At 73.8% G+C, this 41,684-nt stretch carries 33 protein-coding genes, 1 pseudogene and 1 riboswitch; of the genes and pseudogenes, 18 read left to right on the top strand and 16 right to left on the bottom strand.

Annotation, left to right across the window (positions count from 1 at the left end):
* Positions 1 to 27 precede the first annotated feature (27 nt).
* Both J7E94_RS01350 and J7E94_RS01345 read right to left on the bottom strand, forming a co-directional pair.
* A complete protein-coding gene (locus J7E94_RS01350; protein WP_374224365.1) occupies positions 28 to 1,497 on the bottom strand; it encodes a hypothetical protein in 1,470 nt (489 codons plus the stop codon).
* A 128-nt stretch (positions 1,498 to 1,625) separates the two neighbouring features.
* On the bottom strand, positions 1,626 to 2,783 hold the full coding sequence (locus tag J7E94_RS01345; RefSeq protein ID WP_215011529.1) for a S9 family peptidase: 1,158 nt from the start codon (positions 2,781 to 2,783) through the stop codon (positions 1,626 to 1,628).
* Positions 2,784 to 3,103: 320 nt separating this feature from the next.
* On the opposite strand from J7E94_RS01345, the gene J7E94_RS01340 reads away from it, so the two are divergent.
* From J7E94_RS01340 to J7E94_RS01310, 7 genes and pseudogenes are all read left to right on the top strand, one after another.
* Positions 3,104 to 4,381: an inorganic phosphate transporter gene (locus J7E94_RS01340; RefSeq protein ID WP_215011527.1), complete on the top strand. Its 1,278-nt coding sequence runs from the start codon at positions 3,104 to 3,106 to the stop codon at positions 4,379 to 4,381.
* Positions 4,382 to 4,407: 26 nt separating this feature from the next.
* Positions 4,408 to 4,629 (top strand): hypothetical protein, encoded by a 222-nt coding sequence (locus tag J7E94_RS01335; protein ID WP_215011525.1) that lies wholly within the window; start codon positions 4,408 to 4,410, stop codon positions 4,627 to 4,629.
* Between the two features lie 175 nt (positions 4,630 to 4,804).
* A riboswitch (cobalamin riboswitch) is annotated at positions 4,805 to 4,891 on the top strand.
* 58 nt (positions 4,892 to 4,949) lie between these two features.
* Positions 4,950 to 5,906, top strand: coding sequence for a cobalamin biosynthesis protein (locus tag J7E94_RS01330; RefSeq protein ID WP_215011523.1), 957 nt, complete (start codon positions 4,950 to 4,952; stop codon positions 5,904 to 5,906).
* Positions 5,903 to 7,554: pseudogene (locus J7E94_RS01325) on the top strand (cobyric acid synthase); the annotation flags it as partial. The gene J7E94_RS01330 and the pseudogene J7E94_RS01325, both read left to right, overlap by 4 nt.
* Positions 7,555 to 7,778: 224 nt before the next feature.
* On the top strand, positions 7,779 to 9,896 hold the full coding sequence (locus tag J7E94_RS01320) for a putative cobaltochelatase (protein WP_215011519.1): 2,118 nt from the start codon (positions 7,779 to 7,781) through the stop codon (positions 9,894 to 9,896).
* On the top strand, positions 9,896 to 10,495 hold the full coding sequence (gene cobO, locus J7E94_RS01315) for a cob(I)yrinic acid a,c-diamide adenosyltransferase (RefSeq protein ID WP_215011517.1): 600 nt from the start codon (positions 9,896 to 9,898) through the stop codon (positions 10,493 to 10,495). Before J7E94_RS01320 ends, cobO begins: the two co-directional genes overlap by 1 nt.
* Positions 10,489 to 11,856 (top strand): cobyrinate a,c-diamide synthase, encoded by a 1,368-nt coding sequence (locus J7E94_RS01310; RefSeq protein WP_215011515.1) that lies wholly within the window; start codon positions 10,489 to 10,491, stop codon positions 11,854 to 11,856. The genes cobO and J7E94_RS01310 overlap by 7 nt, the downstream gene beginning before the upstream one ends.
* 2 nt (positions 11,857 to 11,858) lie before the next feature.
* Here J7E94_RS01310 and J7E94_RS01305 read toward each other — a convergent pair whose 3' ends face one another.
* Positions 11,859 to 12,584, bottom strand: a complete 726-nt coding sequence (locus J7E94_RS01305; protein ID WP_215011513.1) for a ZIP family metal transporter — start codon at positions 12,582 to 12,584, stop codon at positions 11,859 to 11,861.
* A 193-nt stretch (positions 12,585 to 12,777) separates the two neighbouring features.
* Here J7E94_RS01305 and cobC point away from each other — a divergent pair, with 193 nt between their 5' ends.
* The gene (gene cobC, locus J7E94_RS01300) at positions 12,778 to 14,199 is read left to right on the top strand and encodes an Rv2231c family pyridoxal phosphate-dependent protein CobC (RefSeq protein WP_308344353.1); all 1,422 of its coding nucleotides are present in this window, start codon (positions 12,778 to 12,780) and stop codon (positions 14,197 to 14,199) included.
* Positions 14,200 to 14,361: 162 nt separating this feature from the next.
* A complete protein-coding gene (locus tag J7E94_RS01295) occupies positions 14,362 to 15,603 on the top strand; it encodes a CapA family protein (RefSeq protein WP_215011508.1) in 1,242 nt (413 codons plus the stop codon).
* Positions 15,604 to 15,681: 78 nt separating this feature from the next.
* Here J7E94_RS01295 and J7E94_RS01290 read toward each other — a convergent pair whose 3' ends face one another.
* Positions 15,682 to 16,605, bottom strand: coding sequence for an SCO1860 family LAETG-anchored protein (locus J7E94_RS01290; RefSeq protein ID WP_215011506.1), 924 nt, complete (start codon positions 16,603 to 16,605; stop codon positions 15,682 to 15,684).
* Between the two features lie 326 nt (positions 16,606 to 16,931).
* Positions 16,932 to 18,026 (bottom strand): amidohydrolase family protein, encoded by a 1,095-nt coding sequence (locus tag J7E94_RS01285; RefSeq protein ID WP_215011504.1) that lies wholly within the window; start codon positions 18,024 to 18,026, stop codon positions 16,932 to 16,934.
* 64 nt (positions 18,027 to 18,090) lie between these two features.
* Between J7E94_RS01285 and J7E94_RS01280 the strand changes: the two genes are divergently transcribed.
* Positions 18,091 to 19,170: an aminotransferase class V-fold PLP-dependent enzyme gene (locus J7E94_RS01280; RefSeq protein WP_215011502.1), complete on the top strand. Its 1,080-nt coding sequence runs from the start codon at positions 18,091 to 18,093 to the stop codon at positions 19,168 to 19,170.
* A gap of 68 nt (positions 19,171 to 19,238) precedes the next feature.
* On the opposite strand, the gene J7E94_RS01275 is transcribed toward J7E94_RS01280, so the two are convergent.
* The 7 genes from J7E94_RS01275 to J7E94_RS01245 all read right to left on the bottom strand — a co-directional run bounded on the left by J7E94_RS01275 (position 19,239) and on the right by J7E94_RS01245 (position 26,622).
* Positions 19,239 to 20,294 (bottom strand): aminotransferase class V-fold PLP-dependent enzyme, encoded by a 1,056-nt coding sequence (locus tag J7E94_RS01275; protein ID WP_215011500.1) that lies wholly within the window; start codon positions 20,292 to 20,294, stop codon positions 19,239 to 19,241.
* Positions 20,295 to 20,363: 69 nt separating this feature from the next.
* Positions 20,364 to 21,071, bottom strand: coding sequence for a DsbA family oxidoreductase (locus J7E94_RS01270; RefSeq protein WP_215011498.1), 708 nt, complete (start codon positions 21,069 to 21,071; stop codon positions 20,364 to 20,366).
* Positions 21,072 to 21,136: 65 nt separating this feature from the next.
* Positions 21,137 to 21,631 carry a GNAT family N-acetyltransferase gene (locus J7E94_RS01265; RefSeq protein ID WP_215011496.1) on the bottom strand — a complete coding sequence of 165 codons (495 nt, stop codon included), beginning with the start codon at positions 21,629 to 21,631 and terminating at the stop codon, positions 21,137 to 21,139.
* Between the two features lie 63 nt (positions 21,632 to 21,694).
* Positions 21,695 to 23,143: a penicillin-binding protein 2 gene (locus J7E94_RS01260; protein ID WP_215011494.1), complete on the bottom strand. Its 1,449-nt coding sequence runs from the start codon at positions 23,141 to 23,143 to the stop codon at positions 21,695 to 21,697.
* A gap of 62 nt (positions 23,144 to 23,205) precedes the next feature.
* On the bottom strand, positions 23,206 to 23,883 hold the full coding sequence (locus tag J7E94_RS01255) for a response regulator transcription factor (RefSeq protein WP_215011492.1): 678 nt from the start codon (positions 23,881 to 23,883) through the stop codon (positions 23,206 to 23,208).
* Positions 23,880 to 25,100 (bottom strand): sensor histidine kinase, encoded by a 1,221-nt coding sequence (locus tag J7E94_RS01250; protein WP_374224366.1) that lies wholly within the window; start codon positions 25,098 to 25,100, stop codon positions 23,880 to 23,882. The genes J7E94_RS01255 and J7E94_RS01250 overlap by 4 nt, the downstream gene beginning before the upstream one ends.
* A 739-nt stretch (positions 25,101 to 25,839) precedes the next feature.
* Positions 25,840 to 26,622 carry an IclR family transcriptional regulator gene (locus tag J7E94_RS01245; protein ID WP_215011490.1) on the bottom strand — a complete coding sequence of 261 codons (783 nt, stop codon included), beginning with the start codon at positions 26,620 to 26,622 and terminating at the stop codon, positions 25,840 to 25,842.
* Between the two features lie 127 nt (positions 26,623 to 26,749).
* On the opposite strand from J7E94_RS01245, the gene J7E94_RS01240 reads away from it, so the two are divergent.
* The 3 genes from J7E94_RS01240 (at position 26,750) to J7E94_RS01230 (ending at position 30,310) form a co-directional block, all read left to right on the top strand.
* A complete protein-coding gene (locus J7E94_RS01240) occupies positions 26,750 to 28,309 on the top strand; it encodes an aldehyde dehydrogenase (NADP(+)) (RefSeq protein WP_215011488.1) in 1,560 nt (519 codons plus the stop codon).
* A gap of 444 nt (positions 28,310 to 28,753) precedes the next feature.
* On the top strand, positions 28,754 to 30,031 hold the full coding sequence (locus J7E94_RS01235; protein ID WP_215011631.1) for a TerD family protein: 1,278 nt from the start codon (positions 28,754 to 28,756) through the stop codon (positions 30,029 to 30,031).
* 102 nt (positions 30,032 to 30,133) lie between these two features.
* Positions 30,134 to 30,310 (top strand): hypothetical protein, encoded by a 177-nt coding sequence (locus J7E94_RS01230; protein ID WP_215011486.1) that lies wholly within the window; start codon positions 30,134 to 30,136, stop codon positions 30,308 to 30,310.
* 90 nt (positions 30,311 to 30,400) lie between these two features.
* On the opposite strand, the gene J7E94_RS01225 is transcribed toward J7E94_RS01230, so the two are convergent.
* From J7E94_RS01225 to J7E94_RS01215, 3 genes are all read right to left on the bottom strand, one after another.
* Entirely contained in the window at positions 30,401 to 31,840 is a 1,440-nt protein-coding gene (locus J7E94_RS01225; RefSeq protein ID WP_215011484.1) for an alkaline phosphatase PhoX, read from the bottom strand.
* 445 nt (positions 31,841 to 32,285) lie between these two features.
* Positions 32,286 to 33,731 (bottom strand): argininosuccinate synthase, encoded by a 1,446-nt coding sequence (gene argG / locus J7E94_RS01220; RefSeq protein WP_215011482.1) that lies wholly within the window; start codon positions 33,729 to 33,731, stop codon positions 32,286 to 32,288.
* Between the two features lie 138 nt (positions 33,732 to 33,869).
* Positions 33,870 to 35,396: a hypothetical protein gene (locus J7E94_RS01215; protein WP_215011480.1), complete on the bottom strand. Its 1,527-nt coding sequence runs from the start codon at positions 35,394 to 35,396 to the stop codon at positions 33,870 to 33,872.
* Positions 35,397 to 35,785: 389 nt separating this feature from the next.
* Here J7E94_RS01215 and J7E94_RS01210 point away from each other — a divergent pair, with 389 nt between their 5' ends.
* The 4 genes from J7E94_RS01210 (at position 35,786) to J7E94_RS01195 (ending at position 39,225) form a co-directional block, all read left to right on the top strand.
* Positions 35,786 to 37,627, top strand: coding sequence for an endonuclease/exonuclease/phosphatase family protein (locus J7E94_RS01210; RefSeq protein ID WP_215011478.1), 1,842 nt, complete (start codon positions 35,786 to 35,788; stop codon positions 37,625 to 37,627).
* Positions 37,628 to 37,725: 98 nt separating this feature from the next.
* Positions 37,726 to 38,178: a GNAT family N-acetyltransferase gene (locus tag J7E94_RS01205; RefSeq protein ID WP_215011476.1), complete on the top strand. Its 453-nt coding sequence runs from the start codon at positions 37,726 to 37,728 to the stop codon at positions 38,176 to 38,178.
* Positions 38,179 to 38,393: 215 nt separating this feature from the next.
* A complete protein-coding gene (locus J7E94_RS01200; RefSeq protein ID WP_215011474.1) occupies positions 38,394 to 38,648 on the top strand; it encodes a hypothetical protein in 255 nt (84 codons plus the stop codon).
* A 109-nt stretch (positions 38,649 to 38,757) separates the two neighbouring features.
* Positions 38,758 to 39,225, top strand: a complete 468-nt coding sequence (locus J7E94_RS01195) for a GNAT family N-acetyltransferase (protein WP_215011472.1) — start codon at positions 38,758 to 38,760, stop codon at positions 39,223 to 39,225.
* A 174-nt stretch (positions 39,226 to 39,399) separates the two neighbouring features.
* Here J7E94_RS01195 and dapD read toward each other — a convergent pair whose 3' ends face one another.
* The gene (gene dapD / locus J7E94_RS01190) at positions 39,400 to 40,380 is read right to left on the bottom strand and encodes a 2,3,4,5-tetrahydropyridine-2,6-dicarboxylate N-succinyltransferase (RefSeq protein WP_215011470.1); all 981 of its coding nucleotides are present in this window, start codon (positions 40,378 to 40,380) and stop codon (positions 39,400 to 39,402) included.
* 153 nt (positions 40,381 to 40,533) lie between these two features.
* Here dapD and J7E94_RS01185 point away from each other — a divergent pair, with 153 nt between their 5' ends.
* A complete protein-coding gene (locus J7E94_RS01185; protein ID WP_215011468.1) occupies positions 40,534 to 41,409 on the top strand; it encodes a winged helix-turn-helix transcriptional regulator in 876 nt (291 codons plus the stop codon).
* Positions 41,410 to 41,684: the final 275 nt, after the last annotated feature.

The raw sequence follows: 41,684 nt of genomic DNA, 5'->3' as shown, positions 1-41,684 counted from the left end.
CCCCGGCACACCCTTCCGGCCACAGCACTAGGCGCCGCCGGTGTGGACCTGGAAGGCGGCCCTGCGGACCGCCTTGGCCAGCGCCGGGTCGGGATGGGCCGCGGCCAGGGCGACCAGGACCTGCACGGTGCGCGGATGCCCGACCGCCCGGACCTCGTCCAGCAGCCGGGGGACCGTGGTCCGGACGGCGGAGTCGAGGTGGCGGGCCAGCAGGCCGGCCTCCCCGTGGTCGGCGATGGCCGCCGCCGTGTCCACCCAGAGCCAGGTCGACTCCTCGGGGGTGAGTACGCCCTGCGCCTCGTCGGGGTCGACCCCGTCGTGCTCGGCGAGCCAGAGCAGGGCGTAGGGGCGCAAGGCGGGTTCCCGTACGGTGGCGCGCACCTCGGGCTCGGCCGGGGCGCCGACCACGCGCAGCGCCTCGAAGGCGAGGCCGCGCAGCAGGGCGTCCTCGCCGCGGGCGGCCTGGAGGAGCTCGGTCACGGCGTGCCCGACGGGGCGGGCGGCGAGCCAGGCCTGGTACTCGGCGCGGGCCGGGCCCGGGGTGAGCCGGGCGCAGCCGTGCAGCATGGCGGCGGCGGACTGCTCGATGTTCCCGGCGGGGCTCTGCGCGGCGACGCAGATCTGCTCCAGCTTGACCCAGACCGCCCAACTGCCCAGCGGGGTGAGGGTGGCGCGGGCGGGGCCGAGGGTGACGGCGTCCACGGCGGCGAGTCCGCCGAGCGCCCAGCGCAGCAGCCGGGCGAGCGGAACAGGCCGGCTCTCGGCTGAGCCGGCGGCCGGGGCCTCGGCCGGGGCAGAGGCCCCGGCAGAGGTTCCCGGCTCGTCGGTCCGGTCCGCTGCGGGCTCCGCGTCGTACGGGACTTCGCACCGCTCGTCGCGCAGTTCGGTGACGCGCTGCCCCAGCAGGTCGAGGAGGTCGGGGACGCTCACGGGGCCGGCTGACAGCTGGAGCAGGGAAAGGAGTTGGGGCATCGCCTCGACCACCTCGGCGACGTCCGCGGGGGCGATGTCGGCGGGGGCCGGGTGGACGAGCGACCAGGCGTCGAAGAGCGCGACCCAGCCGCGCAGTACGGCGGCGTCGTCGCGGTCCCATGCGCGCAGTCGCCAGCCCGGCCGGGCGTGGCCGCCGTGCACCTCGACGAGGCCGGCGAGGCGGGCGCGGTCCCAGCCGACTCTGATCTGGCCGTGCGTCAGGTTCAGTTCCCCGGCGGCACGTTCGACGTCGGCGGCGGGCAGGGCGCCCGCGGGCGCGGGCCGCCCCCCGTCCCCGGCACCGAGGTTGCGCTCGGCCCAGCGGGTCAGGCGTACGGCGTCGGCGAGCGAGGCCCGGGCCCGGTTCGCGAGGTCGGCCGTGGCGGGCGTGCCCGCCGGAGGCCTCGGGGCGGGCCGGGTACGTCGGTCCGTCACCGCCTTGCGGGCCGCGGCGACGGAACGCGGGGAGACGAGTCGGAGTCTGGAGTCGCGAGCCAACTGCTCATCAGGCTTTCGGGACGTCACGGAAGCAGTCTCGCCCGTCACCGGCCGAAAGCCCAAACGGAACCGGCCGCTTCCACTCCCCGGCGTGGGTGCATACCGGCACGAACGGCCCTCGGGGCCGCGGCCGCCGCACGCCCTTCACCGCCACGTCACATGAGGGGGGTCAGGAAACGGCGCAGCGCCTCCTCGTACCCGGCCGGGTCCGCGTTCCACATGGCCCCGTGCCCGGCCTCGCGCACGGTGCGCAGGGTGACGAGGTCGGGGCGGGCGGCGGCGAGCCGGCGGGAGGGCCCCCAGGGGGCGAGCGTGTCGTCCGGGCCGTGGAAGACCAGTACGGGAACGCGCAGCGCGCCGGGGTCCGCGCCCGGGGCCCGGCGGTCGGCGCGCAGTCCCGCGCGGCCCTCGGCGGCCAGGACCGCGAGCGGCAGTACCACGGCAGGGGTGCGGCGCGCCGCGACGAGGGCGCGCAGGGTGGCGTGCCAGTCGAGTACGGGCGAGTCCAGCACCAGCCCGGAGATCCGGTCGGCGAGCGCCGAGCGCTCGGCGGCGCGGAGGGCCATGGCGGCGCCGGTGGACCAGCCGTGCAGGACCACGCGCCGGGCGCCGTGGCGCAGGGCGTAGCGGATGGCGGCGTCCACGTCCCGCCACTCGGACTCGCCGAGGTGGCCGAGGCCGTCCGGGGAGCGGGGGGCGCCGAGGTCCCCGCGGTAGGCGAGGTCGAGGACGGGAAGCCGTTGGCGGTGCAGGAAGGGCATGACCACCATCGGGTGCTCCCGGCTGCTGCCGAGCCCGTGCACGGTGATGACCCAGGTGTCCCAGGCGGCGGGCACGAACCAGGCGGGCAGCGCGCCGAGCTCCCCGGGGATGTCCACGTCGGCGTGGTCGAGGCCGAGGGCGGTGCGCGGGTTCCCGAGGTGGACCTGGGGGGTGAGGGTGACGCGGGTGCCGGGGTCGAGGCTGCCGTGGGTGACGGCGAGGAGCCGGCGCACGACGGTGTCCGGTTCGTGGTCGGCGCCGGGGAGGACCGGCCCGACCACCGCGTGCACCCCGGGGGCGTCCAGTCCGTACGTACCGGGGCGCAGGGAGCTCAGGATGGGGGCACCCCCGGCCGAAGGCTGGGAAAGGGTCAGGACGACCCGGCCGGGGGCGGTGGAGTGGACGCTGAGGCGCGGCCCGCCGGGCAGGGGGCGCCCCGGCTCGGGGCGCAGGGCCGCGTCGGCGGCGTACCGGGCGCCCGCGACCGCGGCCGCGCCGACTCCCAGGAGGGCGGTGGTGACGGCCGCTGCCGTCGCTGTGGCGGTACGCACCGCTCCAGTGTCGAGGCGCAGGCTCCGGCGGGCCACCGGAGGAGGTCGTTCCGCTCGTGGGGCGCGTGGGACGCAAAGGAAGTGATGTAGGTCTCATCCGAGGTTCCGGAAGGGGGACCGAGGGGGCGGATCGGCCGAGCGGAGGGGTTCGTTCACCCTGCTTTGACGTGCATTAATCGACATATCTATGACAGAACCGGGATGAACAGCCCGATCGCGCGCCGTCCCAGTACACCGATCCGCCCGGGTCAGTTCACCTTCCGTTCATCCAGGTTGCCTACGGTCGCCGAGCCACTGACGTCAAACAGAAGCCTGGGTAAATGGAGCACGTAACGCTTCTCCTCGGGATCGTGATCATCACCGCTCTCGTGTTCGACTTCACGAACGGTTTCCACGACACAGCCAACGCGATGGCCACCACCATCTCGACCGGCGCTCTCAAGCCCAAGACGGCGGTGGCCATGTCCGCCGTGCTCAACCTCGTCGGCGCGTTCATGTCCGTGGAGGTCGCCAAGACGATCTCCAAGGGCCTGGTCAACGAGGAAGGCATCCAGCCAGAGGTGATCTTCGCCGCCCTGGTCGGCGCGATCCTCTGGAACCTCGTCACCTGGCTGGTCGGACTGCCCTCCAGCTCCTCCCACGCCCTGATGGGCGGCCTGATCGGTGCCGCGGTCGCCTCCGCCGGCCTCGACGCCGTCAACGGCAGCGTCGTCGTCACCAAGGTGCTCATCCCCGCGGTCGCCGCGCCGATCGTGGCCGGTGTGGCCGCGATGCTGGCCGCCAAGGTCACGTACAAGCTGGGCGGCAAGGTCGGCGAGAAGACCTCCACCAAGGGCTACCGCGCCGGTCAGATCGCCTCGGCCAGTCTCGTCTCGCTCGCGCACGGCACCAACGACGCGCAGAAGACGATGGGCATCATCACCCTGGCGCTCGTCGCCGGAGGCGCTCTCGCTCCCGGCTCGAACCCGCCGGTCTGGGTCATCGTCTCCGCCGGCATGGCCATCGCGATGGGCACCTACCTGGGCGGCTGGCGCATCATCCGCACCATGGGCAAGGGCCTGACCGACCTCCAGCCGCAGCAGGGCTTCGCGGCCCAGACCTCGGCCGCGAGCGTCATCCTGGCCTCCTCCTCCCTCGGTTTCTCCCTCTCCACCACCCACGCGTGCTCCGGCGCGGTCATGGGCGCGGGCCTGGGACGCAAGGGCGGCGTGGTCCGCTGGTCCACCGCCACCCGCATGTTCATCGCCTGGGGCCTGACCCTGCCGGCCGCCGCCCTCGTCGCCTCCGGCGCCGAGCTGGTCATGCGCACCGGTGACGTCGGCGTGGCCGCCGTCGCGGTCTTCCTGGTCGCCGCGTGCGCCGCCATCTGGCTCATCTCCCGGCGCCAGGTCGTCGACCACCACAACGTCAACGACGTGCGGCCGGCCGGCGCCGAGGAGCCGGGTGTCGTCACCACGGCGATCGCCGCCGTCACCGTCCCGCCGACCGTCGCCGCGGCCGGTACGACCGCCGCGGTCACGGACGAGGACCTCAAGGCCACCATCCCGGCCGAGACGACAGCCCCGACGGCCGCGCCGGCTCCGGCCGCCGCGGTCTGACCGAGACCTACAGAGGAAACGGCAGTATGAAGATCGACTGGGCAGCACTCGGCTCCGTCTTCGGGGTCAGCCTCTCCGCCACCGTCGCGCTCGTGGCCCTGTTCACCCTGGGTCTCGTGGGCCTCTCCAAGCACGAGACCGCCACCGAGCAGGGCGGCACCGCCACCCTGGCCCGCAGCGGGGCGTACGCCTGCTTCGCGCTCGTCGCGGGGGCCGTGGCGTACGGGATCTACCTGATCGTCGCCTGACACACCAGCGGTGAAGCTCCCTCCGGGTTCCTCCCGGGGGGAGCTTTCGCGTGTACCGGCGCGGGCGCCACGGCGGCCCGGCGGCAGTCACCTGGCAGCCGCAGCGCAGGTCAACGGCGAGTTGACGGGCGTTCGCGGTGCGTGGTGGACTGCCCGAGCCAATACGGCGGCATGGAGAGGAAGTCCGGTGCGAATCCGGCGCGGTCCCGCCACTGTCACCGGGGAGCGCACACCGCCTGTGCGACCCGGGAGCCAGGAACTCTCGCCGCCGGACACGTCGAACCAGGGCGCGGACCCTGAGTGAGGACATACCTGCCACCATGCGTGCCGACCGCGTCTTCGCGTACGGCGTCACGGCGGGCCTGATCGGCGACCGGATCCTCGGGGATCCGCGCCGGGGGCACCCCGTGGCCGCCTTCGGACGAGCCGCCGCCGCCGTCGAGAGCGCCCTGTGGCGCGACGACCGCGCGCGGGGCGTCCTGCACACCCTGATCTGCGCCGGGGGCGCGGCCGCCGTCGGCGCGCTGGGCGCCCGCGCCGTGCGCTCCCGGCCCGCTGCCGCCCGTATCGCGCTGACCGCCGCCGCGACGTGGGCCGTCGTGGGCGGCACCTCGCTCGGCCGGGAGGCCCGCGCCATCGGCGGCGCGCTCGCCGCCGGGGACGCCGAGGTGGCCCGGGAGCGGCTGCCGCACCTGTGCGGGCGCGACCCGCAGGCCCTGGACGAGCAGCAGATGGCCCGCGCCGTGGTCGAGTCGGTCGCGGAGAACACCTCCGACGCGGTGGTCGGCGCCCTGGTGTGGGGCGCCGTCGCCGGGGTCCCCGGCCTGCTGGCCTTCCGCGCCGTGAACACCCTCGACGCGATGGTCGGCCACAAGTCCCCCCGCTACCTGCGCTACGGCTGGGCCTCCGCCCGGCTCGACGACCTGGCCGGCTGGCCGGGGGCCCGGCTGACCGCGCTGGCCGCCGTCCTGGCCGGCCCCGACCGGCGGGGAGCCGTACGGGCCTGGCGCGCGGACGCCGCCGAGCACCCGAGCCCGAACGCCGGTCCCGTGGAGGCCTCCTTCGCGGGGGCCCTCGGCGTACGGCTCGGCGGAACGCTGGCCTACGGCGGGCGCGTCGAGCACCGGGCGGTGCTGAACGGCGCGGCGGGCCGGCCGGTGGAGGTCGCGGACATCGAGCGGGCCGTGCGGCTGTCGCGGCAGGTCACCTGGCTGGCCCTGGGCGCCTGTGTGGCGGTCCGGGCGCTGGCGGCACGAGGACGGAAGGGACGCGCATGAACGGCGCGAAGCGCGGCGGCGGACTGCTGGTCGCGGGCACCACGTCGGACGCGGGCAAGAGCGTGGTCACGGCGGGCATCTGCCGCTGGCTGTCCCGGCAGGGCGTGAAGGTGGCGCCCTTCAAGGCGCAGAACATGTCGCTGAACTCCTTCGTGACCCGGGAGGGCGCCGAGATAGGCCGCGCCCAGGCCATGCAGGCCCAGGCGGCCCGGGTGGAGCCGACCGCGCTGATGAACCCGGTGCTGCTCAAGCCCGGCAGCGACCGCAGCAGCCAGGTGGTGCTGCTGGGCAAGCCGGTCGGGGAGATGAGCGCCCGCGGCTACCACGGGGGCCGGCAGGAGCAGCTCCTCGGCATCGTCACGGACTGCCTGGAGCAGCTGCGGGGCACGTATGACGCCGTGATCTGCGAGGGGGCGGGGAGTCCGGCCGAGATCAACCTGCGCCGGACCGACATCGTGAACATGGGCATCGCGCGGGCCGCGCGGTTCCCGGTGGTCGTGGTCGGGGACATCGACCGGGGCGGGGTCTTCGCGTCCTTCTTCGGGACGACGGCGCTGCTGTCGCCGGAGGACCAGTCGCTGATCGCGGGCTACCTGGTGAACAAGTTCCGCGGGGACGTCTCGCTGCTGGAACCGGGCATGGAGATGCTGCGCGGGCTGACGGGGCGATCGACGTACGGGGTGCTGCCCTACCGGCACGGGCTGGGCATCGACGAGGAGGACGGCATGGGGGTCCCCCCGGCCGGAGGCTGGGGGAGGGCCTCCCTGCGGGGCGCCGTGCGGGAATCGGTGGTGGCGCCACCGGTCGGCGAGGACCTGCTGCGGGTCGCCGTGTGCGCGGTGCCGCTGATGTCGAACTTCACGGACGTCGACGCGCTGGCGGCGGAGCCGGGGGTCGTGGTGCGGTTCGTGGACCGGGCCGAGGAGCTGGCCGACGCGGACCTGGTCGTCGTACCGGGTACGCGGGGCACGGTGAAGGCGCTGGAGTGGCTCCGGGAGCGGGGGCTCGCGGACGCGCTGGTGCGGCGGGCCGCGCAGGGCCGTCCGGTGTTGGGCATCTGCGGCGGGTTCCAGGTGCTGGGCGAGCGGATATCCGACGAGGTCGAGTCCCGGGCGGGGGTGGTGGACGGCCTCGGGCTGCTGCCCGTACGCGTCCGCTTCGAGCGGGAGAAGACCCTGGCGCGGCCGGTCGGGTCCGCGCTGGGAGAGCCGGTCGAGGGGTACGAGATCCACCACGGGGTGGCGGAAGTCCTGGGCGGCGAGCCGTTTCTGGACGGGTGCCGGGTCGGAGCGGTGTGGGGGACGCACTGGCACGGCTCGCTGGAGTCGGACGGCTTCCGCCGGGCGTTCCTCCGTGAGGTGGCTTCGGCCGCGGGCCGCCGCTTCGTCCCGGCGCCGGACACGTCGTTCTCCGCCCTGCGGGAGCAGCAGTTGGACCTGCTGGGCGACCTGATCGAGGAGCACGCCGATACGCGTGCGCTGCTTCGGCTGATCGAGTCCGGGGCTCCGGCCGGGCTCCCCTTCCTCCCGCCGGGCGCCCCGTGACGGGCCGGGCCCTGCGGGGCCTGTCCCCTGCCCGCCCTTCGCCCGTTCGCTGGGGCTCCGCCCCGGACCCCGCGCCTCAAACGCCGGCGGGGCCGGCAGTGGCGCACCTGAAGGCGGACGGGGACACGACCGGCCCCCGACAGCGGCGCCGCAGACGCGAACGGGTCCGGGGCGGAGCCCCGGGGAACGGTGGAAGGGCGGGTAGGGGACTGCCTCGCGCAGCGGCCACCCGCCCCCGAGCCGCGCGCCCGCCCGCTCCGGATCACCCCGCCCGCCCCGACTCCCGCCCGCGCACGCATACCCGTACACACGAAGGAGGGGCCCCCGTATGAGCACGCCCTACCCGTTCACCGCAGTGGTCGGCCAGACCGACCTGCGGCTGGCGCTCCTGCTCAACGCCGTGAGCCCGGCGGTCGGCGGCGTCCTCGTGCGCGGCGAGAAGGGGACGGCCAAGTCCACCGCCGTCCGCGCGCTGTCGGCGCTGCTGCCGCAGGTGGACGTCGTGCCCGGCTGCCGGTTCTCGTGCGCGCCCGGCGCGCCGGATCCGGCCTGCCCCGACGGCCCGCACGAGCCCGGCCCGGGCCAGGCCCGGCCGGCCCGCATGGTGGAGCTGCCCGTCGGCGCCTCCGAGGACCGGCTCGTCGGGGCCCTCGACATCGAACGGGCCCTCGCGGAAGGCGTGAAGGCCTTCGAGCCCGGGCTGCTCGCCGACGCGCACCGCGGGATCCTGTACGTCGACGAGGTCAACCTGCTGCACGACCACCTGATCGACCTCCTCCTGGACGCCGCCGCGATGGGCGCCTCGTACGTCGAGCGCGAGGGCGTCTCCGTCCGGCACGCCGCCCGGTTCCTGCTCGTCGGCACGATGAACCCGGAGGAGGGCGAGCTGCGGCCGCAGCTCCTGGACCGCTTCGGGCTGACCGTCGAGGTCGCCGCCTCCCGCGAGCCCGCCCAGCGCGTCGAGGTGGTGCGCCGCCGGCTCGCCTACGAGGACGACCCGGCCGGTTTCGCGACCCGCTGGGCCGATGACGAACGGGACGTACGGGCCCGGGTGGTCGCCGCGCGGGCCCTGCTCCCCAAGGTGGCGCTCGGCGACACCGCACTGCTCCAGATCGCCGCGACCTGCGCCGCCTTCGAGGTCGACGGCATGCGGGCCGACATCGTGATGGCCCGGACCGCGACCGCGCTGGCCGCGTGGGACGGGCGGACCGACGTACGGAAGGAGGACGTACGGCAGGCCGCGCTGCTGGCGCTCCCCCACCGGCGCCGCCGCAACCCCTTCGACGCGCCGGGCCTGGACGAGGACAAGCTGGACGAGATCCTGGACCGGTTCGACGACGATGAACCGGAGCCGGAGCCGGAGCCGGATCCCGATCCCGAGCCGGGGCCCGAGGGCCCGGACGGCGGTGACGGGGGCGACGGCGGCGGTCCCGACGGGGGCGGCGCAGTGCCCCCGCAGGGCAGCGGCCCCCAGGCGTCCGACACCCCGCCGGAGCCGGAGTCCACCGAGAGCGCCCCCGCGGACGCCCCCGAGGCCCCGCAGCCCTCCGCCCAAGGAGCCGGCGGGCCCGAACAGGCCGCAGTACGCGCCTCCGAGCCGTTCCGGACCAGGATGCTGAGCGTGCCGGGGCTCGGTGAGGGCGCCGCCGGGCGGCGTTCGCGCGCCCGCACCGCGCACGGCCGGACCACCGGGGCCCAGCGTCCCCGGGGCCACCTGGGCAAGCTGCACCTGGCGGCCACCGTGCACGCGGCCGCCCCGCACCAGAAGGCGCGCGGGCGCAGCGGCCCCGGCCTGGTGATCCGCAAGGACGACCTGCGCCAGGCCACGCGGGAGGGCCGCGAGGGCAACCTGGTCCTCTTCGTCGTCGACGCCTCCGGCTCGATGGCCGCCCGGCAGCGCATGAGCGCGGTCAAGGGCGCCGTGCTGTCGCTGCTGATGGACGCCTACCAGCGCCGGGACAAGGTCGGCCTGATCACCTTCCGGGGAGCCACGGCCGAGCTGGCCCTGCCGCCCACCTCCTCGGTGGACGCCGCCGCGACCCGGCTGGAGCGGCTGCCCACCGGCGGCCGCACCCCGCTCGCCGCGGGGCTGCTCAAGGCCCGCGAGGTGCTGCGGATCGAGCGGTTGCGCGATCCCTCGCGCCGGCCGCTGCTCGTGGTGGTCACCGACGGGCGGGCCACCTCGGCCGGTGCCGTCGGCGGGGACCCGCGCGCGCTCTCGGCGCGCAGTGCCCGGCTGCTCCAGGCCGAAGGGGTCGCATCGGTGGTCGTGGACTGCGAGTCCGGGCCGGTCCGGCTGGGGCTGGCCGGGGTGCTCGCCGCCGACCTCGGCGGACCCGCCGTCACGCTCGACGGGCTGCGGGCCGACTCGCTGGCCGGGCTCGTGAAGAACGTACGTACCGCAGTGGCATCTGCCGCATCCGACACCAACAGGAGGGCCGCGTAATGCCTCAGGGACAGCCGTCCGTCGTTCCGGACGACGGACTCACGACGCGCCAGCGCCGCAACCGTCCGCTCGTCTTCGTCCACACCGGCCCCGGCAAGGGCAAGTCCACGGCGGCCTTCGGGCTGGCGCTGCGCGCCTGGAACCAGGGCTGGCCGATCGGGGTGTTCCAGTTCGTCAAGTCGGCGAAGTGGAAGGTCGGCGAGGAGAACGCGCTCAAGGTGCTCGGCGCCTCCGGCGAGGGCGGCTCCGTCGTCTGGCACAAGATGGGCGAGGGCTGGTCCTGGGTCCAGCGGGACGCGCAGCTCGACAACGAGCAGGCGGCCAAGGAGGGCTGGGAGCAGGTCAAGCGGGATCTGGCCGCCGAGACGCACCGGCTGTACGTGCTCGACGAGTTCGCGTACCCGATGCACTGGGGCTGGATCGACGTCGACGAGGTCATCGAGGTGCTGCGCAGCCGTCCCGGGACCCAGCACGTGGTGATCACCGGCCGCAACGCGCCGGAGAAACTGCTGGAGTTCGCGGACCTCGTCACCGAGATGACCAAGGTCAAGCACCCGATGGACGCCGGCCAGAAGGGCCAGAAGGGCATCGAGTGGTGACCTCGTTCAACGTTCCCCGGCTGGTCGTCGCCGCGCCGTCCTCCGGCAGCGGCAAGACCACCGTGGCCACGGGGCTGATGGCGGCCTTCTCGGAACGCGGCCTCGCGGTGTCCCCGCACAAGGCCGGGCCCGACTACATCGACCCCGGCTACCACGCGCTGGCCACCGGCCGGCCGGGCCGCAACCTGGACGCCTTCATGTGCGGGCCGGAGCTGGTGCCTCCGCTGTTCGCGCACGCGGCCGCCGGGTGCGACCTCGCGGTCGTCGAGGGCGTGATGGGGCTGTACGACGGGGCCGCGGGCCGGGGTGAGCTGGCGTCGACGGCGCAGGTGGCGAAGCTGCTGCGGGCGCCGGTGGTGCTGGTGGTCGACGCGTCCTCGCAGTCGCGCTCGGTGGCGGCGCTGGTGCACGGCTTCGCGTCCTTCGACCCGCAGGTGCGGCTGGGGGGCGTGATCCTGAACAAGGTCGGCTCCGACCGGCACGAGGCGATGCTGCGGGAGGCCCTGGAGGAGGCGGGGATGCCGGTGCTCGGCGTCCTGCGGCGGGCTCCCCAGGTGGCCGCCCCCTCGCGGCACCTGGGCCTGGTTCCGGTCGCCGAGCGGCGGGCCGACGCGCTCGCCGCGGTTTCGGCGTTGGCCGCGCAGGTCCGGGCGGGCTGCGACCTCGACGCCCTGATGGCCCTGGCCCGTACAGCCCCGCCGTTGTCCACCGACGCGTGGACTCCGGCGACTGCGCCGGCGCGCAGCCCCGGCCGGCGGCCGGTGATCGCCGTCGCGGGCGGGGCGGCGTTCACGTTCTCGTACGCCGAGCACGCGGAGCTGCTCACCGCGGCAGGGGCGGAGGTCGTCACCTTCGACCCCCTGCGGGACGAGGCCCTCCCCGAGGGAACCGCCGGCCTGGTGATCGGCGGCGGATTCCCCGAGGTGTACGCCCCCGAGCTGTCCGCCAACGAACCGCTCCGCGAGGCCGTCGCCCGCTTCGCCGCGGCCGGCGGCCCGGTGGCCGCCGAGTGCGCCGGGCTGCTGTACCTGGCCCGCTCGCTGGACGGGAAGCCCATGTGCGGGGTGCTCGACGCCGACGCCCGGATGTCCGAGCGCCTCACCCTCGGCTACCGCGAGGCGGTGGCGGTGTCCGACAGCGCGCTCGCGCCCGCCGGGACCCGGCTGCGCGGGCACGAGTTCCACCGCACGGTGATCGAGCCCGGCGCCGGTACGGCCCCCGCATGGGGGTTCACCCACCCGGACCGCCGCGTCGAGGGCTTCGTACAGCGGGGTGTGCACGCGAGTTATCTGCACACGCACTGGGCGGCCGAGCCGTCCGTCGCCCTGCGCTTCGCCGAAGCGGCGGCGGCCCGGCCGTGAGATCAGTCCGCGAGGCCCACCACGAGCCAGATCCCGGCCACGCCGCCCACCGTGCACATCAGCGTGGACAGGGCGGGGTGCTTGTGGTGCGCCTCGGGCAGGATCTCGGCGGCCGCCAGGTACAGGAGGACCCCTCCGAAGAAGCCGAGGTACGCGCCGAGCGGTTCCTCCGGAAGGGTGAACAGCAGAGTGGACGCCGCGCCCACCACCGGCGCGGCGGCGTCCGCGAAGAGCATCAGCAGGGCCTTGCGGCGGGCGTTCCCGTAGAGGCTGGTCAGGGTGTAGGTGTTGAACCCGTCGGCGAAGTCGTGGGTGATGACGGCCAGGGCCACGGCCACGCCCATGCCCCCGCCGACCTGGAAGGCCGCACCCAGCGCCACGCCGTCGGCGAGGCTGTGGCCGACCATCGCGGCGGCGGCCGTCAGCCCGACCTGAGGGACGCGGATCCCGTTCTCGGCGCCGTGCGCGGCCTGGCGTACGGCCAAGAGCCGCTCCACGACGTGCGCCACGAGGAATCCGGCCACGAAGAGCAGCAGGGCGAGGGGCACACCGAAGATCTCGGCGCCCGCCGCGTGGAGGGCTTCGGGGAGCAGGTCGAGGCCGACGACGCCGAGCATGAGCCCGCCGGCCAGGCCCAGCACGAGGTGGCGGCGGTCGGTGACGCGTTGCGCCGTCCATCCGCCCGCCAGGGTCATCAGGAACGCGCCCAGCGCCACCATCACGGCCATGTGCCCCTGAATACCGACTCCTCGCCCCGCGCGCACTTCCGCGCGCGGGCGGCCTGTGGCGGACTGTTGACGACGGACACGGCGGACGCGACGGACACGGCGGATGCCACGGGCACGACTGGCACGACTGACCGGTGGCGGTGACGGGCCGGTGACGGTGACGGTGACGGTGACTACGGAGGGAGGATCCCCGGTGGGCGAGTACGACGCGCAGCTGGTGGTCGGGGTCGGCGGACGCGCGGGGGTTTCCGTGGCGGAGGTGTGCGCCCTGGTCGAGGAGACGCTGCGGGGGGCCGGACTGGCCTCGGGGGCGGTGACGGCGCTGGCCACGGTGGACGCGAAGGCGGGCGAGCCGGGGATAGCGGGCGCGGCGAAACGTTTCGGCGTGCCCCTCCTCAGCTACCCCGCCGAGCAGCTGGCCGCGATCGCCGTGCCGCATCCCTCGGATGCGGCGCGCACTGCCGCCGGCACGCCCTCGGTGGCGGAGGCGGCGGCGCTCGCGGGAGGCGGGGAACTCCTCGTACCGAAACGGCGGTCGGTGGCGGCGACCTGCGCGGTGGCCACGGCTCAGGCGCACGACCTGCGCCACCACGGGGACGCGGAGGTGATGGACGCGGGCTCGGCGCTGGTGGACCTCGCGGTCAACGTACGGGCGGACACACCCCCGGAGTGGCTCAAACAGCGGATCGCGGCGTCCCTCGGGGATCTCTCCGCATACCCCGACGGCCGGCCCGCCCGCGCGGCGGTGGCGGATCGGCACGGGCTTCCGGTCGAGCGGGTGCTGTTGACGGCCGGGGCGGCGGAGGCCTTCGTGCTCATCGCGCGGGCCCTGGACGCCGTACGGCCGGTCGTGGTGCACCCGCAGTTCACCGAGCCGGAGGCGGCCCTGCGGGACGCCGGGCACCGGGTGGAGCGGGTGGTGCTGCGGGCGGCGGACGGGTTCCGGCTGGACCCGGCGGCGGTGCCCGAGGAAGCGGACCTGGTGGTGGTCGGCAACCCGACCAACCCGACGTCGGTCCTGCACCCGGCGGCGACGCTGGCCGCGCTGGCCCGCCCGGGCCGGATCCTGGTCGTGGACGAGGCGTTCATGGACGCCGTCCCGGGCGAGCGGGAGGCGCTCGCCGGGCGGATGGACGTGCCGGGGCTGGTGGTGCTGCGGAGCCTGACGAAGACGTGGGGGCTGGCGGGGCTGCGGATCGGCTACGTGCTGGCGGAGCCGGAGGTCATCGCGAAGCTGGCGGCGGCGCAGCCGCTGTGGCCGGTGTCCACGCCGGCGCTGGTGGCGGCCGAAGCCTGTGTGGCTCCGGCGGCGCTGGCCGAGGCGGAGGAGGCCGCACGGCGGATCGCGGTGGACCGGGCGCATCTGCTGGCCGGGCTCGCGGAGTTCGAGGAGATCACGGCCGTCGGGGTGGCGGAGGGGCCGTTCGTCCTGATCCAGGTGGCGGGCGGGGCGGAGGTCCGCACCCGGCTGCGCGCGCTGGGCTTCGCCGTCCGCCGCGGGGACACCTTCCCGGGGCTGGACCACTCCTGGCTCCGGCTGGCGGTCCGCGACCGGGCGACGACGGGCCGGCTGCTCCAGGCCATGGACCACGCCCTTTCGCTGGCCGCGCGCTGACCCTGGCGGCCACCGCCCGAGCCGCGCGCCGTCCCGCGCGCCGCGAACGGCATCACCCGCATGGCCTACCTACGGTGGCTCCGGGGGCGGGGGCTGGGAAAGATCCCCCGCATCAGCACATCGGCACATCGGCACATCGGCACATGACATCGGGGGTTGGGAATGAAGGCATCCGCCAAGATAGGCGCGGCCGTGGCCGGGCTGGCCGTCGTGGGCGGCGGGATCCTCGCCGTGCCACGGCTCCTGGACGGCGACGGCGACGGCCGCGCGCCCGCCTCGTCCGAGCAGCGGCTCCAGGCCAAGCCGGACCAGGCCGAGCCCTCCGCGGCGGCGAGCGCCGCCCCCGCCGGGCAGCCGTTCACCCTGGTGGCGACGGGCGACATCATCCCGTACCCGTCGATCGTCCAGCGGTCGGCTGACGATGCCGGACAGAGCGGGGAGTACGACTTCCGCAAGATACTCGCCGGGGTCAAGCCCCTGGTCTCCGCCGCCGACCTGGCGATGTGCCATCACGAGATACCGTACGGGCGGCCCGGCGGCCCCTACACCGGCTACCCGACCTTCAAGGCCCCCCATCAGCTGGCCGACGCCCTCAAGGACGCCGGGTACGACAGCTGTTCGACCGCCTCGAACCACACCCTGGACGACGGCTACGACGGTGTCGCCCGCACCCTCGAACACCTCGACCGGGTCGGCGTCGGGCACGTCGGCTCGGCGCGCAGCGCGCAAGAGGCCACGGCCCCGGCGCTGCTCTCGGCCGGCGGCGCGAAGGTCGCCCAGCTCTCGTACACGTACGGCACGAACGGCATTCCGCTCCCCCAGGACAAGCCGTGGGCCGTCAACCTGCTCGACAAGGAGCGGGTCATAGCCGACGCCCGCGCCGCCCGGGCGGCCGGCGCGAACGTGGTGGCGGTGAGCGTCCACTGGGGGACCGAGTGGCAGACCGCGCCCGATGAGCAGCAGCGCGAGCTGGCGCAGGCGTTGACCGCCTCCCGCGGCGCCGACGGCCTCCCCGACATCGATCTGATCCTCGGCACCCACAACCACGTGCCGCAGCCCTACGAGAAGATCAACGGCACCTGGGTGGTCTTCGGCATGGGCGACCAGGTCGCCAGCTTCGTACCGGCCGACAAGCTGCGCGGCAACCAGTCGTCCATCCCCCGCTTCACCTTCGCCCCGGCGGCCGCCCACACGGGCCGCTGGGAGGTGGTGAAGGCCGAATTCCTCACGCAGTACTCGGACATGGGGCCGCCGTTCCGCGTCGTCTGCGCCTCCTGCGCGGCCTCGGACAGCACGCTCCCGGCCGCCAAGCGCAGCGAGTACGCCCGGATCGACGAGCAGGTCACCGCCACCGTGATGTCACGCGGCGCGGCCGCGCAGGGCCTGGAGCACGCCGCCCGCTGAGCGACGGGCGGTCCGGCGGGCACGCCGCCCGCTGAGCACTCCCCTCCGTGTGCTCCTCGGGCGGCGCCCCCGGCGTCGCTACGAGGCCCTGCCCCGCCGGGACACGACGAGCGCGCCCGCCCCGATCCCGAGCAGGATCAGCGCGCCGCCCGCGACGTACGGGGTCAGCGAACCGCCGCCGGTCTCGGCCAGGTTGGCGTTGGTGGTGGTGACGCCGGGCCCGGTCCCCGTCCCGGTCTGGGGCTTGACGTCCGGCTTCGCGGGCGGGGTCGGCGCCGGCCCCGTCGGGGACTCGCAGTGCGCCTCGGCGAGTACGAGTTCGCCCTCCACCTCCGCCACGTTGAGCTTCAGCGGGTTCACCGACACCTTCAGGCGCAGCGCGGCCGCGGCGGCCGTGGTGGAGGTGGTCTGCGTGCCGGACAGCTCCAGGCTGACCAGGCCCACGCCCGGGACCTCGACCTTGGTGGGGCCGCCCGCCGACAAGGTGGTCCTCTTGCCGAGCGCGGTCACCGTCCCGAGGACGTTCGCGCTGGCCACCGGCTGCTTGCCCGCCTCACAGACGGCCTTGGAGGTGACCTTCTCCACCTCGATGAGCGAGAGCGCCGGCAGGCCCGGCACGTGCACCCGGGCCTTGGCGAGGTTGGCCTCCGCCACGGCCCGGGTCTTGTCGGCGGTCGCCTTGGAGGTGGCCACGTCGGCACGGAGCACGCTGACCGGCGCTCCCCCCTCGACCCCGTCCAGGGTCACCGTCAGCGCCGTCTTCTCGGCGGCGGCCGCCGGGGCGCTGACCTCGTTGAGGGTCGCCTTCAGCGGGATGTGCACGGTCTTGTTGAGCAGGCCCACGTCCAGTCCGGTGCGCAGGACGACGGCGCCGGCCTTGCCCTCACTCCCGGCACCGGCACCGCCGCCGCCCGTGGCGGAGGCGGGCGGCGCGGTGAGCAGGGCTACCGCTCCCGTGGCGAGCAGGACGGCCGCGGGCATGCGGAAGGTGTTGCTGTTCAAGGTGGTGGAACCCCCGGGGAGATGGGTGCCGTCGCGCCGCCGATGGGGGACATCGCGGGCGCCGACGGCTTCGTCCCCGGAATCTTTACGCACTGAGAGTGAACGGGTGGCAACCTGCCGTGAGTTCACCCCAAAGGGTGGTTTCCATGCATCTATTCGATTTTCTCCGCCTCATGAAGAACGTGAGTGCTCCCTTTTCACAGAGTCGCCGGACCCCGGCTCACCGCGGGGGCGTTCACAACGACCGAGGGACCGCCTGTGTCACGCGACGTCAACCCGGCATCAGTCCGGGGGGAGTTCGGCGACGGACAGTGCGGGCGTGGCGCTCAGGCCCGTACCGTGCCGTTCACGACGACCCGCAGCGGCTGCGCGAGCGCCCGTACGTCCTCCCGCGGATCGGCGGCGTACACCACGAGGTCCGCCGGCGCCCCCTCGGTCAGACCCGGCCTGCCGAGCCACGCGCGGGCCGCCCAGGCCGTCGCCGAGAGGGCGTCCAGCGGCGGGATCCCGGCCTTCACGAGCTCCGCCACCTCCGCCGCGACCAGGCCGTGCGGCAGGGAGCCTCCCGCGTCGGTGCCGACGTAGACCTGGATGCCCGCGTCGTAGGCGGCCCGGACGGTGTCGTACCGCTTCTCGTGGAGCCGCCGCATGTGCGCCGACCAGTCGGGGAACTTCGCCTCGCCGCCCGCCGCCAGCTTCGGGAACGTCGCGGTGTTCACGAGCGTCGGGACGATCGCGACCCCCCGCTCCGCGAACAGCGGAATGGTCTCCTCGGTGAGGCCGGTGGCGTGCTCGATGCAGTCGATGCCCGCCTCCACCAGGTCGCGCAGCGAGTCCTCGGCGAAGCAGTGGGCCGTCACCCGCGCACCCAGCCGGTGCGCCTCGGCGATGGCCGCCTCCACCTCGGCGCGCGGCCAGCAGGCGGCCAGGTCCCCGGCCTCGCGGTCGATCCAGTCGCCGACCAGCTTCACCCAGCCGTCGCCGCGCCGCGCCTCGCGCCCCACGTACGCGACGAGGTCGGCGGGCTCGATCTCGTGGGCGTAGTTGCGGATGTAGCGGCGGGTGCGCGCGATGTGCCGGCCGGCCCGGATGATCTTCGGCAGGTCCTCGCGGTCGTCGATCCAGCGGGTGTCGGACGGCGATCCGGCGTCGCGGATGAGGAGGGTGCCGGCGTCCCGGTCGGTCAGTGCCTGGCGCTCGGCGGTCGCGGCGTCGACCGGACCGTGGGAGTCCAGGCCGACGTGGCAGTGCGCGTCGACCAGTCCGGGCAGGGCCCAGCCGGTCACGGTGGTGATCTCCCGGGCGGCACGCGGGCGCTCGTAGGAGATCCGGCCCCCGACCACCCAGAGCTCGTCGCGGACCTCGTCGGGCCCGACCAGCACCCGCCCCTTCACGTGCAGCACATCGCTCACATCGCTCATGTCGGCACTGTACGTGCGGGCTCGGTACGCTCGGCGGGTAACCCCGGACGAAGAGAGCACCACCGTGACGCACCCCCTCCTGGACCTCCCGCCGCTCACCGCGGAGCGCTTCGCGTCGATCGAGCAGGGGGTCGCGGACCTGCTCGCCACCCGGCAGGACGTGGTGATCACCCAGGGCGAGGCGCTGCTGCCGCTGGAGGGGTGCATCCGGTCGGGCGCCCGGCCCGGTTCGACGGCGCTGAACATCGTCACCGGCCCCTACGGGACCACCTTCGGCACCTGGCTGCGCCACTGCGGCGCCACGGTGGTGGACCTGGCGGTCCCCTTCGACACGGCGGTGACGGCGCAGCAGGTGGCGCGGGCGCTGGCCGGGCACCCGGAGATCGACTTCGTCTCGCTGGTGCACGCGGAGGCGGCGACCGGCAACACGAACCCGGTGGCGGAGATCGGCGAGGTCGTACGGGCGCACGGGGCGCTGTTCATGCTGGACGCGGTCGCTTCTGCGGGCGCGGAGCCGCTGCTCCCGGACGCGTGGGGCGTGGACCTGTGCGTGATCGGCGCGCAGAAGGCGATGGGCGGCCCGGCGGGCGTGTCCGCGGTGTCGGTCTCGGAGCGCGCGTGGGCCCGGTTCTCGCAGAACCCGGCGGCGCCGCGCCGCTCGTACCTCTCGCTCCTGGACTGGAAGGAGCGCTGGATCGACAGCGGGCGGCACACCTTGCCGCACGCGCCGGCGCAGCTGGAGATGCTGGCGCTGGATGCCTGCCTGGACCGGATCGCGGCGGAGGGGCTGTCCTCGGTGACGGCCCGCCACGCGGCCGCCGCGGCGGCGACCCGCGCGGGCGCGGCGGAGCTGGGGATCGCCCCGTATGTGGGCCGGGCCTCGGAGGCGGCGCCGGTGGCCACCACCCTGCGGGTCGCGGACGCCTCGCTCGTAGTGGCCAAGGCCCTGGCCGCGGACCCGGCGGCCCCGCTCGCGGCGGGCGGCGGCGCGCTCGCGCAGGAGATGGTGCGGGTCAACCACTACGGCACGGCGGCGGCGCTGCCCGTGGTCCGGGCCTCGCTGACGGCCCTCGCGGCGGCCCTGGGGGCCGAGCCCGGCACGGCCCTCGCCGCGGCGGACTCGGCCTGGGCGGCCGCGGCCTGAGCCGGCTCGCCCTCTCGGGCCCCGGTCTCAGCCCCGGCCGGAGCCGGCTCGCTCCTTCAGGGCCCCGGTCAGGAGAGGGCGTCGAGGAGCCGGTCCACGTCCGCCTCGGTGGTGTAGAGGTGGAAGGAGGCCCGCAGGGCGCCCGCGCGGGCCGAGGTGGCGATGCCGGCTGCCTGGAGGGCGGGCTGCCGGTCGGCGAGCCCCGGCACCGAGACGATGGCCGCCCCGCCGGGCACCGGCTCGTGGCCGAGGCGGGCGAGGCCGGCCCGGTAGCGGTCGGCCAGGGCGGTGTCGTGGGCGTGGATGGCCTCGATGCCGATCCGCTCCAGCAGGGCCAGCGAGGCCTCGGCCGCGTGGTAGGCGAGGAAGGCGGGGGACTCGTCGAACCGCCACGCGTCGTGGGCCAGTTCGCGCATGGGCCCGTAGGTGGCGTCCCACATCGACTCCGCCGCCACCCACCCGGCGTGCAGCGGGGTCAGGGTGTGCTGGGCCTCCTCCGACACGGTCAGGTACGAGGCCCCGCGCGCGCCGAGCAGCCACTTGTACCCGGCGGTGACCGTGTACTCGTACGGGGAGGCGTCGAACGGCATCCAGCCCGCCGCCTGCGTCGCGTCCACCAGCATCCGGGCCCCGTGCGCCGTGGTCGCCGCGCGCACGGCGGCCAGGTCCGCCATCCGCCCGTCCGCGGATTGCACGGAGCTCAGCGAGACGAGTGCGGTGTCCCGGCCGACGGCCTCGGCGAGGGACTCCAGCGGTGCGAAGCGGACCTTGAGGTCGCCCCGCAGCACGAAGGGGTTGATCACGGAGGCGAAGTCGCCCTCCGGGCAGAGGACTTCGGCGCCGGGCGGGAGCGACGCGGAGACGAGGCCGACGTGCGTGGCCACGGCCGAGCCGATGGCGACCCGTCCGGGATCGACGCCGACGAGACGGGCGAAGGCCGCCCGGACCCGGTTCACGCGGTCGAAGTCGCCGAATCCGGCAGGGGTTCCCGCCCCCATGGCCTCGGTCAGCTCGCGTACGGCCGCGACGGCTGAACGCGGGAGCACCCCGCAGTTGGCGGTGTTCAGGTAGACGGTGGAGTGGGCGAACTCGGCACGGGCCGCTTCGGCGAGGTCAAGATCCATGGTTCAACTCTGCGCCAGGAAAGACCCAAAGTCCATTGCCGAGTTATCTGCGCGCCACCCAAGAGATCCTTATACGTGCGGGACGGCACACGCCCCGTCGGGCTCGCACGCCTCGGCGCCGGCGGCCGGTTCGGGCACCTCGCGCCCGGCCCAGGCCTGCTCCAGTGCGCGGGTGAACACCTCGGCCGGCTGCCCGCCGGAGATCCCGTAGCGGCGGTCGAGGACGAAGAACGGCACGGCGTTGGCGCCCAGTTCGGCGGCCTCGCGCTCGTCGGCCCGGACCTGGTCGGCATAGGCGGCGTCGTCGGCGAGGACCGCGCGGGCCTCGGCCTCGTCCAGCCCGGCCTCGACGGCGAGCGCGACCAGCACCTCGGGGTCGAAGACGGACCGCTCCTCGCCGAAGTTGGCGCGGTAGGCCAGGTCCAGCAGCTCCTCCTGGAGGCCCCGGGCCTCTGCCAGGTGCAGCAGGCGGTGGATGTCGAAGGTGTTGCCGTGGTCGCGTCCGTCGATCCGGTACTGCAGACCCTCGGCACGGGCGCTCGCCGCGACGTGCTCCTCCATACCGCGGGCCTCTTCGAGGGTGCGGCCGTACTTCTTGGCGAGCATCTCGGTGACGGGCGCGGTGACGCCCTTGGCGGCGTTGGGGTCGAGCTCGAAGGACCGGAAGACGACCTCCACCTCGTCGCGGTGCGCGAACTCGGCCAGCCCCTTGGTGAAACGGGCCTTGCCGATGTAGCACCAGGGGCAGGCGATGTCGCTCCAGATCTCGACGCGCATGATCCTTCTTCTCTCCGGGTCCGGTGAATGAAACAGTTCCCGCTTCAACGACCTGGGGGTTCGTCTCATTCCCCGGACGGCGGCGGGGGCACCGAGAGCCACAGGACGCGGTGGGAGCCGGAGGCGGTGGCATGCGGGTCCGGGAGCCAGCCGTGGGTGGCGTAGAAGGCCTGGGCGCGGAGGTTGTGGGCGTAGACCTCGAGGCGGACCCGGCGGATTCCGGCGCGGCGCCAGGCGTCGAGGCAGGCGGCGTGGAGGGCGGCTCCGGTGCCCTTGCGCCAGTGGGCCGGGTCGACGTGGAGCTGGGTGAGGGTGGTCTCGCCGTCCGCGGTGCGGAAGGCGGCGACCCCGGTGAGCTCGCCGTCCTGCTCGGCGCACAGGACCCCGCCGTCGGCCTGGGCGCGGGCGACGGCCCGGGACCAGCCCTCGCGGGTGCGGGCGAGCTCGGCCGCGCCGCTGTAGGCCTCCTCGGGAATGCGGCCCTTGTAGTAGGTCGCGCGGGCCCGGGTGTGGAGGGCGGCGATCGCGTCGAGGTCGTCGGGGCGCGCGGTTCTGATCATGGAGGGGGAAACGCGCCGGGAACCGTGACGGTTCCCGGCGCGCCGGCCGCACGGCCCGCGCGGCTACTTCTTCAGCCACGCCTCCATCATCTTCTGGGCGATGGGGGCGGCCAGTCTGCCGCCGCCGATCTCGGAGCGGTCCGTGTCGGAGTTCTCGATCACGACGGCGACGGCGATCTGCTTGCCGTCCGCCTTCCCGTACGAGGTGAACCAGGCCAGCGGCGGCAGGCTGTTGTTCACACCGCGCTGCGCGGTACCGGTCTTGCCGCCCACCTCGGCGCCCGGCACCCGGGCGCTCTTGCCGCCTCCCTCGGTGGCGACCGTCCGCATGGCGTCGCGCAGCATCGAGGCGGTCTTCTCGCTCATGACCTGCTGGGTCTTCGGGTCCTTGAAGCTCTCCAGGACGTTGCCGCCGGCGTCGGTGACCTCGGAGACCATGTGCGGGGCGACGAGCTTGCCGCCGTTCTCGATCGCGGCCGTCACCATCGCCATCTGGAGCGGGGTGGCCTGCACGTCGAACTGGCCGATACCCGTCTGGGCGACCTGGTCGACCGACATCTTCTTCGACGGGTACTTGCTCGGCGGGTTGGTGCGGACCGGGGTGTCGATCTGCGTGTTGAAGCCGAGCTTCTCGGCCATCGCGCGCATCTTGTCCTGGCCCAGCCTGTGCGCGAAGTCGGCGAAGACGTTGTTGCAGGAGAGCTTGAGGGCGGTGCGCGGCGAGACGTTGTTGCACATCTCGTCGGAGACCTCGCTCTTCAGCTTGGTCCTGGTGCCGGGGATCGTGTAGTCGCCGGGAACGGAGGTGTTCTGGTCGATGGAGGAGACCAGCCCGTTCTCGATCGCAGCGGCGAGGGTGACCAGCTTGAAGGTGGAGCCGGGGGCCTGCGGCTTGCGCAGGGCGACGTTCTCCATCGCCTTGCCCTTGTCGGCGGACAGCTCCTTCCAGGCGTCCTCGTCGTTGGCGCCCGTGATCCGGCCCGGGTCGTAGGAGGGGTTGTTGACGACGCCGAGGATGCGGCCCGTCGAGGGGTCGATGGCGACGGCGGCGCCCTGCTTGCCCTGGAGCGCGTCGTACGCGGCCTTCTGCACGTCCGGGTCGATGGTGGTCAGGACGTTGCCCGGGGCGGCCCGCTTGTTGGTGAGCATGTCCATCATGGTCTTCAGCCGGCTGTCGGAGCCGTTGAGGATGTTCTTGTAGACGCCCTCCAGCATGCTCGTGCCGAAGGCCTGAGAGCTGTAGCCGGTGATCGGCGCGTAGAGCGGGCCGTTGGTGTAGGTCCGCTTGTAGCCGAAGTCCTTGCCGCCCGTCTTGGTGGAGCCGGTGATCGCCTCCCCGCCCACGATGATGTTGCCCAGCGGGTTCTCGTACTGCCCGATGAGGTTTCGCCGGTTGTTCTTGTCGTCTGCGAGGGCCTGGCCTTGGTAAGCCTGCACCCAGGTGACACGGACCAGCAGGGCCAGCACCAGAAGCAGACAGAAGACCGACGCACGCCTGATCGTCTTGTTCATCCCCCAGAAGGACGCACCAGCCGCACCAGGCGTTCCGCTCTGCCCCGATTGTGGCGGGGTTCTCAGCTTTTCTTCATGAAGCCTCCCTCGTAGGCCGCGATGACGGCCTGGGTGCGGTCGCGCGAGCCGGTCTTGGCGAGGACCGCCGCGACGTGGGTCTTGACCGTCTGCGGACCGACCCCGAGGCGCTCGCTCATCTCGTGGTTGGACAGTCCGGTGGCCATCAGGCGCAGGACGTCGGCCTCCCGGTCGGTGAGCCGGGCCACCCAGGGTGCGGCGGGCGGGGCGCCGGCCGTATGCGCCGCGGCGAGGGAGCGGACGGCGGCCGGGAAGAGCAGCGAGTCGCCGCGGGCGACCAGCCGCACCGCGCCGATCAACTCGTCGGGGTCGGCCCGCTTGAGGAGGAAGCCGCAGGCTCCCGCCCGCAGGGCGCCGTAGACGTAGGAGTCGTTCTCGAAGGTGGTGACGACCACGATGCGGGGCGGCTCGGCCATCGTGGCGAGGATCTGCTCGGTCGCCCGGATCCCGTCGATCTCGGGCATCCTGACGTCCATCAGCACCACGTCGGGCGCCAGGGAGCGGACCAGCGGCACGGCCTCGGCACCGGTGGCCGCCTCGCCCACGACCTCGAGGTCGGCTTCGGCCTCGAGGATGACCCGCAGGGCGGTGCGCACCATCCGCTCGTCGTCGCAGAGCACGATGCGCAGGGGCGGCCGGACCGCCGGTGCCGGTGCGCTCATCGGTCGCCTCCGGCGAGCGGCAGCACGGCCCGCAGCCGCCACCGGCCCTCGTGCGGGCCGGCCTCGACGCTGCCGCCGAGAAGCGCGGCCCGTTCGGCGGCGCCGCGCAGCCCGCGGCCCCCGGTGGTGCGGGGCTCCCGGTCCTCCGGTGCGGCGGGCGGATTGGTCATGGTGATCTCCAGTTCACGGTGTCCGGTCGCTTCCCGGCCCTGGACGCGGATCCGCAGTTCCACCGGGCCCGCGCCGTGGCGCAGTGCGTTGCTGAGGCCCTCCTGGACGATCCGGTACGCCTCGCGGGAGGCGATGGCCGGAAGGCCCTCCCAGTCCCCGGCGGGTCCGGGGTCCTGGTGAACGGTGACGGGGGTGCCGCCGGCCCGGGTGCGGGCCAGCAGCCCGTCGAGGTCGGCGGCGAGGGTCGGCGCGGGCGCGGCGTCCGGCCGGGCCGGGTCCCCGTCCCGCAACAGGCCCAGTACGGCGTCCAGCTCGCCCACCGTCCGCCGGGTGGTGTCCTCGATCGCGGCCAGCGCCTCCCGTACGAAGGCGGGGTCGCTGTCGAGCACCCGGCGGGCGGCCACCGCCTGGAGGGTGACGGCGCTCAGCGCGTGCCCGACCGCGTCGTGCAGCTCCCGGGCGAGCCGGTTGCGCACGGCCAGGTCGGCGGCCCGCTCCTCGGCCGCGGCCAGCCGGTCGGCGGCCGTCGGCCCGAGCAGTACGGGCGCCAGCCGGGCCAGCAGCGCCCCGGCCCCGGCGGCGCACAGGGCGAGCCCGGCCAGCAGCCCGGCCCCGAGCAGAGGGGCCAGGTACGGGTCGGCGCCCGTGCTGAACCAGCCCACCTCCAGCTGCGCCTCGCGCAGCCCGTGCACGAACGGCAGCGCGATCAGCACCACCGCCATGGGCGGCACCGCGAGGGTGAGCCCGCTGATCACCGCCCCGATCCCCAGGTGCAGGGTCCCCGCCGCCGCACCGATCCAGGCGAGGCCCAGCGGCCACCGCGCCGGAAGCGCACCACCGCGGGCCAGGAGCACGGCCGCCACTCCGGCGGCGAGCGCGCACATCCCGTGGAGCGCGGACACCAGACCCCTCTCCGCGGTGTACGCGGCCGCGCTCCCCGCATCCAGCCCGGCGGTACCGCCGCAGGCCCAGTACACGTACAGCACCGCTGTCACCAGGCCGGCCGCCGCCGCGGCTGCCGCCACCACCCCCGTGGATGACGGCAGCCTCTCCCCCGTCACGCCCTGCCACCGCCGGCCCCAGCGCTCCCGCGCATAGGGCACGAACAGAACGGCCAGGGCGAGTCCTTGGACCGTGAATCCGGTGTAGACGACGTTGAACACCCAGGGGTCCAGGAAGGGCTCCCGCACCGCCTCCGCGGCGGGATCCGCCCCGAAGCCCAGTGCCCGTATCAGCAGTTGGCCCGGGAAACCGAGGAGGATCGGAGTCAGCAGTCCGGTCGCGGCGAACACCGGGACGGTGAGCGTCCAGGACGGCACCCGTATGCCCCAGGGCCTGGTGAGCACCAGTACGAGCAGGATCACGCAGGCGTCCATCGCCACCGTGACGGCATTCGCCGCGATGAGGAACGGCTCCGGGTCCAACAGCACGCTGCCGTCCGGTATCCCGATCCGGCTCCCGGCCAGCCAGGCGGTCTTGAGCAGCAGATACGGCACGGTGGCGGCCAAGGCGACCGCCCGCAGGATCTGCCGCCCGGTTCCCAGGCCGGGGGCCGAACGCTGAGTCTCGTACGTCGATGGCTGAACTGCTCGTGTGGTCATGACTCAACGGTCCCGTGTCCGCCGCCCCGCCACCTCCCCCTCCAAGGGGAACCGCCTCCCCCGGGCGGGGGAGGAACCACCGCCTCCGCCGCCCTGCAGGCGCCTCACATCCGTCGCGTCACATCCGCCACGCCACAATCCGCCGCCCCCGCAGCCGCCCCGCAGCCGCCCCGCAGCCGCCGCGTCACATCCGCCGCGTGACCGCCGACAGCCGGTCCCGTGCCTCGAACAGCGCCGCCATGATGGTCTGTTCGTGCCCCGTCGTCAGCCGCGCCACCGGCACCGAGCAGCTCACCGCGTCCCGCGCCGGCGTCCGGTACGGCAGCGCCACCCCGAAGCAGCGAAGCCCGAGCGTGTTCTCCTCCCGGTCCACCGCGTAGCCCTGCTCCCGCACCAGCCCCAGCTCCTCGATGAGCTGCTCCCGGTCGGTGATGGTGTGCTCGGTGACCGCTTCCAGCCGCCGCGGCAGCAGCCCCCGCACCTCCTCGTCCGTGTGCGTGGCCAGCAGCGCCTTGCCCAGCGCCGTGGAGTGCACCGGCAGGCGCCGCCCGACCCGGGTGAAGGGCCGCAGGTAGTGCTGGGACTGGCGGGTCGCGAGGTACACCACGCTCGTCCCGTCCATCCGGGCCAGGTGGATGGTCTCCGTCGTGTCGTCGGAGAGCCGGTCCAGGGCGGGCCGGGCCGCGGCGACCACCTCGTCGCCGTCGATGTACGAGCTGCCGACCAGCAGCGCCCGTACGCCGATGCCGTAGCGCGTGCCCGTCGCGTCGGTCTCCACCCACCCCAGGTTCACCAGCGTGCGCAGCAGCATGTACAGGCTGGACTTGGGCAGGGAGAGGTCGTTCTGGATGTCGGCCAGGCTGTGCAGCCCGGGCCGTGCCGCGAAGTGTTCCAGCAGCAGGACGGTCCGGACCGCCGATTTGACCGCCGCCGCCTGGGCCGTGGGCCCCGCCTCGGTCGTCGTCATGCGCGCGCTTCCCCTCTGGTCGCCTCTTGTCACGCGGAGGACGCGGAAATAGAGTCCGCAGCAGATGTGATCATCCATCCACCGGAACGGCGTTCAGAATACTGAACGATCCAGGAGGCAGCGGGTCATGACGACGACACCAGTCTGGAGTGTGGACCCCCGCACCGGGAAGCAGCGCGAGCAGGTTGCGGTGGAGGCCACGCCCCGGGAGGTGGACGAAGCCGTACGGACCGCCCACGCGGCCCGCGGCGCGCTCGCCGACGCCGGCGCCCGCGCGGCCTTCCTGCGCACGGCCGCCGCGCTGCTCGACGAGGCCGCCGCGCACGTCATCGAGGCCGCCGACGCCGAGACGGCGCTCGGCCCGGGCCGGCTCACCGGCGAGCTGGCCCGCACCACCGGCCAGCTGCGCGCCTTCGCCGACGCCGTGGACGAGGGGGCCTACCTCGACATCCGGATCGACCGCGCCGATCCCTCCCTCAGCCCCCCGCGCCCCGAACTGCGCCGCTACAAGGTGCCGCTCGGCGTGGTCGCGGTCTACGCCGCCTCCAACTTCCCGCTCGCCTTCTCCGTCCCCGGCGGGGACACCGCGAGCGCGCTGGCCGCGGGCTGCCCGGTGGTCGTCAAGGCGCATCCCGATCACCCCGCCACCTCCGAGCTGTGCGCCTCGCTGCTGCGCCGGGCGGCGGTCGCCTCCGGGCTGCCGGCCGACGTGGTCTCCGTGGTCCACGGGTTCGACGCCGGCCTGGAGCTGATCCGCCACCCGCTGGTGGCCGCCGCCGGATTCACCGGGTCCATCCGGGGTGGGCGGGCCCTGTTCGACGCGGCCGCCGCCCGGCCCGTGCCGATCCCCTTCCACGGGGAACTCGGCTCCCTCAACCCCGTCGTGGTCACCCCGGCCGCCGCCGCCGAGCGCGCCGAGGAGATCGGTACGGGGCTCGCGGGCTCAGTCACCCTCGGCGTCGGCCAGTTCTGCGTGAAGCCCGGCCTGGTCCTCGTCCCCGAGGGCGCGGACGGCGACCGGCTGACGGCTGCGCTGACCAAGGCGCTCGGGGAGACCGAGCCGGGGGTGCTGCTCGACCACCGGATGCGCGACAACTTCGTCGCCGGCGTCCGCGAGCGGGCCGCGCTGCCCGGCGTCACCGCGCCCGTCACCCCCGGCTCCGGCGGGGAGCACACCGTCGGGGCGGGCTACCTGACCGTGCCGGCCGGCCTGCTCGTCGATCCCTCCGAGGGCGCCGAGGATGCCGGGGCCGCCGACCGCCACTCCTACGAGGTGCTCCTGGAGGAGTGCTTCGGCCCGGTGACCGTCGTCGTCCGGTACGCCGACCAGCGCGAGGCGGCCGCGGTGCTGGACCGGCTCTCCGGGAACCTGAGCGCCACCCTCCAGTTGTCGGAGGCCGAGACCGAGGGCGCGCCGGGCCCGGCCTCCGAGCTCATCGCCCAGGTCACGGGGCTGGCGGGCCGGATCGTGGTGAACGGCTGGCCGACCGGGGTCGCCGTGGCCCCGGCCCAGCACCACGGCGGCCCCTACCCGGCGGCGACCTCGCACTCCACCTCTGTGGGCGGGACCGCCATCGAGCGCTGGCTGCGGCCCGTGGCCTACCAGTCGGTTCCGGACGCCCTCCTTCCGGCCGAACTGCGCGAGGCCAACCCGCTGGGGCTGCCGCGCCGGGTGACGGGGGGTTGACGAAGTCCTGGCCCGCGCCGCCTGGCGCCGTCCCTGCGACGGCCGGTGCCAGCGCCGGGCCACCGCAGGGCTGCATTAGCTCGATTGGGTGGTTGTCGGATTGGCGGCTTGCGGGGAGTGGTGCTCGGTCGGGTGGCGTCGGTGGTGCGATCTGGGACGCCGGGTGCGGTGCCAGCGTGCGGGGCCCCTGCTCCACCGGAGTGATGGTTCAGGGCCTCCCCGTCGCCTTTGGCCGTGCCCACTTGGCCAGGTCGTTAGGGAACCGGACCTCCCGGAACGGACCACGCACAGGATGCGTGTCGCCGCCCGGGTCGCGAAAAGCCGGGACCCAGTGCGCCCAAGACCGTTCGGGGCGTGCCACTACGCAGGGCCCACCCCGCACAGTGGACAGGAACGGTAAGGGAACGGCAAAGCACCTTCGATCGTTCTCGGGGCATGACCGCTATGACCCCAGGCTCCAACCTGCCGCTCAACACCGTCCGTGTGACGGTGGACGTGGCCGCCCCGGTACGACTCGACGTATCGGGGCTCCTCCTCGCGGCGAACGGCAAGGTGCGCTCCGACGCCGACTTCATCTTCTACAACCAGCCCTCCGGCCCCGGCGTCAGCTACCGGTCCGGCGGCGGTGCGGCGCCGGACTCGATCACCGTGGACACCGGCGCCCTGCCCCCGGGCATCGAGCGCATCGTGGTCACGGCCAGCCCCGACGCGGCCGGGCAGACCTTCCAGGGCGTCGAGCCCACCGCCACCGTGCGCAACGCGGACGGCGGCGCGGTGATCGCCACCTTCACCCCGCCGCAGCTGGGCTCCGAGACCGCCCTCGTCGTCGTCGAGGTCTACCAGCGCGGCGGCGTATGGAAGGTGCGAGCGGTCGGCCAGGGGTATGCGAACGGCCTCGCCGGCATCGCGACCGACTTCGGCGTCTCCGTGGACGAGGAGCCGGCGGCCGCGGCTCCCGCGCCCGCCCCCGTCGCCCCGCCGGCGCCCCCGGCGCCCCCGGCTCCGCCCGCTCCGCCCGCTCCGCCGGTCTCCTACCCGGCCTCCCCCTGGCTCGGCGGGGCCACGACGCCCACCCCGGCCGCGCCCCCGCCCCCGACGGCTCCCGCCCCTGCCCCCGTGGCCGCGTCCGCCGCGCCCGGCGCCGGGAAGATCAACCTGGACAAGGGCCGGGTCAGCCTCCAGAAGAACCAGACCGTCTCCCTGGTCAAGGGCGGCCGCCCGCTGCTCTCCCAGGTCAAGATGGGCCTGGGCTGGGAGCCCGCCTTCCGCGGCCGGGACATCGACCTCGACGCGTCCGTCATCGCCTTCGGCCCGCAGCGCAACCACATCGACAGCTGCTACTTCGGCAAGCTGTCGATCCTCGGCGGCGCCGTCAAGCACTCCGGGGACAACCTGACGGGCGAGGGCGCGGGCGACGACGAGGTGATCGTCGTGGACCTCGGCCGGATCCCCGCCGACGCCACCGGACTGGTCTTCACGGTCAACTCCTTCTCCGGGCAGAAGTTCACCGAGGTGGCCAAGGCCTACTGCCGGCTGATCGACGCGGCGAGCGGCGAGGAGCTGGTGCGCTTCGACCTCACCGGTGCCGAACCGCAGACCGGAGTCATGATGGCGAAGCTCATCAAGCAGTTCTCCGGGGAGTGGGAGATGACGGCCATGGGCGAGTTTGTGAAGTCCCGCACAGTGCGCGGGATGGTCAAGCCCGCCGCACAGGCACTCTGAGCAGGTGGGCGGGCACATGCGGCCGCCGCGTGACAAGGCGGGTGATGGATGCCACGCGTAATCCGCAGGTGGCTGTCCGTGCCCGCCCGTAGCCTTGAAGGCATGCACGAGTCATTCAACCCCGCAGGGCCCGCCCGCCCGTCCGCCGCAGAGGCGAACGAGGCGATACGGCACCTTGTCGAAACCCGGGTGGACGGCGAGTGGCCCTCGGAGGCGTATGAGTTCCTCCTCGCCGAGTGGGCCGCGGCCTCCCGGGCAGAGGTTGCCGCGGCCCAGTGAGCCGTCGGTGCCGTCGCTGAGCCGGCGGCGGCGCCGTTGCCCTCGCTGAGCCGGCGGTGAGCCGTCAGGCCGGCGGCAGCGGGAGCTGCGTCAGTGCGCGCGCCGCCACGGCCCGGTGATGGCCAGCATGATGCCCGGGTCCTGGATGTTGGCGTACAGCGTGCGCCCGTCCGGGGAGAAGCAGACACCGGTGAACTCGGAGTACTCGGGCTCCTCGGCCGTCCCGATGTTCAGCTCGTTGCGCGCCAGCGGGTAGGTGCGGCCCGATTCGGTCGCGCCGAACAGGTGCTGGAGGCCCGAGCCGTCCTCGGCGATGACGAGGCCTCCGTACGGCGACACGGTGATGTTGTCGGGGCCGTCGTAGCCGCCCTCCGCCGACGTGTCGGCGTTCACCCCGATCAGCACGGTCAGCCGGATCGTGCGCCGCTTGGGGTCGTAGAACCACACCTGGCCGTCGTGCGCCGCGCCCGGGCTCTCCTCACGGGCGTAGGACGAGACGAAGTACGCGCCGCCGTCGGCCCACCACATGCCCTCCAGCTTGCGCCCCCGCGTCACGATCCCGTCCGCGAACTGCTTGCGCACGGGCACGGTCCGCGCGTCGCGGTCGTCCACGTCCACCCAGTCGACCCCGTAGACGGTGCCGACCTTCGTGGCGCGCGAGAGGTCGTCGACGAAGCGGCCCGAGCTGTCGATGCACTTGGGGGCCTGGAGTACGCCGGCGTCGGCGGCAAGGGTTCGGAGCTTGCCGCGCCCGTGCCGGAAGCCGGCCGGCGGGGTCCAGCGGTAGAGCAGCCCGTTGGGGCCGGAGGCGTCCTCGGTCAGGTAGGCGTGGCCCTGGCGCGGGTCGATGACCACGGCCTCGTGCGCGTACCGCCCGAAGGCCTTGATCGGCTGCGGGCCGCGGTTGGCGCGGCGGTCGTGCGGGTCGACCTCGAAGACGTAGCCGTGGTCTTTCGTCATGCCGTTCTTGCCGGCCAGGTCCTCGTTCTCCTCGCAGGTCAGCCAGGTGTCCCAGGGGGTGGCACCGCCCGCGCAGTTGGTCGACGTACCGGCGACGCCGACCCATTCGGCGACCTCGCCGCCGCGCCGGACCTCGACGACCGTGCAGCCGCCGGCCGCGGCCGGGTCGTAGACGAGGCCCTCGGTGAGCGGGACGGGGTGCGCCCAGTTCTCCCGCTTGCCCTTGAGCTCGTGGTTGTTGACGAGGAGGGTGACCCCCCGGTGGCCTTCGAAGGCTGCGGTCCCGTCGTGGTTGGACGGTGTGGTCTCGCCGGACTCCAGCTTCGTGACACCGCTGTGCGTGATGACGCGGTACGCGAATCCGGCGGGGAGCGCGAGGAGGCCGGCCGGGTCGGGGACGAGGGGGCCGTAGCCGGGCTCGCAGGGCTGCCCGTGCTCGTCGCGGCGCGTGCTGTCGTCGGCGGCCAGCGCCCCGGGGGCGGTCGCGAGGGCGCCGACGGTCCCGGTGAGCGCGACTCCCGCGCCGGCGATGACGGTGCGGGCGGTGAAGTCTCTGCGGCTGAGCGGCATCGGGTCTCCAGGGGTGGGGAGGTGGTGCGCCTGTCGTGCGGTCGTCGGCGCACACGCTCCCGCCCGCACGTGAACGGCGGCTGAACTACCCGCGCCGCGGAGCCGACCCCTTGCCCGCGGCCGGAATGGCCAACTCCACCCCAGGAACGGCGCATTGTCGACGCCCAGCCGCCGGGCCGCCCGGCCGCAGCGCCCCGGAGCGCGCGGCGGCGGCCCCACTGGTGTTTCGGTCATGCGCACGAAAAAGAATCACCGCCACGGCCCGGATCCTGGGCGTGCTGCTCACGGGCTGCCGTCCGCCGGCGTTCTGGTGGCCAAGGACACCCATGGTGGCGAACCAGCGCTGACCGGCCCGGCACCTCCGGCCAGATGTGTGCTCGTGGAAACGGCCGGCCCGACGCCGTCGTGGGCGCCGAGCCGGCCGGAGGCGGTGAAGCCCGTGCCGTCAGTCCGTGCCGAACTCCATCGCGGCGCGGTCCAGCATCTCCTCGTCGTCGGAGACCTCGCCGCGGGAGGCGATGGCCTCGGCGCCGCCCTCCGGCATGGTGCCGATCAGCCCGGTGGCGGCCGCCTGGGCGGCGCCGATGGCGGGATTGGCGGTGCCGATCAGGCCGAGGACGGCGTACTGCTCCAGCTTGGCGCGCGAGTCGGCGATGTCGAGGTTGCGCATGGTGAGCTGGCCGATGCGGTCCACCGGGCCGAACGCGGAGTCCTCAGTGCGCTCCATGGACAGCTTGTCCGGGTGGTAGCTGAACGCCGGGCCCTTGGTGTCGAGGATCGAGTAGTCCTCGCCGCGCCGCAGCCGCAGGGTGACCTCGCCGGTGACGGCCGAGCCGACCCAGCGCTGGAGCGACTCGCGCACCATCAGCGCCTGCGGGTCGAGCCAGCGGCCCTCGTACATGAGGCGGCCGAGGCGCCGGCCCTCGTTGTGGTACTGGGCGAGGGTGTCCTCGTTGTGGATCGCGTTGACGAGGCGCTCGTACGCGGCGTGCAGCAGGGCCATGCCCGGGGCCTCGTAGATGCCGCGGCTCTTGGCCTCGATGATCCGGTTCTCGATCTGGTCCGACATGCCCATGCCGTGGCGGCCGCCGATGGCGTTGGCCTCCATCACCAGGTCGACGGGGGAGGTGAACTCCTTGCCGTTGATCGTCACGGGGCGGCCCTGGTCGAAGCCGATCGTCACGTCCTCCGTGGCGATCTCGACCGAGGGGTCCCAGAACCGCACGCCCATGATCGGCTCAACGGTCTCGACACCCGTGTCGAGGTGCTCCAGGGTCTTGGCCTCGTGGGTGGCGCCCCAGATGTTGGCGTCGGTGGAGTACGCCTTTTCGGTGCTGTCGCGGTAGGGGAGGTCGTGGGCGAGCAGCCACTCCGACATCTCCTTGCGGCCGCCGAGCTCGGTGACGAAGTCCGCGTCGAGCCAGGGCTTGTAGATCCGCAGGTGCGGGTTGGCGAGCAGGCCGTAGCGGTAGAACCGCTCGATGTCGTTGCCCTTGAAGGTCGAGCCGTCGCCCCAGATCTGTACGTCGTCCTCGAGCATCGCCCGCACCAGCAGGGTGCCGGTGACGGCGCGGCCGAGCGGCGTCGTGTTGAAGTAGGCACGCCCGCCCGAGCGGATGTGGAACGCGCCGCAGGTGAGCGCGGCCAGGCCCTCCTCGACCAGCGACGCGCGGCAGTCGACCAGGCGCGCGATCTCGGCGCCGTAGGTCTTCGCACGGCCGGGCACCGAGGCGATGTCGGGCTCGTCGTACTGGCCGATGTCGGCGGTGTAGGTGCACGGGACGGCACCCTTGTCGCGCATCCAGGCGACCGCGACGGAGGTGTCGAGGCCGCCGGAGAAGGCGATGCCGACGCGTTCGCCGGCGGGCAGGGAGGTGAGGACCTTGGACATAGGAAGAGTATGCATTATCGCGTATGTTCATGCAAAGGGTCCAGGTCCGATCGTCTCCCGGCCTGACCGGGGCCGCGGTCGGGGCCCCGGTCAGGGCCCCGGACGAGGCTCCGACCAGGGCCTCGACGCTGCGGCGGCTCAGGGCTGCCGGGACCGTGCCTTGAACGCGGCCTTGCGGGCCTCCTTCGCCGCCTTCTTGTCCGGGTGCAGCCGGCCCATCGCCTCCAGGACGTACGCCGTCGCCGGGTGCTCCACCCGCCACACCCGGTCGAAGAACCCCGTGTGGTGGGCGGTGAGGGTCTCCATCAGGAGCGGCAGCTCCTCGGTCTCCCCGTCCGCGGCGAGCTGCGCCGCGATCGTGTCGACCGTCAGCCAGAACACCATCGCCCCGTCCGGCGCCGGTACGTCGCTCACCCCGCGCTCGGCCAGCCAGACCCGGGCGAGCCCGCCGAGCTCCGCGTCGTCCAGCACCGCGCGGACCGCGGGCTCGGCCTCCGGCCCGGCCGGGGCGAGGGCCTGCTGGCAGCGCAGCCGGCGCAGCGGGGCTCCCGGGTCGTCACCGCGCGCCGCGTCCAGCAGTTCGGCCACGGCGGCGGGGAGCGCGCGACCGGCCAGCCACAGTTCCATCTCGGCCTGGGCGGCGTGCTCCGGGTAGGAGGAGACCACGTCGAGCAGCGTGTCCGCGCCCTTGCCGGCCAGCTCGCCGACCGCGGGCGCCTCGACGCCCGCCTCCAGCATCCGGGCCCGGACCCCGTACAGGCCGAGCGGGGTCAGGCGGACCATCCCGTAGCGGGAGACGTCCTCGTCCGCGTCGTCGTCGGCCTGGCCGGCGCCGGCACCGACGGCCATGTCCTCGTCGTCCGCCTCCGCCTCCGCCAGCAGCTCCTCGTCGACCGGCTGGTACTCGACCAGCCCGATCGGCTCCAGCTGCCGGAACTGGTCGTCGAGGCGCATCATCGCGTCCGAGACCTGCTCCAGGACGGCGTCGGTCGGATCCGCCATGTCGTCGGGAACGACCATGGACGCGGCGAGCACCGGCAGCGGAACCGGTGCGTCCGCCGACCCGCCCTCGGCGACGGTGAGCAGGTAGAGGTTGGCGAGGACGCCGTCCAGGAAGTCCGCCTCGCGCCGCGGATTCCAGTCCAGCTGGTCGAAGTCGATCTCCCCACCCGCGTCCAGCGCGTCGACGAGGTCGTCCAGGTCTGGTACCGCCGCGTCGGCGAGCACGGTGTCCAGGGCGGCCAGCCAGATGTCGAGCACGTCGCCGGGCGCGCCGCCCGTCAGCAGCGCCAGGTCCTCACCGGGCTCGGCGGCGCCGGCCTCTTCCACTCCGGAGCCCCCGGAGTTCGCGGAGTTCGCGGAGTCGCCTCCGCCCTCCTCGGGTTCGGTCACGTCGACCAGGCCCGTATCCACGGCCACCCGCCACGCCTGGCTCGCGTACACCGCGGAGGCCGGGTCGGCGGCGTCGAGGCCGAGCACCTCGGCGGCCTCGGGGAGCTGGGCGGCGGCGAGTTCACCGCCGATGTCGACGCGGGTGCCGGGTCCGGCCCAGCGGGCCAGCCGTACGGCGCGGGCGAACAGGGGGGCGACCAGGGCGTCGCGGGCCAGTTCCGCATCGGAGTGCAGCCGTACCGGCGGCAGCGTGGGGTGCGGCTCTGCGGACATGGGGCAGTTCTCCTCGCGGACGCGGTGGACGCGGTGGGGCGGGCCGTGACGGCCCGTCGGACGGCTCGCCCGGCTGGACGGTTCGCCCGGCCGGACGCCAACCCGGCCGGATGGCCGGTCAGTCAGTCGGTCAGCCAGTCAGTCGGCTGGCCGGACGGCCGGTCCGGCGCCCCAGCGTAGACGCATTCCGGGCGCGGGCGGCGGGCCATTGCGTTTGGTTCATCCCACAGTCAGCTGCCGTATTGCCTGTAGGCCTTGACAACTTTGCCGGGCACACAGGAAATTGACGCGCGTAGATGTTTCGGGGGCCGCAAGCCCCCCGCAGATCTCGCGGCTCTCGCTGCCGCACCCTCCTGCTCCTCCCTCATCCCACACCGGAGTTCCCGCCCATGCGCTCCTCGCATCCCCGTTCCGCCGCCGTCGCGGCCCTCGTCGCCACGGCGCTGGCCACCGGTCTGCTCGCGGGTTCCGCCGACGCGGCCGAAGGCGCCGTGTCCGCCGATCCGATACGCATCCACGACATCCAGGGCACCACCCGGATATCCCCGCTCAACGGCAAGCAGGTCGCCGACGTGGCGGGCATCGTGACGGGCGTGCGTACGTACGGCTCGCGCGGGTTCTGGATCCAGGACGCGGACGCCGACGACAACGACGCCACCAGCGAGGGCGTGTTCGTCTTCACGAACTCCGCCCCGACCGTCGCCGTGGGCGACGCGGTCAAGGTCTCCGGTACGGTCGGCGAGTACATCCCCGGCGGCGTCAACTCCGGGAACCAGTCGGTGACCCAGATCTCCAAGCCGACGGTCACCGTGCTGTCCTCGGGCAACGCACTGCCCGAGGCCACCGCCGTCAACGAGTACTCGGTGCCCGCCGAGTACGCCCCGGCCGGCGACCCGGCCGCCGGCGGCAGCATCAACGGCCTGGCCCTGGAGCCCTCGCGCTACGCCCTGGACTACTACGAGTCCCTTGAGGGCATGAACGTCAAGATCGGCACCTCGCGCGTGGTCGGCGCCACCGACCCGCATGCGGAGCTGTGGGTCACGGTGAAGGGCTGGGAGAACACCGCCAAGCGCGGCGGGACGATCTACGGCTCCTACGAGTCCCAGAACACCGGCCGCCTCCAGATCCAGCAGCTCGCGCCCCTCGCGCAGCAGCCCTTCCCGGTGGCCAACGTCGGCGACAAGCTGACCGGAACCACCGAAGGCCCGCTGGACTTCAACCAGTTCGGCGGCTACACCCTGGTGGCCCGCACCCTCGGCACGGTCGCGGCGGGCACCCTCGTCCCCGAGAAGACCAAGGCGCAGGCGGCGAACGAGCTCGCGGTGGCCACGTACAACGTCGAGAACCTCGACCCGACCGACCCGCAGGAGAAGTTCGACGCCCTGGCGAAGGCGGTCGTCGAGAACCTGGCCTCCCCCGACATCCTCGCGCTGGAGGAGATCCAGGACGACAACGGCGCCAAGAACGACGGCACGGTCTCGGCCGAGCAGACGCTGACGAAGTTCACGGCGGCGATCGCGGCCGCCGGCGGCCCGGCCTACCAGTGGCGGAGCGTCAACCCGGAGGACAAGAAGGACGGCGGCGAGCCCGGCGGCAACATCCGCCAGGTGTTCCTCTTCAACCCGGAGCGGGTCTCCTTCACCGAGCGCGCCCCGGGTGACGCGGTGACGGCGACCGGTGTGGTCAAGGAGAAGGGCAAGGCCGCCCTGACCCACTCCCCCGGCCGGATCGACCCCGCGAACCCGGCGTGGGCCGACAGCCGCAAGCCGCTGGCCGGCGAGTTCACCTTCCGCGGCAAGACGGTCTTCGTGATCGCCAACCACTTCGGCTCCAAGGGCGGCGACGAGGGCCTGACCTCGCACCACCAGCCGCCGGTGCGCTCGTCGGAGGCCAAGCGGCTGCTCCAGGCGCAGGCCGTGAACGGCTTCGTGAAGGAGATCCTGGCGGCGGAGAAGAACGCCAACGTCCTCGTCCTCGGCGACATCAACGACTTCGAGTTCTCGGCGACGACGAACGCGCTGGCCGACGGCGGCGCACTGTACCCGGCGATCAAGTCGCTGCCGAAGGCGGAACGGTACTCCTACGTCTACCAGGGCAACGCGCAGGTGCTGGACCAGATCCTGACCAGCCCGGCGATCAAGTCCTTCTCGTACGACAGCGTGCACATCAACGCGGAGTTCTCGGCCCAGAACAGCGACCACGACCCGCAGGTGCTGCGCTTCCGTCCGTAGTCCCGTAGCCCCGCACTCCCGTAGCCCCGTAGTACCTCGGACCGCAGAGGGCCCGGCCGCCGTCCGTCCCGGCCGGGCCCTCTGCCACACTCCAGGCCATGATCTTCCGTACCGCCACATGCGAGGACCTGCCCGCCGTACTCGCCCTGTTGGACGGCGAGGAGCGGGTGGTGGACCCGGGCTCGATCGTGGTCGGCGAGGCGCACGAGCGGGCGTTCACCGCCATCGAGGCCGACCCCCGCAACGAGATGCTGGTGTTCACGGAGCCGGACGGAAGCGTCATCGGCTGCCTCCAGCTGACGTACATCCCGGGCCTCGGCCAGAACGGCCGGGACCGGGCCCTGGTGGAGGCGGTACGGATCCGCGCGGACCGGCGCGGCGGGGGCCTGGGCGCGGAGCTGATGCGGCTGGCGGTGGACCGGGCCCGCGAGCGCGGCTGCGGCCTGGTCCAGCTGACCAGCAACAAGCGGCGCGGCGGCGCGCACCGCTTCTACGAGCGGCTGGGCTTCACCCGCAGCCACGAGGGCTTCAAGCTGTCCCTGGAGCCGTAGCGGGACGCTTGCGGCCGCGGCCCTGGGCCACGCCGAGGCCGTGGCCAGGGCCGGTTTCGGGGGGTCGGTTTCGGGGGGTCGTTCCCGGACAAGGCGGGGACTTTTGGCCCTGGCGTGAACCTCGCCACATCCCTACCGAATCGACCGCATGTGGTGTTGAGTGGCTCCACACCCGATCTCGCGCCGCCTCGTTCCCCGCACTCCCGGAGGACCGCGTGTTCCCCTCCATCTCCCTCGCCCAGGAAATCGGCCTGGCCTTCCTGCTCGTCGCCGCCCTCGTCTGGGTCGTCGGGCTCGGCCACATGCTGTGGGACAGCCGCTTCCACCACCCGGAGCCGAGCGCCTTCGAGGGCCTGTCGGTGATACCGGGCCAGCGCAGCGCCGCCGCCCACCCGATGGAGTCGGTGGAACTGACCGAGGCCGAGCAGCAGGCTTTCGCGGGCCTGATCCGCACGATCCCGCTGCACTGACTCCACTGACTCCACTGACGCCCTCCCGCACGAGCAAGCCCCTCACAGCGAGCGGGCGGCCTGCGCGTACTCCGTGGGCACGACGGGCGGCCGTTGTTACGGTGCGCGGATGAGTCTGCGCCTTGAGAAGATCACGCCCGCCCATGTGGAAGCCGGCATGGGCATCCGGATACGGCCCGAGCAGGAGAAGAACGTCGAGCCCGTCGCGCATTCGCTCGCCGAGGCGTACGCGTGGGGGGACACCGCCTGGCCGCGGCTGATCGTCGACGGGGACGAGACCGTCGGGTTCCTCATGGCCTTCCTCGACATCCAGTGGAATCCGGAGAAGGACCCCGAGGACCGCCGCAGCGGGTTGTGGCGGCTGAGCATCGACGCGGGCGCACAGGGACGCGGGTACGGGCGGTACGCGGTGCGGGAGGTGGCCGCGGAGATCCGGCGGCGCGGCGGGGACCGGCTGTTCACCACCTGGGAGTCCGGCGAGGACGGGCCCGGGGAGTTCTATCTGAAGCTCGGCTTCCGGCCCACCGGGGAGACCAGCGGCGGCCAGACCGTCGGCGTGCTCGACCTCGCCGGCTGAGGTCGACGGCGGCCGGACAGCCGGCCGCCGGGGGCCACCCGATGCCGGAGCTGCCGCAGCGCCCTCCCGGGCCGTCTCGGGGCCGTAGGAGGGCGCTCGTCGGGGACCGACCCCGACCACGGGTGACGGCTCAGCCGCAGGCCGGTGCGGTTGAGCGTCAGTTGTGGCTGGGTGTCAGTTGTGGCTGTGCAGGACCTCGTTCAGGCCACCCCAGGCCGCCTTGTACGGGCGGGCCTCGACGGCGCCGGTGACCGAGTTGCGGCGGAAGAGGATGTTGTTGGCGCCCGAGAGCTCCAGGGCCTTGACGATCTGGCCGTCCGGGAGGGTGACGCGGGTGCCCGCGGTCACGTAGAGGCCGGCCTCGACGACGCACTCGTCTCCCAGCGCGATGCCGACGCCCGCCTCGGCGCCGATCAGGGTGCGCTCGCCGATCGAGATGATCTGCTTGCCGCCGCCCGAGAGGGTGCCCATGGTGGACGCGCCGCCGCCGATGTCGGAGCCGTCGCCGACGACGACGCCCGCGGAGATGCGGCCCTCGACCATGGAGGTGCCCAGGGTGCCGGCGTTGAAGTTGACGAAGCCCTCGTGCATGACGGTGGTGCCCTCGGCGAGGTGCGCGCCGAGGCGGACGCGGTCCGCGTCGGCGATGCGGACGCCCTTGGGGGCGACGTAGTCCGTCATCCGCGGGAACTTGTCGATCGAGGTCACCTGGAGGTGCAGGCCCTCGGCGCGCGCGTTGAGGCGGACGGTCTCGACCTGGTCGACCGCGACCGGGCCCAGGGAGGTCCAGGCGACGTTGGCCAGCAGGCCGAAGACGCCGTCCAGGTTCTGGCCGTGCGGCTTGACCAGGCGGTGGCTGAGCAGGTGCAGGCGCAGGTACGCGTCGTGGGCGTCCAGCGGCTTGTCCTCCAGGGAGGAGATCACCGTACGGACGGCCACGACCTCGACGCCGCGGACCGCGTCCTGGCGGATCGCCTTCGCCGCGGCGGCGCCCAGCAGCTCCACGGCCCGGTCGGCGGTGAGGCGCTCGGTGCCGGCCGGGCCGGGCTCGGCGACCAGCTCGGGGGCGGGGAACCAGGTGTCGAGGACGGTGCCGTCGGCGGTGAGGGTGGCAAGGCCGGCGGCGACGGCGCCGGTGGTACGCGTAGCAGTCATGCCAGAAACCTAACCGGCGGCGGGCCGCGGTTGCCAACCGGTCTCATGTGCCGGGCGTGCGGCGGGGCAAAGGGCCGCCGCGCTACGCAAGTTCCCTTTGGGAACGGACTGTGCCACCATGACAGCCTCGGGTCGACGGACAAAGGAGTTCCCATGGCCCAGCGCACCCCCCTCGGCGACGCCGACTGCTCCATCGCCCAGGCCCTCGACGTCGTGGGCGACTGGTGGACGCTGCTGATCGTGCGCGACACCGCCCGCGGCCTGCACCGCTTCGACGAGCTCCAGCGCGAGCTGGGCGTGTCCCGCAAGGTCCTGGCCGAGCGGCTGAAGCTGCTGGTGGAGGCCGGGGTGCTGACGCGCGAGCCGTACCAGGAGCGCCCGGTGCGGCACGAGTACCGGCTGACCCCGCGGGGGCGGGGGCTGCTGCCGGTGCTGATCGCCCTCCAGGACTGGGGGGACAACTGGATCCTGGGAGGGGGAGAGATGACGGCTACGACGGAGGAGGCCTCGCGGGAGGCGGAGCGGGTGCACGCGCTGCGGGGCACCCGGGTGCCGGAGCTGCTGCTGCCGAACCGTTTCGGCGAGTTCGCCGACCCGGTGGCGGACACCCCCTTCACGGTCCTGTACTGCTTCCCGGGCGCGTACGCGCGCGCCGAGTCCTACCCGCCCGGCTGGACCGGGATCCCCGGCGCCAAGGGCTGTACGTTCGAGTCGTGCACGTACCGCGACCAGCTCGCGGAGTTCACCGCGGCCGGCGCCGCCGTGCACGGGGTGTCGACCCAGCGGACGGACGAGCAGCGGGAGTTCGCGGAGCAGGAGCGGTTGCGGTTCCCGCTGTTCTCGGATGCGGATCTGGGGCTGACGGCGGCACTGCGGCTGCCGACGTTCCGGGCGGCGGGGACCGCCAGGCTCAAGCGGCTGACCCTCGTCGTGGACCGCGACCGGACCGTCCGCGAGGTCTTCTACCCCATCCAGGACATCGAGGCGAGCGTCGCCGCGGCACTGGCGGCGGTCCGAGGCGCCGCCTGAGGTCCGCCTCCAGCCCCGCGGGACCCCAGTGCGGTGACCGGAAAGCCCCACCGGGTCGCGACACTCCCCCCAGCTACCTCCCCCGGACTCCGTCCGGGGGGACCCCCACGGAGGTGCCCCCAGGCACGGCACCTCGCCGCACTGTCGGACCGCGCAAGTACGTCCCGTACGAGCCGCGGCCCTCCGCCTTGCGATGCACCGCACCGGACGCCGCGCCCCGGCAAACCTTTCCGGCCAGCAGCACTAGGCCTGTCTCGTACACACATCTCCGAGCC

Origin of the sequence: Streptomyces sp. ISL-94 (genome assembly GCF_018614075.1) — a bacterium.
Taxonomy (GTDB): Bacteria; Actinomycetota; Actinomycetes; order Streptomycetales; family Streptomycetaceae; genus Streptomyces.
This window is presented reverse-complemented; position numbering and strand designations above follow the sequence as displayed.

Excerpts from the sequence above, each read along its gene's own strand:
- J7E94_RS01340 (WP_215011527.1), top strand. The coding sequence starts at position 3,104 with ATGGAGCACGTAACGCTTCTCCTCGGGATCGTGATCATCACCGCTCTC.
- J7E94_RS01335 (WP_215011525.1), top strand. The coding sequence starts at position 4,408 with ATGAAGATCGACTGGGCAGCACTCGGCTCCGTCTTCGGGGTCAGCCTC.
- J7E94_RS01330 (WP_215011523.1), top strand. The coding sequence starts at position 4,950 with ATGCGTGCCGACCGCGTCTTCGCGTACGGCGTCACGGCGGGCCTGATC.
- J7E94_RS01320 (WP_215011519.1), top strand. The coding sequence starts at position 7,779 with ATGAGCACGCCCTACCCGTTCACCGCAGTGGTCGGCCAGACCGACCTG.
- cobO (WP_215011517.1), top strand. The coding sequence starts at position 9,896 with ATGCCTCAGGGACAGCCGTCCGTCGTTCCGGACGACGGACTCACGACG.
- J7E94_RS01305 (WP_215011513.1), bottom strand. The coding sequence starts at position 12,584 with ATGGCCGTGATGGTGGCGCTGGGCGCGTTCCTGATGACCCTGGCGGGC.
- J7E94_RS01295 (WP_215011508.1), top strand. The coding sequence starts at position 14,362 with ATGAAGGCATCCGCCAAGATAGGCGCGGCCGTGGCCGGGCTGGCCGTC.
- J7E94_RS01285 (WP_215011504.1), bottom strand. The coding sequence starts at position 18,026 with ATGAGCGATGTGAGCGATGTGCTGCACGTGAAGGGGCGGGTGCTGGTC.
- J7E94_RS01275 (WP_215011500.1), bottom strand. The coding sequence starts at position 20,294 with ATGGATCTTGACCTCGCCGAAGCGGCCCGTGCCGAGTTCGCCCACTCC.
- J7E94_RS01270 (WP_215011498.1), bottom strand. The coding sequence starts at position 21,071 with ATGCGCGTCGAGATCTGGAGCGACATCGCCTGCCCCTGGTGCTACATC.
- J7E94_RS01265 (WP_215011496.1), bottom strand. The coding sequence starts at position 21,631 with ATGATCAGAACCGCGCGCCCCGACGACCTCGACGCGATCGCCGCCCTC.
- J7E94_RS01260 (WP_215011494.1), bottom strand. The coding sequence starts at position 23,143 with ATGAACAAGACGATCAGGCGTGCGTCGGTCTTCTGTCTGCTTCTGGTG.
- J7E94_RS01255 (WP_215011492.1), bottom strand. The coding sequence starts at position 23,883 with ATGAGCGCACCGGCACCGGCGGTCCGGCCGCCCCTGCGCATCGTGCTC.
- J7E94_RS01245 (WP_215011490.1), bottom strand. The coding sequence starts at position 26,622 with ATGACGACGACCGAGGCGGGGCCCACGGCCCAGGCGGCGGCGGTCAAA.
- J7E94_RS01240 (WP_215011488.1), top strand. The coding sequence starts at position 26,750 with ATGACGACGACACCAGTCTGGAGTGTGGACCCCCGCACCGGGAAGCAG.
- J7E94_RS01235 (WP_215011631.1), top strand. The coding sequence starts at position 28,754 with ATGACCCCAGGCTCCAACCTGCCGCTCAACACCGTCCGTGTGACGGTG.
- J7E94_RS01230 (WP_215011486.1), top strand. The coding sequence starts at position 30,134 with ATGCACGAGTCATTCAACCCCGCAGGGCCCGCCCGCCCGTCCGCCGCA.
- J7E94_RS01225 (WP_215011484.1), bottom strand. The coding sequence starts at position 31,840 with ATGCCGCTCAGCCGCAGAGACTTCACCGCCCGCACCGTCATCGCCGGC.
- argG (WP_215011482.1), bottom strand. The coding sequence starts at position 33,731 with ATGTCCAAGGTCCTCACCTCCCTGCCCGCCGGCGAACGCGTCGGCATC.
- J7E94_RS01215 (WP_215011480.1), bottom strand. The coding sequence starts at position 35,396 with ATGTCCGCAGAGCCGCACCCCACGCTGCCGCCGGTACGGCTGCACTCC.
- J7E94_RS01210 (WP_215011478.1), top strand. The coding sequence starts at position 35,786 with ATGCGCTCCTCGCATCCCCGTTCCGCCGCCGTCGCGGCCCTCGTCGCC.
- J7E94_RS01205 (WP_215011476.1), top strand. The coding sequence starts at position 37,726 with ATGATCTTCCGTACCGCCACATGCGAGGACCTGCCCGCCGTACTCGCC.
- J7E94_RS01195 (WP_215011472.1), top strand. The coding sequence starts at position 38,758 with ATGAGTCTGCGCCTTGAGAAGATCACGCCCGCCCATGTGGAAGCCGGC.
- dapD (WP_215011470.1), bottom strand. The coding sequence starts at position 40,380 with ATGACTGCTACGCGTACCACCGGCGCCGTCGCCGCCGGCCTTGCCACC.
- J7E94_RS01185 (WP_215011468.1), top strand. The coding sequence starts at position 40,534 with ATGGCCCAGCGCACCCCCCTCGGCGACGCCGACTGCTCCATCGCCCAG.